This window comes from Bacteroides sp. AR20 (assembly GCF_964250605.1).
GTDB classification, from domain to species: domain Bacteria; phylum Bacteroidota; class Bacteroidia; order Bacteroidales; family Bacteroidaceae; genus Bacteroides; species Bacteroides uniformis.
In genome coordinates, this window is record NZ_CAXUGK010000013.1 from 1 (window position 1) to 57,671 (window position 57,671).

At 46.3% G+C, this 57,671-nt stretch carries 44 protein-coding genes and 1 tRNA gene (1 of these 45 running past the window's edge); 16 read left to right on the forward strand and 29 right to left on the reverse strand.

Annotation, left to right across the window (positions count from 1 at the left end):
- Positions 1–502 (forward strand): hypothetical protein (locus ACESTD_RS08520; RefSeq protein WP_373170050.1); only part of this gene is annotated, 502 nt, incomplete at its 5' end.
- Positions 503–887: 385 nt separating this feature from the next.
- Here ACESTD_RS08520 and ACESTD_RS08525 read toward each other — a convergent pair.
- Positions 888–2,603 (reverse strand): DUF6377 domain-containing protein, encoded by a 1,716-nt coding sequence (locus ACESTD_RS08525; RefSeq protein ID WP_005824747.1) that lies wholly within the window; start codon positions 2,601–2,603, stop codon positions 888–890.
- 371 nt (positions 2,604–2,974) lie between these two features.
- On the opposite strand from ACESTD_RS08525, the gene ACESTD_RS08530 reads away from it, so the two are divergent.
- Genes ACESTD_RS08530 through ACESTD_RS08545 form a run of 4 tightly spaced genes read left to right on the forward strand, consistent with a single transcriptional unit; the run spans position 2,975 to position 10,406 of the window.
- The gene (locus ACESTD_RS08530; RefSeq protein ID WP_373158800.1) at positions 2,975–5,959 is read left to right on the forward strand and encodes a SusC/RagA family TonB-linked outer membrane protein; all 2,985 of its coding nucleotides are present in this window, start codon (positions 2,975–2,977) and stop codon (positions 5,957–5,959) included.
- 18 nt (positions 5,960–5,977) lie between these two features.
- Positions 5,978–7,504, forward strand: coding sequence for a RagB/SusD family nutrient uptake outer membrane protein (locus tag ACESTD_RS08535; RefSeq protein WP_005834883.1), 1,527 nt, complete (start codon positions 5,978–5,980; stop codon positions 7,502–7,504).
- Between the two features lie 31 nt (positions 7,505–7,535).
- Entirely contained in the window at positions 7,536–9,047 is a 1,512-nt protein-coding gene (locus ACESTD_RS08540) for a glycoside hydrolase family 30 beta sandwich domain-containing protein (RefSeq protein ID WP_117959274.1), read from the forward strand.
- 27 nt (positions 9,048–9,074) lie between these two features.
- Positions 9,075–10,406: a DUF5125 domain-containing protein gene (locus tag ACESTD_RS08545; protein ID WP_373158801.1), complete on the forward strand. Its 1,332-nt coding sequence runs from the start codon at positions 9,075–9,077 to the stop codon at positions 10,404–10,406.
- Positions 10,407–10,499: 93 nt separating this feature from the next.
- Here ACESTD_RS08545 and ACESTD_RS08550 read toward each other — a convergent pair whose 3' ends face one another.
- Together ACESTD_RS08550 and ACESTD_RS08555 are read right to left on the reverse strand one after the other, a co-directional pair.
- Positions 10,500–10,844 carry a hypothetical protein gene (locus ACESTD_RS08550; protein ID WP_057254345.1) on the reverse strand — a complete coding sequence of 115 codons (345 nt, stop codon included), beginning with the start codon at positions 10,842–10,844 and terminating at the stop codon, positions 10,500–10,502.
- Entirely contained in the window at positions 10,841–11,149 is a 309-nt protein-coding gene (locus ACESTD_RS08555; protein WP_373158802.1) for a septum formation initiator family protein, read from the reverse strand. The genes ACESTD_RS08550 and ACESTD_RS08555 overlap by 4 nt, the downstream gene beginning before the upstream one ends.
- A gap of 142 nt (positions 11,150–11,291) precedes the next feature.
- Here ACESTD_RS08555 and ACESTD_RS08560 point away from each other — a divergent pair, with 142 nt between their 5' ends.
- The 4 genes from ACESTD_RS08560 to ACESTD_RS08575 all read left to right on the forward strand — a co-directional run bounded on the left by ACESTD_RS08560 (position 11,292) and on the right by ACESTD_RS08575 (position 17,486).
- Positions 11,292–13,106, forward strand: coding sequence for a DNA polymerase III subunit gamma/tau (locus tag ACESTD_RS08560; RefSeq protein ID WP_008662950.1), 1,815 nt, complete (start codon positions 11,292–11,294; stop codon positions 13,104–13,106).
- A gap of 143 nt (positions 13,107–13,249) precedes the next feature.
- Positions 13,250–15,121: a sensor histidine kinase gene (locus ACESTD_RS08565; protein ID WP_005824733.1), complete on the forward strand. Its 1,872-nt coding sequence runs from the start codon at positions 13,250–13,252 to the stop codon at positions 15,119–15,121.
- Entirely contained in the window at positions 15,118–17,079 is a 1,962-nt protein-coding gene (locus ACESTD_RS08570; RefSeq protein ID WP_005834874.1) for a HAMP domain-containing sensor histidine kinase, read from the forward strand. Before ACESTD_RS08565 ends, ACESTD_RS08570 begins: the two co-directional genes overlap by 4 nt.
- Before the next feature lie 236 nt (positions 17,080–17,315).
- On the forward strand, positions 17,316–17,486 hold the full coding sequence (locus ACESTD_RS08575; protein WP_005834872.1) for a DUF362 domain-containing protein: 171 nt from the start codon (positions 17,316–17,318) through the stop codon (positions 17,484–17,486).
- Between the two features lie 405 nt (positions 17,487–17,891).
- Here ACESTD_RS08575 and ACESTD_RS08580 read toward each other — a convergent pair whose 3' ends face one another.
- The 4 genes from ACESTD_RS08580 to ACESTD_RS08595 form a co-directional block, all read right to left on the reverse strand.
- Positions 17,892–19,085, reverse strand: a complete 1,194-nt coding sequence (locus ACESTD_RS08580; protein ID WP_005834870.1) for a pyridoxal phosphate-dependent aminotransferase — start codon at positions 19,083–19,085, stop codon at positions 17,892–17,894.
- 81 nt (positions 19,086–19,166) lie between these two features.
- Complete coding sequence (locus ACESTD_RS08585; protein ID WP_005824728.1) at positions 19,167–20,381, reverse strand: bifunctional 3,4-dihydroxy-2-butanone-4-phosphate synthase/GTP cyclohydrolase II; 1,215 nt, start codon at positions 20,379–20,381, stop codon at positions 19,167–19,169.
- Between the two features lie 14 nt (positions 20,382–20,395).
- Entirely contained in the window at positions 20,396–22,297 is a 1,902-nt protein-coding gene (locus ACESTD_RS08590) for an LptF/LptG family permease (RefSeq protein WP_005824727.1), read from the reverse strand.
- A gap of 77 nt (positions 22,298–22,374) precedes the next feature.
- Positions 22,375–22,761 carry an START-like domain-containing protein gene (locus ACESTD_RS08595; protein ID WP_005824726.1) on the reverse strand — a complete coding sequence of 129 codons (387 nt, stop codon included), beginning with the start codon at positions 22,759–22,761 and terminating at the stop codon, positions 22,375–22,377.
- Between the two features lie 256 nt (positions 22,762–23,017).
- Between ACESTD_RS08595 and ACESTD_RS08600 the strand changes: the two genes are divergently transcribed.
- The 5 genes from ACESTD_RS08600 (at position 23,018) to ACESTD_RS08620 (ending at position 28,365) form a co-directional block, all read left to right on the forward strand.
- A tRNA-Met gene (locus ACESTD_RS08600) sits at positions 23,018–23,091 on the forward strand.
- A 189-nt stretch (positions 23,092–23,280) separates the two neighbouring features.
- Entirely contained in the window at positions 23,281–24,615 is a 1,335-nt protein-coding gene (locus ACESTD_RS08605; protein WP_005824723.1) for a TolC family protein, read from the forward strand.
- A 76-nt stretch (positions 24,616–24,691) separates the two neighbouring features.
- Positions 24,692–25,786 carry an HlyD family secretion protein gene (locus ACESTD_RS08610; protein ID WP_005834867.1) on the forward strand — a complete coding sequence of 365 codons (1,095 nt, stop codon included), beginning with the start codon at positions 24,692–24,694 and terminating at the stop codon, positions 25,784–25,786.
- A gap of 34 nt (positions 25,787–25,820) precedes the next feature.
- On the forward strand, positions 25,821–27,461 hold the full coding sequence (locus tag ACESTD_RS08615) for a hypothetical protein (protein WP_005834866.1): 1,641 nt from the start codon (positions 25,821–25,823) through the stop codon (positions 27,459–27,461).
- A 37-nt stretch (positions 27,462–27,498) separates the two neighbouring features.
- Positions 27,499–28,365 (forward strand): AraC family transcriptional regulator, encoded by an 867-nt coding sequence (locus ACESTD_RS08620; RefSeq protein WP_005834864.1) that lies wholly within the window; start codon positions 27,499–27,501, stop codon positions 28,363–28,365.
- A gap of 6 nt (positions 28,366–28,371) precedes the next feature.
- Here the strand turns inward: ACESTD_RS08620 and ACESTD_RS08625 are convergent, their stop codons facing one another.
- The 8 genes from ACESTD_RS08625 to ACESTD_RS08660 form a co-directional block, all read right to left on the reverse strand.
- The gene (locus ACESTD_RS08625) at positions 28,372–29,811 is read right to left on the reverse strand and encodes a PAS domain-containing sensor histidine kinase (RefSeq protein ID WP_044468372.1); all 1,440 of its coding nucleotides are present in this window, start codon (positions 29,809–29,811) and stop codon (positions 28,372–28,374) included.
- Between the two features lie 20 nt (positions 29,812–29,831).
- Positions 29,832–30,953 (reverse strand): sensor protein KdpD, encoded by a 1,122-nt coding sequence (locus ACESTD_RS08630; RefSeq protein ID WP_005834862.1) that lies wholly within the window; start codon positions 30,951–30,953, stop codon positions 29,832–29,834.
- A 112-nt stretch (positions 30,954–31,065) separates the two neighbouring features.
- Positions 31,066–31,821: a hypothetical protein gene (locus ACESTD_RS08635; protein ID WP_034529308.1), complete on the reverse strand. Its 756-nt coding sequence runs from the start codon at positions 31,819–31,821 to the stop codon at positions 31,066–31,068.
- Between the two features lie 146 nt (positions 31,822–31,967).
- Complete coding sequence (locus ACESTD_RS08640) at positions 31,968–32,540, reverse strand: K(+)-transporting ATPase subunit C (RefSeq protein WP_005834858.1); 573 nt, start codon at positions 32,538–32,540, stop codon at positions 31,968–31,970.
- A 12-nt stretch (positions 32,541–32,552) separates the two neighbouring features.
- Positions 32,553–34,601, reverse strand: coding sequence for a potassium-transporting ATPase subunit KdpB (gene kdpB / locus ACESTD_RS08645; protein ID WP_005834857.1), 2,049 nt, complete (start codon positions 34,599–34,601; stop codon positions 32,553–32,555).
- A 30-nt stretch (positions 34,602–34,631) separates the two neighbouring features.
- Positions 34,632–36,338 carry a potassium-transporting ATPase subunit KdpA gene (gene kdpA / locus ACESTD_RS08650; protein ID WP_009037805.1) on the reverse strand — a complete coding sequence of 569 codons (1,707 nt, stop codon included), beginning with the start codon at positions 36,336–36,338 and terminating at the stop codon, positions 34,632–34,634.
- A gap of 18 nt (positions 36,339–36,356) precedes the next feature.
- Positions 36,357–36,437 (reverse strand): K(+)-transporting ATPase subunit F, encoded by an 81-nt coding sequence (kdpF, locus tag ACESTD_RS08655; protein WP_055305132.1) that lies wholly within the window; start codon positions 36,435–36,437, stop codon positions 36,357–36,359.
- A 385-nt stretch (positions 36,438–36,822) separates the two neighbouring features.
- Positions 36,823–38,175, reverse strand: a complete 1,353-nt coding sequence (locus ACESTD_RS08660; protein WP_008662930.1) for a sigma-54 dependent transcriptional regulator — start codon at positions 38,173–38,175, stop codon at positions 36,823–36,825.
- 304 nt (positions 38,176–38,479) lie between these two features.
- Here ACESTD_RS08660 and ACESTD_RS08665 point away from each other — a divergent pair, with 304 nt between their 5' ends.
- On the forward strand, positions 38,480–39,814 hold the full coding sequence (locus ACESTD_RS08665; RefSeq protein ID WP_008662927.1) for an aspartate kinase: 1,335 nt from the start codon (positions 38,480–38,482) through the stop codon (positions 39,812–39,814).
- On the opposite strand, the gene ACESTD_RS08670 is transcribed toward ACESTD_RS08665, so the two are convergent.
- The 12 genes from ACESTD_RS08670 to ACESTD_RS08725 form a co-directional block, all read right to left on the reverse strand.
- Positions 39,811–40,602: an SGNH/GDSL hydrolase family protein gene (locus tag ACESTD_RS08670; RefSeq protein WP_373158803.1), complete on the reverse strand. Its 792-nt coding sequence runs from the start codon at positions 40,600–40,602 to the stop codon at positions 39,811–39,813. The two genes, ACESTD_RS08665 and ACESTD_RS08670, sit on opposite strands and share 4 nt — an antisense overlap.
- A gap of 18 nt (positions 40,603–40,620) precedes the next feature.
- Entirely contained in the window at positions 40,621–41,808 is a 1,188-nt protein-coding gene (locus ACESTD_RS08675) for an AGE family epimerase/isomerase (RefSeq protein ID WP_008662925.1), read from the reverse strand.
- Positions 41,809–41,848: 40 nt separating this feature from the next.
- A complete protein-coding gene (locus ACESTD_RS08680; RefSeq protein ID WP_005824990.1) occupies positions 41,849–43,228 on the reverse strand; it encodes an MFS transporter in 1,380 nt (459 codons plus the stop codon).
- Between the two features lie 17 nt (positions 43,229–43,245).
- On the reverse strand, positions 43,246–44,418 hold the full coding sequence (locus ACESTD_RS08685; RefSeq protein ID WP_005824991.1) for a glycosidase: 1,173 nt from the start codon (positions 44,416–44,418) through the stop codon (positions 43,246–43,248).
- Between the two features lie 22 nt (positions 44,419–44,440).
- Positions 44,441–45,556, reverse strand: coding sequence for a glycoside hydrolase family 26 protein (locus ACESTD_RS08690; RefSeq protein ID WP_005834842.1), 1,116 nt, complete (start codon positions 45,554–45,556; stop codon positions 44,441–44,443).
- A gap of 131 nt (positions 45,557–45,687) precedes the next feature.
- Complete coding sequence (locus ACESTD_RS08695) at positions 45,688–47,148, reverse strand: PD40 domain-containing protein (RefSeq protein WP_005834841.1); 1,461 nt, start codon at positions 47,146–47,148, stop codon at positions 45,688–45,690.
- A gap of 10 nt (positions 47,149–47,158) precedes the next feature.
- Positions 47,159–48,925: a DUF6057 family protein gene (locus ACESTD_RS08700; RefSeq protein ID WP_373158804.1), complete on the reverse strand. Its 1,767-nt coding sequence runs from the start codon at positions 48,923–48,925 to the stop codon at positions 47,159–47,161.
- Between the two features lie 50 nt (positions 48,926–48,975).
- Positions 48,976–50,451, reverse strand: coding sequence for a PD40 domain-containing protein (locus ACESTD_RS08705; protein ID WP_098031867.1), 1,476 nt, complete (start codon positions 50,449–50,451; stop codon positions 48,976–48,978).
- A gap of 3 nt (positions 50,452–50,454) precedes the next feature.
- A complete protein-coding gene (locus ACESTD_RS08710; protein WP_118275030.1) occupies positions 50,455–51,906 on the reverse strand; it encodes a DUF6057 family protein in 1,452 nt (483 codons plus the stop codon).
- Entirely contained in the window at positions 51,878–52,492 is a 615-nt protein-coding gene (locus tag ACESTD_RS08715; protein ID WP_117589154.1) for a DUF4369 domain-containing protein, read from the reverse strand. The genes ACESTD_RS08710 and ACESTD_RS08715 overlap by 29 nt, the downstream gene beginning before the upstream one ends.
- Before the next feature lie 79 nt (positions 52,493–52,571).
- Complete coding sequence (locus ACESTD_RS08720) at positions 52,572–53,699, reverse strand: Rid family hydrolase (protein ID WP_098031865.1); 1,128 nt, start codon at positions 53,697–53,699, stop codon at positions 52,572–52,574.
- Positions 53,700–53,959: 260 nt separating this feature from the next.
- Complete coding sequence (locus ACESTD_RS08725; RefSeq protein WP_005825002.1) at positions 53,960–55,288, reverse strand: VapE domain-containing protein; 1,329 nt, start codon at positions 55,286–55,288, stop codon at positions 53,960–53,962.
- A 359-nt stretch (positions 55,289–55,647) separates the two neighbouring features.
- On the opposite strand from ACESTD_RS08725, the gene ACESTD_RS08730 reads away from it, so the two are divergent.
- Positions 55,648–56,289: an HU family DNA-binding protein gene (locus ACESTD_RS08730; protein WP_098031863.1), complete on the forward strand. Its 642-nt coding sequence runs from the start codon at positions 55,648–55,650 to the stop codon at positions 56,287–56,289.
- A 321-nt stretch (positions 56,290–56,610) separates the two neighbouring features.
- Here the strand turns inward: ACESTD_RS08730 and ACESTD_RS08735 are convergent, their stop codons facing one another.
- A complete protein-coding gene (locus tag ACESTD_RS08735) occupies positions 56,611–57,333 on the reverse strand; it encodes a hypothetical protein (RefSeq protein WP_005825006.1) in 723 nt (240 codons plus the stop codon).
- 70 nt (positions 57,334–57,403) lie between these two features.
- A protein-coding gene (locus tag ACESTD_RS08740) for a hypothetical protein (protein ID WP_005834823.1) crosses the window boundary here: on the reverse strand, positions 57,404–57,671 show its 3' end. 590 nt of this gene lie beyond the right edge of the window; 268 of the gene's 858 nt are visible here — the last part of the coding sequence; its start codon lies beyond the right edge, outside the window; it ends in the stop codon at positions 57,404–57,406.

Here is a 57,671-nt window from a genome sequence, read left to right on the forward strand (position 1 = left end):
CTTTTCAGAAAGCGGATGCAAAGGTAAGAACTTTAAAGCATATCTTCCAAATATTTTCGGAAGTTTTTTTTATTTTTCTCTTTTCTCTTTCCTCGTCGTCTCTCTTGTCGAAAGGGAGGCAAAAAGAAAAAGGAAGAAAAACCCCGGTCACCGTTTCTTGAAAGAAGAATGTCAACTCGCGCTGCTTTCGTTTTCAAAAGCGGGTGCAAAGGTAAGAACTTTAAAGCATAACTTCCAAATGTTTCGGAAGTTTTTTTTCACTTTTCTTTTCCAAGGCCGAAGTTCCGAAAGAAACCTATGGCAAAGAAGAGAAAAATGGAAGCTTACCGCTCCGTTTTACTGTCAGAATGTCAAAACATCGCCGCCTTCGTTCCCGAAAGCGGATGCAAAAGTAGGGCTTTTACGGACATCTGCAAAATATATACAAGCTTTTTTTGAGGGTTTACGTGAACTTTTTCATAACTCGCTGATTGATAGATATGTTTTAAAGCATGTTTTTTAAAGGGAAAGAAAGGCAGGAAGGAAGGGGACACATTATATATATACGCGCGCGCATCGGAATATACTAAGTTCACCCCTTGACATAGACCACTGAACGGCCGGCACCACGCTTGAGGAGCCCAAAGAGAACTGACAATAAACCTGCGAAAGGCTACATCCGGAAAGCCCGGATACTAAACGAGAACTACTGAACAACTTTTCTCACCACAGATATGTTTCTTTCTTACCACACCCGTGTTTCTTTCTTTCCACAGCTGTGGTAAGAAAAGAACATTGCTGTGGAAAGATTAGTTTTTAGAGAAAAACAAGGTAGTACATCGCAGTTTTTTTCCTAACTCTTAGGTGTCATCTACGCACCATACTGCGACAATCAGTAGAAGCCTTTATCAAATCCACTTCTGTGCCCTACCCAAAGAACGCACAACGGCAGCAAACTCTTCCCGAGGAATGATAGCCTTATTACGTGTTTTCAAACGATTATTATAAACGGTCTGAGGTGAATAATGCAAGAATTCGGCAATCTTCACACTATCAGTGATACCTAAACGCACCAAAGCATAAATGCGCAATTCCGTATTCAGCAGCTCACCATCTTTTAGCACAATCTGCTCGTCAGGATGGAGCAAGGCATTGAAGTCACTTACGAAATCCGGATAAATGTGCAAGAAGATAGCATCAAAGTTATGATAGAACTCTTTCAACTCATTCTGTGCCATAGAATGAGTATCGGTCAATGCTTTCACATCCTCCAACTGGTTTGCCTTAAGCTTACGATTGATATTTTTCCGATACTCATCCAGCTTACTGATATAATTGGAACAAATGGAAAAGACATAACCTATGTATTCCTCCTTCACATAGTTGGATTCACGAAGCTGATTATTGGTATCCCTCAACTGTTCATTCAAAGAAGTAAGCTGTACATTCGTTTCTGCCACTTGTCCGTGCATTTTCGAAAGCTCTTCCACATGCTTATTCAAGCGGTTGTTTGCCTCATTCAGCTGTTGGCGCGACTGCTTCAACCGCTTCATCTGCTTGTATATATATAGGAAGGCAAACAAGGATATCAAAGACAAGACACTGACCAGTACCAAATACATACGTAACCGCGCTTCTTGCCTCTGATTACGTTCCTGATAGATCTGATGAATGGTGTCCTGCACCGCAGAGATGCCCACTACCCTCACCCGGTTCCGATATGCCAAGGCATTCTGCAAGCAGTAACTCATGTAGACATAAGCATGGTCAATATCACCCAAACTAAAAAGTACCCCCGCCAGCTCTTCCAACGAAGCAATATCTTTATTGGAGATACGTACATCGGCCATAGCAGAATATATCAGGTAAGTCAGATAATTTTCCTGCTCATCGGACTCGCGATAAAAGCAGGCCAGCACGTAAGCATTCATGGCATCGCGCCGAGTGTCGAATGCAGAATTAAGAATTCCCTTCTGCAAACGTTCTTTAAAAACATACATACTGTCCGTACCTTGTACTACCTGCCCTTTATACCACAAGAACAAGGGGTCTTCAGGGGTAAGAACCATATTCAAAGAGTCCTTGTAAACACGCTCCAACTGTGCATAATGTTCATGCAAAGTACCCATTTCACTACCGGTATACTGATTGAAATGCGAATACAGATACAACATTTGTCCGTAATAGTCCACTAACAATTCTTTGGGGAGCGAACCGCCCGAGACTCCGTCCAACTCATCCTGGGCTTCTTTCAACAGACCGGTGGCAGCCAACAGAAAAGACTTTTTTATCTTCCACTCCATCTGCCGGTATTTATCATTCTGCTTATAAACTATGTCCAAATTGCCTGCCACATAATTCATTGCAGAATCGGCATTATAGACACAATACTCATCATAAAGATTTTTATTCAGCCAATATCTCTCCTCCAAAGTACGCACATCCTTTCGCAACTTGTGCAACTGGGCAATCTTCGCCTCTTTAAGCATAGCAAACGTGTTTTTTTGCGCAATCAGAGAATCAAGACGCACCAGCAGTTCTTTTATCTTTTCACTGTAAGGTGCCGCATTCAGAAAGGTACACCCCATCAGCAAAAATAGTAAAGCTATGATTTTTCTTTTCATTTCTATTATCTATATAAGGCTGAGAGCACAAAGATAAATTAATCTATCTAAACATAAACTACCTCCACCCTAAAAAGTACATGAAATTTAAGAGATATTTCGACCGCTCAAAGCGACAAAACAGTATATACAGACCTCCTTCCATAGTGGCCGACCTTTACTTTACACAGTAATCAGCAAGAATACAACTTATTATATATCTGATATTTACATTTCACACAGACTTACTTCTCCATATTACCTGCCTATCGGACGAATAGGGTTGTCCGCTATCTTTGCAGCACAGAAAGAAAAGTGTACTATGGAAAACCACCAATCTCTATTAGGACATACTTTTCTAATAATAAATTAAATCTTTCAATTAAAGTACTATGAGAATGATTACAAGAAATCTTCTTACGCGGAGTTACAAGATCCTTTTGACATTACTCGTACTGCTAATGTCAACAAATGCATTTGCCCAACGATTGACAGCTACGGGTAAAGTAACAGATGCTGCAGGCCTGGAGGTCATTGGCGCATCCGTATTGGAAAAGGGTACCGCCAACGGTGTTGTTACCAATCTGGACGGGGAGTTTTCCCTGAGTGTAGGACAGAATGCCACACTGGTAATATCCTTCATCGGCTACAAAACGATAGAGGTAAAAGCAACCACCAACATGAATATCACATTGCAGGAAGATAACGAACTGCTGGACGAAGTGGTAGTTATCGGTTATGGAAGTGTGAAGCGTAAAGACGTAACCACAGCCGTATCCACGGTTTCTACAAAGGATTTGGACCAACGCCCCATTGTATCGGCAGCCCAAGCCCTGCAAGGCAAAGCAGCCGGCGTGTCGGTTATGCAACCCAGCGGTGAACCGGGCGGAGGCATGAGCATCCGCGTACGTGGTACCACCTCATTCAACGGCAGCAACGACCCGCTCTACGTAGTGGACGGTGTGCCCGTGGACAACATCAACTTTCTCTCTCCCAACGACATTGAAAGTCTCTCTATCCTAAAGGATGCCTCATCGGCAGCCATCTATGGTTCGCGTGCAGCCAACGGTGTGGTACTGATTACGACCAAAGCCGGAGCAGAAGGCAATGCCAAAGTGGCACTGAACGTACAATATGGTATGACGAAAGTAGCCAAGAGCATGGATGCCCTGAATACAGAACAATACCGTGAGTTACAGGAAGAAATCGGGGCTGTCAACCCCGCTGCCCTTGAAGGTCTAACAGACCAGACAGACTGGTTTGATGAAGTTTACAAAACCGGACAGACCCAAAACTACCAGGTGTCCGTATCTAACGGAAACGAAAAGATGAAATACTTCCTCTCTGCCGGTTATCTGAATGAAAAAGGCATTTTGGAAGGCACGTACTTCAAACGATATAGCTTCCGTGCCAACATTGACAACCAGATACGCAGTTGGCTGAACGTAAGTGCCAATATCTCCTACTCCGACAATATCGGAAACACCGGCATCATTTCCGGTACGGGTGCCAACCGTGGCGGTGTAGTCCTCTCGGTTATCAACACACCGACCTATGCTCCTATTTGGGACCCTGAAAAGCCGAATCAATACAATAAGAACTTCTACGGGGTAAATATCATGAACCCGATGGAAAACCTGGCCCGCCAGAAAAACAACAAGAACAAGGAGAACCGCCTCATCGCATCCGGAGCCGCTACCATCAGCTTTCTGCCCAACCTGAAGTTGAAATCATCCGTAGCCCTGGACCGCCGTAACGGTGTAAGCACCACATTCCTCGATCCAATATCGACCACCGACGGACGCAACAGCTTCGGTACAGCTTCCGACAACCGAAACATGAATACCGTATTGGTTTTCGACAATATATTGACTTACAACACCAACATCAAGAAACATGGTATCGACGTCATGGCAGGTTCTTCCTATACCAAATCGGACTATACCAACAGCTGGATAAACGGCTCACACTTCCGGGACGATAAGATACAGACTCTGAATGCCGCCAATAAAATTTCATGGGACGGTACCGGAACAGGAGCTTCACAGTGGGCTATCTCTTCCTATTTCGCCCGCGTGTCCTACAATTATGACAGCAAGTACATGCTTACCATGAACATGCGTGCCGACGGTTCGTCCAAACTGCATCCCGACCATCGTTGGGGCATTTTCCCGTCCTTCTCGGCTGCCTGGCGCATTTCATCGGAAAAATTCATGAAAGACATCACTTGGATTGATGACCTGAAACTCCGTGGCGGCTGGGGACAGACCGGTAACCAAAGCGGCATAGGCGATTACTCGTATCTGCAACGCTACAACATCAACCGCATACCGTGGTTCGAAGAGGGCAACGACCATGCTGTTCCCGGCATCAGCCAGGCCAACCTGAGAACAAGTGACCTGAAATGGGAAACCACCAGCCAGACCAACATCGGCCTTGACCTGACCGTACTGAACAACAGACTGACCTTCAGCATGGACTACTATTACAAGAAAACCACAGACATGTTGATGAACGTAAGTCTGCCTGCGGGTGCGGCAGCAACCACCAGCATCACCCGTAACGAAGGCGAGATGACCAACAAGGGATTCGAGTTCGCCATCAACTCCCACAACCTGACCGGCGAGTTTTCCTGGGATACAGACTTCAACATTTCTTTCAATAAGAACAAGCTGACCAAGCTGTCATTGCAGAAAATCTATACCGCAGCAAGCAGTGCCGAGGTGGTGAAAGAGAATATCGTACGCAATGAGCCCGGACGTCCTTTGGGTGGTTTCTACGGTTACATCAGCGACGGCGTAGACCCTGAAACCGGTAACCTGATCTATCGCGACCTTAACGAAGACGGCAAGATTTCCACTTCCGACCGTACCTATATCGGCGACCCGAACCCCGACTTCATCTACGGATTGACAAACACCTTTACATGGAAAGACCTCAGCCTGAGCATCTTCATCCAGGGAAGCTACGGAAACGACATCTTCAATGTGTCCCGTATGGAAACCGAAGGCATGTACGACGGCAAAAACCAGTCAACGGAAGTATTGAAACGCTGGAGAATCCCCGGACAGATTACGAATGTCCCGAAAGCCAACTTCAACATCAAGAACTCCACTTATTTTGTAGAAGACGGCAGCTACCTGCGTGTCAAAGACATTTCACTCTCTTACAACATCCGTTGCCGCCAGTTCAAGAAATGGGGTATCAGCCGCGTACAGCCTTACTTTACCGCCAGCAACTTGCTGACCTGGACCAGCTATTCAGGTATGGACCCCGAAGTGAACCAATATGGCAACAGCGGTTCTGTACAGGGCATCGACTATGGAACTTACCCGCAGAGCAAATCATTCGTTTTCGGTATCAATGTTGAATTCTAAAAAAGGAAGAAATAACTTATGAAACTAAACCATATATATAAAAGTATAGCTTGCGGTGTATTGTTGGCAATGACCGCAACCTCATGTGACTTGGACTATAATCCGGTAGACACCTACTCGGATGTAACGGAAGGAGTGAACAAAACTGATGAAAAGCCTATTTTCAACAGTGTGCAAGACGTGGAAACTTCAATGGTAACCCTTCACAAAAAATTTCGTGACCGGCAGGAGCACTGGTATGTCGACAAACTGCTTATCGGTGACGCTCATTCCGATAATGCCTACGCCGGAACAACGGGGGCCGAAGTGGTGCCTTACGAAACCAACTCCATTGAAGGCTCTAATTCTGTACTAAAACGTGACTGGGACCGTTTCTTAGGCGACATTGCCGTTGCCAACCGCATCATCGTGGGCTGTGACCAGCTCAAGGCACTCAGTGAAAGTGAACGCGGCAAGTATCAGTCACAAGCCAAGATATTCCGTGCCATGGTCATGTTCGATATGGTACGCTTATGGGGTAACTTCCCGGTCATCACTACCGTGGGCGGTGACATTACCGAAGACAACGTAGAAGAAATGTACCCGACCTATTTTCCTCCACAGAATACGGCTGAAGAGGCTTACGCCCAAATAGAGAAAGACCTGACTGAAGCAGTGGAAAACCCCAACACACCGACAAACGACACATCAGACAAGAGCATACTTACCAAATCGGTGGCACGTGCCATGCTTGCCAAGGTCTATGCAGAAAAACCTCTGCGCGATTATGCAAAGGTTATCAAATATGCCGATGAACTTGCTGCCGACGGCTTCGACCTCGTGGAAGACTTCAGCGACCTTTGGGCGTATGATACGGAAAAAAAAGACTGCCGGGTACGCAATACCAAGGAGGCAATTCTCGAAGCCCACTTTCCTCCCGGCTCCGGCAACTGGTGTACTTGGATGTTCGGCCGTAACTTGAGCAACTGGGATGAAAGTTTCACCTGGGCCAAATGGATTACCCCTTCTCGTGACCTTATCCGCCTCTATGAAGAGCAAGGAGACACGAAACGTTACAATGAATCTGTTGTATGGTATGACTGCGGATGGAGCAACTATTATCCGGCAGACCATTATGCCTTCATGTACAAATGCCGCTCTGCGTTCAACAGCATTATCTATCTGCGATATGCCGATATCCTGCTCCTCAAAGCCGAAGCAAAAATTATGGGAGAGGCTCCCGACCTGAACGGTGCAGCCGACATCATCGACCGCATCCGCAACCGCGCCGGACTGGGCAAACTTCCACAAAGCACCCGCAGCAGTAAAGAAGCATTGCTCCAAGCTTATATGGACGAACGCCGCATGGAGCTTGCCTTTGAAGGACAGCGCTGGTACGACCTTTGCCGCCTCAATAAGGTAGAAGAAGTGATGAACGCCGTTTACGCCAAAGACAGCGGCCGCCATGCACAAGAAAATCTGTTCAATGAGAACTCCTATCTGCTGGCTATTCCCCAAGGAGCCATCGACCAGAACGAAAATCTGATACAGAACCCGGGCTATTAATACTAATGAGTAATATAAAAATCAATTGAATATGAATTTAAGAAATATATTCACTACCGCATTAGGCTGCTTCACCATACTGGCAGCCTGCGGCAATGACAATGACAGTAACATCACCCCTACACCGGAACCCAAGCCAGACCAACCCACGGAAGAGGCAAAGGATGTTACCCTCTATGTAACGAACACCAGTCGTACTTATGATTTGACAAAGTCCGGGCTGGCCTTCGGCACCGGAAGCAACATGTCACCTTCTACCGTGACACTCAACCCTGCCACCCGCTATCAGGAAATGGACGGTTTCGGTGCAGCCATCACCGGCTCTACCGGTTACAACCTGATGCAGATGACACAAGAGAACCGCACGAAGTTTCTGACTGAAACATTCTCGGACAAAGAAGGCTATGGCTTCAGCTATGTACGTATTGCCATCGGTTGTTCCGACTTCTCATTCAGTGAATTCACTTGCTGTGACGAAAAGGGGCTTGAGCACTTTGCCCTTCCGATGGAAGACACCAAATATGTGATTCCTATATTGAAGGAAATTCTGGCAATCAATCCTGCCGTCAAAATAATTGCCGCTCCCTGGACATGTCCGAAGTGGATGAAAGTGAAAAGCCTGGAGGAACGTGTACCCTTTGACTCATGGACCAGCGGACACTTGAACCCCGAATATTACAGAACGTATGGCGACTATTTCGTAAAATGGATACAAGCTTTCGAAAAGGAAGGCATCAAAATCCACGCTGTGACTCCGCAGAACGAACCGCTGAACCACGGTAACTCAGCATCCTTGTTCATGGGATGGGAAGAAGCCCGTGACTTCATCAAGACCGGCCTGGGCCCTGCCTTCAAAGAAGCCGGAGTTACTACAAAGATTTATGTTTTCGACCATAACTATAACTACGACAATCTGGCCGATCAAAAAAGTTACCCCACCAAGATTTATGATGATGCGGAAGCCTCACAGTACATTGCAGGTGCTGCCTACCACAATTATGGCGGCAACCGTTCCGAACTGCTGAACATCCATAAGCTTTACCCCAACAAGGAATTGCTTTTCACAGAAACGTCTATCGGCACCTGGAACTCCGGCCGCGATTTAGAAGCACGTCTGCTTAACGATATGGAAGAAATAGCATTGGGGACAGCCAACAACTGGTGCCGCGGTGCCATTGTGTGGAATCTGATGTTAGACAGTGACCTGGGACCGGTAAGCCCCTCAGATGGTTCTTGCAAGACCTGCTACGGTGCAGTGGATATTGACAATACAAACTATTCTAAAATTGTCCGTAATTCCCATTATTACCTTATCGGGCACATGTCTTCAGTCGTGAAACCGGGAGCTGTACGTATCGGAACGACCGGTTACACAGCCAACGGAATCACCTACTCCGCCTTCGAGAATACGGACGGTACCTATGCATTCGTATTGGCAAACAACAATGCAGATGCCAAGCGAATCACCGTAAGCGACGGCACACACTACTTTTCCTACGAAGTTCCGGCCAAAGCAGTCGTTTCTTACCGTTGGAAAAAATAAAACTAATAATTTAAACAGAAGATTATAATGAAAAGCTTAAAATACTATCTAATGGCATTGGCAGGCATAGCCATGCTGAATGCTTGCAGCGATGACGATCCGGTTCCCGGCAACCCGACAATGGACTTTCAGGCAGAACCTTCTTCAGCCTTGTTCGGAGACAGTCTGCCTTTTACAATCAAGGCATCGGACGCAGATGTACCCCTTTCCACGTTAAAAGCGCGGTTATACTTCAGCGACGAAATGGTGTCAGAGACTATAATCCGTACAAAAGTAAACGGTCAAGACTATACCGGGAAAATATATGTTCCCTATCTGGCAAATATTCCCAACGGAACAGCTACATTGAAGTTCATTCTGCAGAACATCAATTTCACAATTACAGAAAAAAGCTATGACGTGGCGCTGAGTCGTCCGGACTTCCCCTACCTAACTCTGATTTCCGGAGACCAAGAATACCGCATGGAAAAAGTCGCAGCCAATCAGTATAGCGTGACCGGTGAATTTGCACAAAAAGTGAAAGGTTACATCAAAGCTCCTAAAGTAGGCGCCAACGGGAATGAAATCAACTTCGGATGGAGCAACGGTGCCATTACACAAGGTACCTCCAGTGAAATTACCTTCTCCAATCTGTCAGCTGGAGAATATTCCATCTCCTTCAATACGTTGACTTATGCAGCCGCTCCTTTCGTGAAACTACTGCTGAACGGTTCTGAAATGGAGATGGTGGATGATGACCATTACAGCATCGACCTCAATCTGAAGCAAGGGGACAACATCACTGCAGACATTCCCAACTTCGACCAATATTGGATAGACCCCGACTTCTTCGAAAAGAATGAAGACGGTTCGCTGAAGTTCCTGCCCATCGATGGAACTTATCGCGTCATTGCCAACCTGGCCCTGAATTATCTGGAAGTATTGAAAATGAACGGAACAAGCACCGCCACTCTGAACGATGACGGAACCGGCGCCCTTTGGATTATCGGTGACGGTATCGGTAAACCTTCCGTAGCGACCAATGCCGTAGGTTGGACTACAGAAAAAGGTCTCTGCATGTCACAGATTGAAGCGAAGAAGTATCAGGTAACAGTAGTAGCGGGAGAGCAAATCAAATCTGATGACATCAACTTCAAGTTCTTCCACCAGCAAGGTTGGGGAGGTGAATATAAAAACGATGCCTTGTCTACCACCAGTGACTTAGTATTTATAGTTGACGGTACCAACGGACGTGATGCCGGCAACTTGGGCCTCGTAGAAGGCAAAAGCCTGGAAAACGGTGTCGCTTACCGGTTCACAGTTGACGTAACGGCAGGTGTCTCTTCGGCAGTTCTGACAGTAGAAAAGGTAGAAAGATAGACGGATAACGCAGAAGATTAACTAAATGAGAAAGGGGCTGGCTCTATAAAAGAGTTCAGCCCCTCTTGTTTATGCAGAATATATGTTCCGGATTTAGCTTAAACCTTCTTTCGCCTCTTCTTGTGGAATACGTATCGAAGTGTAAAGCTCAAGAATGGCGGCTATCATCAGAGACACAATCCATTCATTGCCCCTTGTAAAGAGCATGAATGCCCCCGTAAGCACCAGCAAAAGCGCACCGAATATTTGCTGTCGGCGCAGGCGTTTGACAGTGGGACTTTTACATTTGGACGGAGAATTAATTTGGGCCAAAGCAACCATCGTAGCGCCGATAGTATATATATAAGGTGAAAGAGGCCAGCCCGTGATATAAACGGCAGCTCCTGCCAAGAGCATCACGGCCCCTACTGCGAAAAGGGCGGGTATCAGTTGTTTCATTCTTCTATATCTTCTTCAAATACATAAATATCCTCATTGGTCTTTTTCATCAGATACTTCTCACGGGCAATCCGTTCGATGGCACCGGAGTCGACGGCAAGCTCATTGAGCCGTTCGGTATTCTCCTCGTATTCCTTGCGGTACTTTTCTATTTCATCGCGCAGACGGCTTTCTTCCCGGGCGTAACCCAAACGGCGTACAACACTGTTCTCATCCAGGAACCCGATAATTACAGCAAACAACGCAAGCGTAATCAGATATTTATGCTTGCGGACAAAAGACCAAAGAGAAGCAAGTTTATCCATCTCGTTATCTACTATTTAGCAATTTATCATTCATGATGGAGCTTGTCCATCATATAACTTCACGTCACAAAGATAAGAGGAATAACCGAAAGATTTCTTTTTTTTGTGTACATTTGCACAAAAAGCAAAGAATATCCCAAATATGGAAAACTATATCGTATCTGCACGGAAATATCGTCCCTCGACCTTTGAGTCCGTAGTAGGCCAACGTGCACTGACCACTACCTTGAAGAATGCCATTGCCACCGGAAAACTGGCGCATGCCTATCTTTTTTGCGGTCCAAGAGGCGTGGGAAAAACAACTTGTGCCCGTATCTTTGCTAAAACAATCAATTGCATGAGCCCCACAGCAGACGGTGAAGCATGTAACCAGTGTGAATCCTGTACTTCCTTCAATGAGCAGCGCTCCTACAATATCCATGAGCTGGATGCCGCCTCAAACAACTCTGTGGATGACATCCGCCAATTGGTGGAGCAGGTACGCATTCCACCTCAGATAGGCAAATACAAAGTATATATCATTGACGAGGTACATATGCTGTCCGCCTCGGCTTTCAATGCTTTCCTGAAAACACTGGAAGAGCCTCCACGCCATGCCATATTCATCCTTGCCACTACCGAGAAGCACAAGATATTGCCCACCATCCTTTCACGCTGCCAAATATATGATTTCAGCCGGATTGGTGTGGAAGATACCGTAGCACACCTCGCATATGTCGCCTCCAAAGAAGGTATCACTGCTGAACCGGAAGCGTTGAATGTCATTGCCCTCAAAGCAGACGGCGGTATGCGCGACGCACTATCCATCTTCGACCAGGTGGTAAGCTTCACCGGAGGACACATCACCTATAAGAGCGTGATTGAAAACCTCAATGTGCTGGACTATGAATACTACTTCAAACTAACCGGATTCTTTCTTGAGAACAAAATCAGTGACGCGTTGCTATTACTGAATGATGTGCTCAACAAAGGCTTCGACGGCAGCCACTTCATCACCGGACTTTCATCCCACCTGCGCGACTTGCTTGTCAGCAAAGACCCGGCGACACTGCCGTTGCTTGAAGTGGGCGCAAGCATCCGCGAACGTTACCAAGCACAAGCACAGCAATGCCCCCTCCCTTTTCTTTACCGTGCCATGAAGCTCTGCAACGATTGTGACCTGAACTACCGTGCCAGTAAAAACAAACGGCTACTGGTAGAGCTCACTCTGATACAAGTGGCACAACTGACCGCCGAGGAGGACGACGGTGCCAATGGGCGCAGCCCTAAACAAGCTATAAAACCCATATTCACGCAGCCTGCCGCCGCTCAGCAGCCACAGGCCACTGCTGCCATGCCCCAACAAACCGTACAGCCGGCAGTACAGACAAACAGCACTCCCCAACCTGCTGCCACGCAGCATAGTAATGCAACAACTCCACATGCCACACCTGCTGCCGTATTAATGGCGCAAGGGAGAGAAGAGAAAAAAATTCCGGTCATGAAAATGTCCGGATTAGGGGTCTCCATCAAACGCCCCCATATAGAAGAGGAACAAAGAAACCCTTCATCTAACCCTACTGCCGCCCACCAAGCAGCACAACCGGAAGAAGACTACATCTTCAATGAAAGGGATTTGAACTATTACTGGCAGGAGTATGCCGGACGTATGCCCAAGGAGCAAGTAGCCATTGCCAAGCGCATGCAGAACATGCGCATCACTTTAATAAATGACACAACTTTTGAGGCTGTGGTAGACAATGAAATCGTTGCCAAGGAATTTACCGGCATGATACCCACTCTGCAAAATTACCTACGTACCCGGCTAAAGAACCGCAAAGTCACCATGACTGTCCGGATTAGTGCTCCTACTGAAAAGGTACGTGCCTATGGACGCGTTGAAAAATTCCAAATGATGGCACAAAAGAACAGTGCACTATTACAACTAAAAGAAGAGTTTGGTTTGGAACTCTATTAATCCCTTCCAATCGCCTGCATAAAGTTGCTAACAAATTGAGTATAAAGGATAAAAAAAGCATCTATTTAATTTTTTATTTATTCATTTATATTTATTTTTGCCAATAATAAACAAAAGAGGCAAACAAACATTTGAGAACAAAAATGATTATATGGATGCTATTGGGGCAGATACTGTATACTTCTGTCTTATCAGCACATACAATAGCCAATCAAGAAAAGCAGAGTATTCTGCAATCATTGGTCAAAAGACAAGTTCTCTATGATGACTCCATATCCATAGACAGTGTCATTGCGTGGAGCGAGCAACTTCTTCCCACCCAACAATCAAATGAAGATAGAACAACGTATTTTCTATTACAACTTCAATTGGCCAATGCCTATACATTGCGCGGCGATATCAGCTTAGCGACGAACCGGGCACAACTTATGTACGAAGAAGCTAAAGCAACAGACTACCAATTTGGTATGGTAGTGGCCAACCAAGCCATCGGAGACGCCTATAATACAATAGCCAACATGGGGGATAAAGCCCTGGAATCATACCAGGATGCTTTGACTGAACTATCCAACATTTCAGACCAGCATCCATATAGGGCACAGCTTCTTTTAAAAATGTCCAACGTTCTGCAACGGAAAGGACGTCTGGAAGAAGCGGAAAAAATCCTGGAAGAGCTGGAGAAAATATTATATCAGGAGCCTGACTACCCGACAGACTTCTTTTTCTGCATCGAAAAGACGAATTTTGCCATTTCCCATGGACACCTCTCACAAGACTATCTTGATGAAGCAAACATCTGGCTCCACAAAATGGACTCCATTTACCAACTGCACCCAGAGAAGTTCTATCGGTTTCACTTGGATTATACCACTGCCGCCTACTATAGAGCCATGGGAAATTGGGACAAACAATACTGGAAACAAGCTCTGGACATCTACTCCAAATTGCAAGCAGAATACTCCGGTAATAAGCGCTCCACGTATTACCGCTGGACTTCGCTGGAAAAAATCTATCTCTGTAAAATACAAGGCATGGCCATGGAAGCCTGCCGAATCTACCAGGAATTGTATCCTCCTATAGATACACTCGCTTCACAAAGCTATATCCGGCAAATCAATACGATAAAGGCAAAATACCAGGTAGATAAGGCAGAGACGGCCAGCAATAACGAATACAATAAAATCATAACCAGCATATTGGTAGGAACGATGGCATTAGTAACGTTATTTGTTCTACTTGCCATCCTACTCAAAAGGCAACGGGAAAAGGTGAAACTCTCCACCCAAAAACTGGCAACATCACGGATAAATGCCGAAAATGCCATGCGTGCAAAAAGCGTGTTCCTCTCGAACATGAGCCATGAAATCCGTACCCCACTCAATGCATTATCGGGCTTTTCATCCCTATTGACGGAAGAGGGACTGGACGATGAGACACGCCGTCAGTGCAATGAAGTTATCCAACAGAACTCAGAACTATTGCTGAAGCTTATTAACGACGTGATAGATCTATCGAGTCTTGAATTCGGCAAACTGCAATTCTGTATTGCACAACATGATGCCGTAAGCATCTGCAGAAACGTGATAGATACCGTGAACAAAGTGAAACAGACACAAGCTGAACTTACATTCACCACCGAGCTGGAAGAAATGCCCATCGAGACTGACGACTCACGCCTGCAGCAAGTCCTGATTAACCTACTGATAAATGCTACCAAATTTACCCCACAAGGCAGCATTGTCCTAAAGCTGGAAAAAGAAACGGACGACACCGTACTATTCACCGTAACAGATACCGGTTGCGGCATTCCCAAAGACAAGCAAGCCAACATTTTCCAACGTTTTGAAAAGCTGAATGAGAATGCTCAAGGCAGTGGGTTGGGGCTCTCCATATGCCAACTTATCATAGAGCATATCGGCGGACAAATATGGATTGATTCAGAGTATGCCGAAGGCTCACGCTTCTGCTTCACCCACCCCATAAGCCAGACAGGCAGAAAGGAGAATAAGAAATGAAACAGATATTTACATTGCTCATTGCCTTATGCTGGCTGTTACCGTCCGCACACGCAGATGTGCGACGGACAGAAGCCAAGGATAGCCTGCTACGTATATATCTTGCCTCCCCAGCCGATACCACCAGATTGGAAACCCTATATCAGATAGCACTGCTTGACCAACTGTCACCGACATTCATCTATTACGAGAACAAATTACTGGAAGAGGCCATCGCCCAGAAAAATATACTTTACCAGAGTGCGGCCATATATGCGCACATTATTTATTACTACAACCTACTGGACCAAAAACATGCAGAACAATGGCTGAAGAGGCTCGAACAGTTGTCTGAAGAGCACAACTACTACCGTCATTACTTCAGAGGCAAAAAGATGATGATAGAATTCTATGTCATCAGCCAGAAGATTGAATTAGCCCTCAAACAAGCACAAGACATGTACGACAAGGCTCAAAGTCTTGGCAACCATGACGGTATGCGCGAAGCATGCCTATGCCTGATGACTGGATATTTCAATACCTTACGTTACAAAGAAGGAATCACCTACCTAAACAAGGCTTTTGAACTGACAAGTCCGGATTCCTCCCTTGCCACTCAGATTGATTTATTGACAAAAGCGGTACTGGCTTACTCATATCTGCATGACAATGACAACATGTTCCGGTATCTGGAGGAACTCAACAATGCAAAAAACAGATTGCAGGAAGAAGGCACCACCGTACTGACAAACGGCTATACCAATTTGTATCTGCTCATAGATTTACAATACGCCCTTTACTATACCCGCCTTCAACGTCCTGCGGAAGCATGGGAATATTTGCAGAAAGCAGAGCGGCATCTCAGTACATCTTCATTTCTTCCTTATCGGTTGATACGTTTGGCAGCATATGCCGAATATTACCAACTGACAAAAGAATACGACAAAGCTTTGGTTTATTTAGAAGACGCCATTGAACTTGTAACCCCTATTTCACTGGATGATGCCATGATTTATGGACTTCAGAAAGCGGATATATTAGTAAAGATGGGGTTTCCGGACGACGCACTTCCTGTCTATAAACAAATAACCAAGGCAAAAGATTCGTTATATACAGTATTCTCCACCTCACAGATAGAACAGATACAAAGCCTATATAATATGGACCAACTGCTTTTCCAAAAAGAACAGCGGCAAGCCACTTTTCACCGTATCTGTCTCGTTACCTCCATCATCATCATTATAGCCTTGTTACTTTTCAACCTACATATGTATAGAAGCAGGAAGCGGCTGCAACAAGATGAGAAGGAAATGCGTAAATTGGCAATTATTGCCGAAGAAGCCAACGAAATAAAAAGCCGTTTCCTTGCCAATATGAGTTATAATATCCGTATCCCACTGAACAATGTAGTCGGTTTCTCCCAACTGCTTTCCACCGACAACGAGCTGGATGAAGAAGAGCGAAAAGAGTATTCCTGTATTATCCAAGCCAATTCGGGTGAGCTTATCCAACTGGTAAACGACGTATTGGACCTCTCACGCCTGGAAGCGAATATGATGAAATTTCAATTGCAGGATTGTAATGTAAAAGAATGGTGCAACGAACTAGATTGTCTAATACAAATGCGCAGTGAAGGCCGTATCCTCCTGGAACTACAAGTGGAGGTAGGAGATGTACGTATCCATACCGACGTCAACCGCCTTACACAAATAGTGACAAGTATGCTGCTTTATCCGAACGACTGCAAAGAAACACGCAAAGTCAGCATGTTCTTGGTCAACCATCCGGACAAACACATCATCGCATGCCGGATAGAGAACAGTCCTATAGCCGATTCCAGGTTTGCCTCTCAAAAAGTATCAGTGCAACAGAAAATCAACCAGTTGTTCTTTGAACATTTCAAAGGTACCTATCAAACCGAGAATGTCGAAGAAGGAGAAATCGCAGTGATTACTTTTACCTATCCGACTCTTTCTTAAAAGTTGAAAATCGGCTTAAGCTCCAGCTAAAGCCAATAGTATCAGAGCAATTCGTTTACGAAATTCAAAAACGAACATTTTTCAGTCTCTGCGGTATGCTGTGTCGCTTTCTCGACTCCTTATTTAGACGACATACAAATTATACGTTTTTAATCAAGATTGATAGCAAGTAATAAAGAAAACCACTATTTTTGCCAAACGAATTAGTACTAATAATAATTTAAATCTAAAAGAAAATGGCTTACGTAATTAGTGACGATTGTATTGCTTGCGGAACTTGTATCGACGAGTGTCCGGTTGGCGCTATCTCTGAAGGTGATATCTATCATATCGACCCTGAGACTTGCACAGAGTGTGGTACTTGTGCAGATGTTTGTCCTTCTGAAGCAATTCATCCGGGAGAATAATACAATCCCAGTATCAAAAACAAAAGCGTGGGTAGATAAACTGCCTGCGCTTTTTTATATCCCCCACGTGAGATTCAGTACCTTCACCCCCCTCATTGTTATTTTCTATATACGGATAATACGTTAGTTCACAGACATGAACACTTTGTTCCATAAGTATAAAACAAAGTGTTCATATAGTAGAAAACAAAATGTTCGTATAATATAAAACAAAGTGTTTATACTGTATGGAACAGAGTGTTCGCTATAATGAAACAAAGTGTTCGTCATAACAAAACAAAGTGTTCGTCATAACAAAACAAAGTGTTCGTCATAACAAAACGAACAGTCCGCTTTGATGAAACGAACTGTTCGTGACAGCATGACAGATGTCTTGCTAAAATAAGTTTGTAGAAGAAGTTAGAATCACTTCAGATTAGCCAGTGCTTCTTTTATACGACGGATAGCTTCAACTATATTTTCATCGCTGGTTGCATAACTCATACGAATGCATTCGGGAGCTCCGAAAGAAGCACCACCTACGCAAGCCACATGAGCCACTTCCAACAGATACATGGCCAAATCATCTGAATCATTGATTTTACGTTCTCCGGCAGATTTACCGAAGAATGAATCGCATTTAGGGAACAGATAGAAAGCACCTTCCGGTACATTCACCTCGAAACCCGGAACTTCCTTGGCCAACTTTACAATCAAATCACGACGACGCTCGAAAGCCTTGCGCATTTCCTCCACCGGAACTTGTGTACCCGTATAAGCAGCCTCAGCAGCCTTCTGAGATACAGAACAAGGACCGGAAGTATACTGTCCCTGCAATTTATTGCAAGCCTTCACAAGCCATTCCGGACCTGCAATGAAACCGATACGCCAACCAGTCATTGCATATGCTTTGGAAACACCATTCACAATGACCGTACGCTCTTTCATTTCGGGGAATTGTGCTATGCTCTGATGCTTGCCGATATAGTTGATATGTTCGTAAATCTCATCGGCAATCACAACAACCTGCGGATACTTTGCCAATACTGCGGCCAGGCCTGCCAACTCCTCCTTGCTGTACACCGAACCCGTAGGGTTAGAGGGAGAGCAAAGAATCAGCGCCTTTGTCTTCGGGGTGATGGCAGCCTCCAGCTGTGCAGGTGTTATCTTAAAGTCCTGGTCGATACCGGCAGGTACGATAACCGGCGTACCCTCAGCCAACTTTACCATTTCCGGATAACTGACCCAATAGGGAGCAGGTACAATTACTTCGTCACCCGGATTTACCAATACCAGGATTGCATTGCAAACCGACTGCTTGGCACCATTGGCGCAAGAAATTTGTGCGGCGGTATATTCCAGACCGTTTTCCTTCTTCAACTTCTCTACAATTGCATTACGTAAGGCAGGATAACCCGGCACTGGAGAATAGCGAGAAAAGTTATCGTCTATCGCCTTTTTCGCAGCCTCTTTAATGTGGTCGGGAGTATTGAAGTCCGGTTCTCCCACACTCAGGTTAATTACGTCTACGCCTTGAGCCTTCAGCTCTGCGCTCTTTTGAGACATAGCCAGTGTCGCAGAAGGCGACAAACTGTTTAAACGATCTGATAATTGGTTCATTTTGTTACTATTTAATGATTGTTACGCAAATCCGGTTGCAAAATAAGCGATTTTCTTTGATATAAGAAAACAAAAAGACAGTTACTTATTGAAATGAAGTGTATGTCCCATACGTTCTTTCTTGGTACGGAGATAACGCTCGTTGTATGGATTCGGAGTAGTCTCAATAGCTACGTTCTCCGTTATTTCCAAACCGTAAGCCTCCAAGCCCACACGTTTCACGGGATTATTGGTCATCAGCCGCATTTTGTGCACTCCTATCTCACGAAGAATCTGGGCACCCACACCATAATCACGCTCGTCTGCCAGATGTCCCAGGCAAATATTAGCATCCACAGTATCCATGCCTTCTTCCTGCAATTTATATGCTTTCATTTTTTCCATCAGGCCAATGCCGCGACCTTCCTGATTCAGATATACAACTACCCCCTTACCGGCTTTCTCTATCATCTCCATTGCCTTATGCAGCTGCTCGCCACAATCACAGCGTTTGGAATTGAATATATCACCAGTGGCACAAGAAGAATGTACACGCACCAGAATCGGTTCATCCAATTCCCAAGTACCCTTGAACAAAGCTACATGTTCCAAACCGTTCGACTTCTGGCGGAAAGGAATCAAACGGAAATGACCGTGGTCTGTAGGCATATCCACTTCCACTCCTTTTTCTACAATAGACTCCTGCTTCAAACGGTAGGCAATCAAGTCACGGATAGAAATCAATTTCAAGCCAAATTCATCTGCCATTCTGCGCAATTCGGGCAAACGGGCCATTGTACCATCCTCATTCATTATTTCCATAAGGGCTCCCGCCGGATAAAGTCCAGCCAAACGTGCCATATCAATAGTAGCCTCCGTATGTCCGGCACGGCGCAACACACCTTTCTCCTGGGCATACAATGGATTAATGTGGCCAGGACGCCCGAAAGTGGCCGGAGTAGAAGCCGGATCGGCCAACGCCTGGATAGTAGCAGCGCGGTCTGCCGCAGAAACCCCGGTACTGCAACCTTCCAACTTGTCAATAGTCACCGTAAAGGGAGTACCCAATACAGAAGTATTATCCGATACCTGATGCGGCAAATCCAGTTCCTTGCAACGCGAAACTGTAATTGGAGCACAAAGTACACCACGGGCATGCTTCAACATAAAGTTTACTTTCTCCGGTGTAATCTTTTCAGCTGCAATTATCAAATCACCCTCATTCTCACGGTCCTCATCATCCACAACAATCACAAAGTTACCGGCTTTGAAGTCTTCAATGGCCTCTTCTATCGTATTCAACTTTACATTTTCCATAATCTATTTTGTTTTTATTTATTCTGATCTCTTTCTATGATTCCAATCACATCTTCATTTGTCTTGATAATCCGCTCCATATCCTTATTCAGACGGATACGGAATGCCCAGATACGGAAATAAAAGAACAAGCCTATCGGGAAAACAATACCGCAGAGCAAGTTTAACCAATAATTGCGGAACGGACGGACATGCGCATGGATGGGGATGACCGGATAGGTGTTCAGCGCTGTCAACAAAGTAACGGATCTTGTATTCGACATCTCATCTATCAGACTCTCCAAACGTTCGTTAATATCTTCCACTGCCTCATCCTGGCTATCAGTCATCCACAATTTAAAGTAATTGGGAGCACGTTTCAACCCCTTTCTATCAGCATATTCACGACAGTCTACGGACAAAGCCTTCAGCTCTTCCGGAATACGTGTATAATCAGGATCATGGATGATTACTTCCTTACGGAACAGATGGCGTACACTGCGAATACCCACAACCTTCTTGAACCAATTTATATAAGCATCAGCATTCAATACCACTGAATCATTGTTGGATTTATATGTCAAGAACGCACCCAATGGAGCCAAGACAGCAGTACTGGTCCACATACCCATCCAGACAACCCACTGTCCGTCACGGGCCATCTTATACCCCGTATTGTTGATGATGTAATAGATAATAAAAATCAATACAGAAACCACCACCGGCATTCCCAAGCCTCCTTTACGGATAATTCCTCCGAGTGGCGCACCAATAAAGAAGAAGATGAGACATGCCAGAGAAAGAGTCAGTTTCTCATGCCAGGAAGTCATGTGCCGTCGAAGGCTGCTTTCAGTCTGCGATATATTAAAGCTCTTAAAACTCCAGTCACTCCCCGCACTCTCTGCACGGCTGACGGCCGTGGATATAACCTTCTGTTTCTGCATCAGTGTAGCCACATTGTAGAGGCTGTCTACATTGTACTCACCTAAATAGGCCTTTTCAATCTTCAATGTATCCTCTTTAGACAAGCTGGCTGTCACCTTATAAGTTCCTGCCATAGCTTCTTTATAATAACCACGTCCCACACTGTCATTCTGCAATTTCATGGAATCAATATCCGCCTGCAGCATTCTCATATCCTTACTGTTGGACTGATTACTCATGATACCTGCATCCACCATATTAAAATCCGAATTGAACTCAATGATTGCATGCTTTTCGCGGAATGTCTCACGCCGGTAAGGCACATTCCTTTGGTTCATGTTCTGCGATTTCAAATTCTCAAACTGCTCACCACTGTATAAATGCAAATATAAATGCTGTTTGTCAGCCGTCATCTCCAGACGTCCCGAATCAGACTTGATAATTTGAGCATTCTCAAAACCTTTCTCAAAATTATATATCAGTACGTCATACAGCATACCAGTTTTGCGGTTCTTATGCTTCACATACAGATTATAACCATCTATTTCATCGTAGAACACACCTTCAGGAATATCCACTTCGGGAGATTTCTGCTTCATGGAAATAAGCAAAGTCCATAATTTTGTTTGGGCTTTTGGTCCTATGACATTTTGGAAATAGAAAGAGACACAACAGATGAAACAAATAAAGATAATCAGGGGCCGCATGATTTTCAATAAAGAAATACCGGCTGCCTTCATGGCAAGTAATTCAAAACGTTCTCCGAAATTTCCAAAGGTGATAAGGGCAGCCAGCAGAATAGCCAGCGGCAACGACGCAGGTACCAACGAAAGCGCAGAATAAAAGAAAAACTGTGCAAGGACAGTCATCTCCAATCCTTTTCCTACCATTTCGTCCACATACCTCCATAAAAACTGCATCATAAAGATGAAGAGGCAGATGAAGAAAGTACCCATAAAGAGCATGCAAAAGCTCTTCAAAACAAATATATCTAACTTTTTTATGCGCAGCATTTTACTCGTTTCATGCAATGAGAGCACAAAAGTAGTACAAAAAAAGGGAGTACGGGAAATTTTTAATCTAAAGTTAACTAAAAACCACAAGTTCTTCGCAAAGTATCCACTTGCGATTCCCATAATTCACGCGAATCACCCACCTCGTCTATATCGGCAAAGTCTGTTATCTCCAATACGAAATCATTGGTCAACTCATTGTTTGTCATCTTCAGTTCAAAGTATTCTCGCTCGTTCTCATCGTCCAGCCAGCGGAAGCGGATGAATGAATACGCCCGCACGGCAATAATCTCGGCATCACGTTTTTCTGTTTTTCCCCAAAAAAAGGTTACTGTTTTATCGTCTGACTGAACCCTATCAGCAAACCAGCCCTCCAAACCAGTAGGGGTACTTATCGCTGCCCAAAGAATACTTTTAGAAGTCGCATTCAAGAGATATTCCAAATGTATTTTCTTTCTTTCCATAGTCTATTCTGCTTTTTATTGCGCCAGCCAAGATAAATACTTTTTTCTAATTACAGAAAATAAATCATCAAATTTATTTATACCTCCCTTTCCATACACCCCTAATTCATTGATAATGTTATACAAAGACTTTTAATAAAAAGTACTGCAAACCACTTCAGCACCCTATCAGCAAAAGAAAAAGCAGAAAATATCCATAAAAGTTTTGGCAATTTAAATAAAAGCTATATCTTTGCACCCGCAATCGAGAAATGATGGCGGGATAGCTCAGCTGGTTAGAGCGCATGATTCATAATCATGAGGTCCCCGGTTCAATCCCGGGTCCCGCTACAAAGAAGATTTAGACTGTTAGGAGGCTTCCACTCTTGGCGGTCTTTTTTGTTTTTAATACTCGTTTTTTACTATGGTTTGTTTTCAAATTATAGTAAAAAGGAAAATATGAATACAAACAGTTGATATATGGATAGTCCTCTTGCATTTTAAGCCACTAACTTTGTGTGCAAATATCAAGTGACTATTATGAAAAGACAACTGTTCACATTTTCCTTTCTGTGTCTGCTTGCACTAGGTACAAGAGCACAAGATACCCTAACCTTGGAGGACTGCCTCAAAATAGGTATCGAAAACAATTTGTCCTTGCAAAGCAAACGGAAGGAAATACAAAAAGGAAAATACGGCATCTCTGAAAACCGGGCTAAACTGTTGCCCCAAATCAATGGTTTTGCCAACTATAACGACAACATCGATCCACCCGTATCCGTCACTGACGGCTCAGCGTACGGCAATCCCTACAATGTAACCCAAACCTTACAATACAACGCCAACTTCGGATTACAGCTGCAGATACCACTTTATAACCAAACACTCTACACCACTCTGTCCATAGCTAAAACCATGGATGAGATGAATCGCCTTTCTTATGAAAAGGCAAGAGAAGACCTCATCCTTCAAATTAGTCAAATGTACTACCTAGGACAGGTTACAGCTGAACAGATTATTTTGATAAAAGCCAACATCACTCGCCTAGAAGAGTTGAGAGATATCACTCAAGCCTTCTATGACAACGGTATGGCTATGGAAGTAGATGTGAAACGCGTCAACATCAACCTGGAGAACCTCAAGGTGCAACACGACAACGCACAAGCCATGATGGAACAGCAACTGAACCTACTGAAATACATCATCGACTATCCGGCAGAAGAAAATATAGCACTGGTACCGGTGAATACAGAAATGATTACGCCCGCAGCACTCACCGGGCTATCTGAAACACTATATGAACTACAGCTGCTGCAATCACAGAAACAACTCGCAGAGCAACAAAAAACAATAGTCAGCAACGGTTACATCCCCTCCTTGAGCTTGACGGGAAGCTGGATGTTCTCTGCCTATACGGACAAAGCTTACCATTGGTTCCATTCCGGCCCTTCCAACCATTGGTATCGCTCCTATGGAGTGGGACTCTCCTTGCGCATTCCCATTTTCGACGGACTGGACAAACGCTACAAGATGCGTAAGGCAACCATTGACATAGAGAACATCAAACTCGCTCAAGAGAATACCCGAAAAAATCTTCAGACACAATATCTGAATGCTACCAATGACCTGATGAACAGCCAGCGTAACTTTAAGAAGCAGAAGGACAATTATCTGCTTGCTGAAGATGTATATACCGTTACCATGGACCGTTATCGGGAAGGAATCGCCTCAATGACCGAAGTGTTGCAGGACGAAATGCGGATGAGCGAAGCCCAAAACAACTATATCAGTGCCCACTACAATTACCGGATAACCAATCTGACTTTGCTGAAGCTGACGGGACAGCTGGAGACGTTGAGCCCCTCAATTCATTAAAGAGGAAGATGAATAGAGCCCGTATTCAAGGACGGATGTATATATAATAATAAGTAAACAATATAATATAGAAAATATGGAAACAAAAGAGAACAATAACACCGCAAGTACCCACCAAGAAAAAGCACGGAAATTGAAGAAGCTTCGCCGTTGGCAAATCGTTGTCAGCCTATTAGGAATAGCTATCCTTATCTGGGGAATTATTCAAGTGGTCTGCCTCTTTTTGAACTACAAACGGACGGAAACCAGTAATGATGCACAGATTGAACAATACATATCTCCCGTCAATCTGCGCGCATCAGGATATATCAAGAAAATTTGTTTCACAGAACACCAAGAAGTACACAAAGGAGATACCTTACTTATATTGGACGACCGGGAATATAAAATCAGAGTCATGGAAGCTGAAGCTGCACTCAAGGATGCACAAGCCGGTGCCACAGTCATTGGTGCCACACTACAAACCACGCAAACTACAGCCTCTGTCTACGACGCCTCCATAGCAGAGATAGAAATCCGCCTTACCAAGCTGGAGAAAGACCGCCAACGATACCAGAATCTGGTGAAGAGAAACGCTGCCACCCCCATTCAATTGGAACAGATAGAAACCGAATATGCAGCTACCCACAAGAAGTTGGAAGCCGTGAAACGACAACAGAAAGCTGCCTTGTCGGGTGTGAACGAAGTGTCACATCGCCGTGAAAATACCGAAGCTGCCATACAACGGGCAACAGCCGCACTTGAAATGGCACGACTGAATCTCTCCTACACCGTAGTAGTAGCTCCTTGTGATGGGAAATTGGGGCGGCGTACTCTTGAAGAAGGACAATTCATCACTGCCGGACAAACCATCACCTACATTCTGCCTGACACACAAAAGTGGATTATAGCCAACTACAAGGAAACCCAGATTGAGAATCTGCACTTGGGACAAGAAGTAGTCATTACCGTCGATGCCATCAGCGACAAAGAATTCAAAGGAAAAATCACTGCCATCTCCGGAGCCACCGGCTCCAAATATTCCCTAGTGCCCACGGATAATTCTGCCGGCAACTTCGTGAAGATACAGCAACGCATCCCAGTCCGCATCGACTTTACCGATTTGTCCAAAGAAGACAACAGCAGCCTTGCCGCCGGTATGATGGTAATAGTCAAAGCGAAGATGGAATAATGATTAGTGTTTAATGATTAATTTTTAATTATCCATGCCCTCATCCCCCAAGAACTATCCCTTCTACAACTGGGTACCTAAGCCGGTAGGTATCATCATCCTATTCGTATTCTTTTTGCCGATACTGACTGTAGGCGGTACCTACTCGGTGGCAAGCACCGAAATGATGAGCGGGCTCGGCATCATTTCCGAGCATATCCAGTTTGCCAACTTCGCCACTTCCATCGGTATGGCGGCATTCTGCCCCTTTCTATATAGGCTGGTAGTCATACGCCGGCAGAAAATGATGTGTCTGGCAGGATTCTCCCTGATGTACATCTTCAGTTATATCTGTGCCAAGACAGACAGTGTTTTCCTGCTGGCACTATGCAGCATCTTTATGGGATTCCTACGAATGGTACTGATGATGGTCAACCTCTTCACCCTCATAAAGTATGCAGGGCATATCGAAGCGTACGATAAGATTACACCCGGCAACGAGCCTGTAACCGGCGAAGGCTGGGACAAGCTGGACATCGAACGGAGTGCGGCACAACCTGCCATCTACCTATTCTTCATGGTACTGGGACAATTGGGAACCTCGCTCACCGCCTGGCTCGCCTTTGAGTACGAATGGCAGTACATACACTACTTTATGATGGGGCTACTATTACTTTGCATCCTCATCACATTCATCACTATGCCTTATCATAAATATACCACCCGCCGCTTCCCCATCAACCTCAAGCAGTTTGGCAATGCCTCCATCTTCTGCATCACACTGGCTTGCATTACCTACGTGCTTACTTATGGCAAAGTGCTCGACTGGTACGACGACCCAACCATACGATGGGCCACAGTCTGCGCCATCATTGCTGGTGGTATATTCCTCTACATCGAGTCTACCCAACGCAATCCTTACTATCAACTCGATGTATTCAAACTGCGCACCATCCGTATGGGTTTCCTATTCTATTTTCTGTTAATGGTACTGAATTCCAGCGCCATGTTTGTCAACGTATTCACAGGCATAGGCATGAAACTGGACAACTTTCAGAACGCCACCCTAGGCAACTGGTCCATGCTGGGCTACCTCATCGGCGGTATAGCCACCATCTGGCTCAGTGTGAAAGGCGTACACTTCAAATATCTCTTTGCCGCCGGTTTCCTTCTATTGGGGCTTTCCACCATGTTCATGTATTTCGAGGTACAAGGTGCAGGACTGTACGAACGGATGAAGTATCCGGTCATCATCCGTTCTACCGGTATGATGTTCCTCTATTCGCTGATTCCAACCTACGCCACCCAACGCATGCCTTACAAATATCTTTCTTCCTGGATATGCACCATGCTTACCGTACGCATGGTATTGGCTCCCAGCATCGGAGCCGCACTCTATACGAATGTACTGCAAGAACGCCAGCAGCACTACGTCACCCGCTATGCACAGAATGTAGACATGCTACACCCCGAAGCGTCCGCCTCGTTTACCCAAACTGTACAAGGTATGCAATATCAGGGAAAGAGCAAACAAGAAGCAATCAACATGGCTGCCATATCCACCAAAGGACGCATCCAAGTACAAGCCACTCTCTCTGCTATAAAGGAAATGGCAGGATGGACACTCTATGCCTGCCTGATTTGCATGATATTTGTGCTTGTCGTGCGGTATCCTAAACGAAAATTACTAACTTAGCGGACAATTTTCAGTACAACCTGTAATTTTGTCTGTTATGGATACCCAACAAGAACGTTTATCCCACTTGGACCACGCATTGTCAAACGGAGAAAACATTTGTAGTTCAGAAGGTATGCTCTGCTCCTTTCCCACCTCCCTGAAGAAACCTTTTATGATTAATGGAGCAGGACTGATAGTTTGCCGCCAGGGTAACTTCACCTTTTCGCTCAATATGAAAGTATTCTCGGCCCAGGCTGGCGAAACAGTTTTCATTCCGGAAGATTCCCTCTTCCAAGTGCTGAGCGAATCGGAAGACCTGCAACTATTCATATTCATTTACCAGATAGAACCGATAAGGGACATCATAGGCAATTCAGTGGCAACCATGTACCTATACATGCAGCTCCGGACCGAACCATGCTACGTATGGAACACCGGAGACGAAGAAGAAGTTCTGAAATACATGTCCTTACTGGACAATACCCTGCACTTAGACAACAACACCTTCAACGACAACGAACAAAGGCTGCTTCTGCTGGGACTCACATACCGCATCTGTTCCATTTACAACCGTAAACTGATGAACCTTAAAACAACGGTTGGCCACAAACATGAAATTTTTATCCGGCTGATTCAGTTGATAGATGCGCACTACACGGAAGAACGCGGTGTAGAGTTTTATGCAGACAAACTCTGCTTATCACCCAAATACCTCTCTGCACTATCCAAGTCCGTCTGCGGATTCACCGTGCAGGAACTGATATTCAAATCCATCATCCGCAAAAGCATCTCACTACTCAAGAACACCCAGAAAAATATCCAGGAAATCGCCGATTTCTTCAATTTTCCCAATGCTTCTTATTTTGGTACATTTTTCAAGAAACAAACAGGCATGTCTCCGCAACAGTACCGCAAAAAATAGAAAACGTTACGCTTTCAACCGGATAACGAAGCGGCTCCCCTTACCCAGCTCACTCTGAACAGTCAGTGTACCGCCATGCGCTTCCACAAAGTCTTTCGAAATGGAAAGTCCTAAGCCACTACCTTGCACTTTAGTGCCCGGCACTCGGAAATAACGGTCAAAAATGCTCTGGTGATAACGCGGGTCGATACCTTTTCCAAAATCCTGCACATACATTTCCACAAAATCCTCGTCATGCTTGGCGCCGATAACCACCCTCCCGTTCTCTTTGGAATAGCGGATAGCATTACTCAACAAATTGGTGAGTACCCAAGCAATCTTTTCGCTATCGACAAACAATTTAGGCATTTTTTCTTCCGGATACTCCACTTCTATCTGAATGCCGAATTTATCAGCCTGTACCTGATTAGCCTTGATGGCATACTCTATCAGTTCAATGGGCTTTGTTATTTTAGGCATCATCTGCAGTTTACCGGCTTCTACCTGCGTCATGTTCAGTAGTTCTCCGGTAATCCCAAGAAGGCGATCAGCATTTTCCTTAATGCTGTTCGATAATTGCTCCTGCTCGTCGTTCAACACCCCTACCCGTTTGTCCTCCAACAACTGCAGACTCATCAGAATAGCGGATATAGGCGTTTTCAGTTCATGAGAAATAGTCGAGATAAAAGTAGTCTTGGCACTATCCAATTCTTTGAATTCTGTAATATTTTTCAGTAAAATCACATCGCCAAGATTATGAGGTTCGTCATCATCAGCCTCTGCATTTATAATGGTAATGTAAGAAGCTTTAAAGTAACTCTCCTTATTGTCTGCATAAATCTTCAACGGTTCTTTCTTTTCACCCGGATTTACCAATTCACGAACTAAACGGCGGAGCAAATCATTCTTCAAAGAAAGCTCCTCAGCCGAACGGCGAATTACCTCTTCCCGTTTTAAATTCAGCACAGTTAAAGCCTCATTATTGATAAAGAGAATTTCCCTATTACGGTTCAAACCAATAATAGGTTCATCAATACTATTCACAATAGCCTCAAGAAATTTCTTAGCAGAAAGTATGTCGTTCAGCGTACTGGCGCGATACTCCGTCAGTCGTTCCGCCATCCGATTAAAACTATCAGCCACTTCACGAAATTCCTCGTGTCCACTCATATCCAGACGTTTCTCATAATTATGGTTCGCTATTTCAAGAATCCCACGCGTCAGTTCTTGAATAGGTTTGCTGATGGAACGGGGAAGCCATACCAACAATATGATACTGGCAAAAATACATACCCCACCTATCACAGAAATCCAGAGCAATGCACGTTGCAATCCCGGTACAGCAGCAGGACTATCCGGCTCTGTAGCCGTCAGTATCTGTAGATTCACCACAGAAAGAGCAACCAACAAAATAATCATTCCAGCCAATACCCCTACGCTGAGTATCAATTTTGTACGAATATTCATAATGTTCCTAAGAATTAATATTATGCAAGTATAATCAAATCTATGTTTACTTGTGCCAAATCACGCACAAATTTTCGGTATTTCAATATCATGAACAATGATTTCGGAAAAGAAAGTGACGGACTTCCCATGCAGACAGTTGTTATCTGTTTCTCCCTACAAGTATCAACAATGCTTCCCAGCACATCCGGCGATTGCACCTGAACGACCTCCCCTCCCAGTTCGGTCACCAATTTGAAGTGGTTCAATAAATACCTTTGATTTGCCAGACCGATGCGGTCAGTACTTTCTCTGGGAGTCTGCACATAAAGGGCAACAAACGAAGTATTGTAGCGGGTTGCCAGACGTGCAGCTTTACGAATGATGCGTCGTGGTGTTTTCTCGTTGCTGCTGATACATGCCAGAAATCTCTCATGACGGACTCCCACACTGGTAACCACTTCATTCTCCACTTTCTTTTCCACCCGTAAAGCCACCTCTTTTAAAGCCAGTTCACGTAATTGGAGAATATTTTCCGTTTTAAAGAAATTGTTCAAGGCAGTAGAGACCTTTTCCGGCTTGTAAATTTTTCCAGCTTTCAGACGGGCTATCAATTCTTCCGCAGTCAAGTCAATATTCACCACCTCATCTGCCTCTTGCAAAACGCTATCGGGAATACGTTCCTTCACCTCAATACCCGAGATGCCTTGTACTTCTTCATTGACACTCTCAATGTGCTGGATGTTAACGGCAGAAATCACATTGATACCCTCATCAAGCAAATCCATCACATCCTGCCAGCGTTTCTCATTCCGGCTACCTTCCACATTGGTATGTGCCAGTTCATCCACCACTACTATCTCAGGGTGTATCTGGATAATGGCATCCAAATCCATTTCTTCCAGCTCTTTCCCTTTATAGAATATCTTACGACGAGGAACAACGGGCAATCCTTCCAACATAGCATCCGTACCGGCACGCCCGTGTGTCTCTATATAGCCTATCTTCACATCTACTCCGTTGTCAAGTAACTCGTGTGCTTCCTGAAGCATACGATAAGATTTACCTACACCAGCAATCATGCCGATGTAGACTTTGAACTTGCCACGCCGCGACTTTTTAATCAAATCAAGAAAATGCTGTACGCTTTCTTCCCTACTCATTTCTTCTGTTTTTTTACTTGTCTTATATATGCCATATAACCCGTAACGATCATCACGACCGCCACGGGCATCCAACACTAATTCATGAGTTCTAAAGTTATATCTAAATAAATCATGGCCTTAAAGTAAAGCCGAATACCAGATGTGCATCTTCCATACGAGGGTTCCAAATGGCTTGTGCAAATACAGGTATTGAGAAATTGTCAGTAATCTTGATTTCCGTAATACCTTTCAGTGCCACATTGGTTACGGCAAACCCGCTGTTAGGAACGCCATATACTCCTACCCCAGCTTCATAAGGCAGAAATCCGCAAGTCAGGTTCAAATCTACAGACTTAACACTGAACGGATAGTTGAGTTCAACATACGAAGAATAATTCTGCCTGCCTTTATCATCTTTGTCAGCTCCGGCAAACATAGTGTACCAAGCGATTGACAAAGGAAACTTTTCAACCGGCAATGTATAGGCTAATCCCGCTTCAAAGTGATGAGCTGTTTCGTGGCTCTTAAAATTAAAATACTTTCTTGCTCCTTGTCCGCCCCACCACAAGCTGGCAACAGAAAAAGTTAGACCTGATTCTCCCAAAGCATAGGCAGCCGTCAAATCAATCTCCTTAGCCGCAGCCCCTTCCCCTGAAGAAACTCCGTCAAAATCGGTAGAGCCCCATGCCGTCAAAGAAAAATCACCGACCCCAAAACCCAAAGTGGGCTGAAAACTGACTCCCGTCTGGTAAAAGCCGCGCCAAACATAAGAACTGACTAAATCACCTTGTATTGTAAATTCCTGAGCTTGCACTTTGCCGGTTCCCATAAAACAAGCAGCTACCATACTCGCAAAAACTAGAATTGATATTTTTAAACTTTTCATATCCAACTATTTATTTACCATTACTAATCAATCGTTGAAAGGCAGGAAGGAAGTTTCGGCTCCCCCTGTAAAATGACAGTCTTTCGCTGCCTGAACAGAAATACTTCCGCTCCTGCCCATAACACATGACAAACACAACTAAAAAATTATTTATTCTGATCGGCTTCTTCTAATGCAATGTTCAGTTCCAGCACATTGACAGTTTCCGTACCAAACACCCCCAAAAAGGGTTTGCTGATGTTCTTGTCTACAATGGCTTTCACTTCAGCCTCGTTCATGCCACGTGCCTGAGCCACACGCTTCACTTGTACATAAGCACAAGCAGGTGTGATATGTGGGTCTAGACCGGAACCACTGGCGGTTACCATTTCAGCAGGCACATCCTTGCGGCTCAGATAAGGATGATGTACCAGAAAAGTATCGATACGGGCTTCCACTTCTGCCAGGTATTCATCGTTCGTAGGTCCCTTGTTACTACCACCCGAAGCATCGGCTGTATAATTACCCGCAGATGGGCGTCCCCAGAAATAAATATCTTGCGTAAACATCTGGCCTACATTGGCTGCACCTACCACTTTACCATTGAGTGTTGCCACCTCTGCATTTCCCTTGTTGGGACCGGCGAACTGTGCAAATATCCACAAAACAAGGATATAGAACAGAGAGAAAAATATGCAAAATGCAATTGTTATTTTAAATGATTTCCAAAGAGTTTTCATTTTATCCAAGTTTTAAAAAAACAGACTAACTATCATATCTATCAGTTTGATGCCGACAAACGGAGCAATGACGCCACCCACACCATAAATCAACAGATTGCGACGAAGTAGAGCACTGGCACCGATCGGCTTATACTGAACACCTTTCAAAGCCAACGGAATCAAGATAGGAATAATGATAGCGTTGAATATGACAGCCGAGAGAATGGCCGTTTCAGGGCTATGCAGTCCCATAATGTTCAGAGGAGCCAACTGAGGGATGGCTACCATAAACAAAGCAGGGATAATAGCAAAGTACTTGGCAACGTCGTTCGCAATGGAGAAGGTAGTCAACGTACCGCGTGTCATTAACAACTGTTTGCCAATCTCCACAATTTCAATCAGCTTCGTCGGATCGTTGTCAAGGTCCACCATGTTACCAGCTTCTTTGGCTGCCTGCGTACCGCTGTTCATTGCCACACCCACATTAGCTTGTGCAAGGGCGGGAGCGTCGTTTGTACCGTCACCCATCATAGCCACCAGCTTACCGGCCTGCTGTTCTTTTTTGATATATTCCATCTTGTCTTCCGGCTTGGCTTCAGCAATGAAATCATCTACTCCAGCTTTCTCTGCAATATATTTGGCTGTCAAAGGGTTGTCACCGGTCACCATCACAGTTTTCACACCCATCCTGCGAAGACGCTCAAAACGTTCCTGAATGCCCGGTTTGATAATATCCTGCAACTCAATTACCCCAGTAACTTTCTGATTGACACATACCACCAGCGGAGTTCCACCGTTGCTGGTAATTACAGCAATCACCTCTTCAATCTCTTTCGGGAACTTATTTCCGGCATTTTCCACAATCTTGCGAATAGCGTCGAATGCGCCTTTACGTATCTGAGTACCATCCTGCAAATCCACACCCGAACATTTTGTTTCGGCTGTAAACTTAATCATATGAGCACCGGTAGTATTCAAATCACGCATACGATGACCGTTTTCACGTCCCAGTTCAATGATGGACTTACCCTCCGGAGTCTCGTCAGAAAGTGAGGACAACAAGCAAGCCTCTACGAACAAATTCTCGTCAACACCCGAAGCCGAATGAAACTTAGTAGCTTTACGGTTACCGATTGTAATGGTGCCAGTCTTGTCTAGCAACAAGGTATCAATGTCACCGGCTGTTTCTACCGCCTTACCGGATTTTGTAATTACATTAGCGCGCAAAGCACGGTCCATCCCAGCAATGCCGATGGCAGAAAGCAGTCCGCCGATAGTAGTCGGTATCAAGCAGACAAACAAAGAAATGATGGCTGCAATGGAGATATAAGTTCCCGGATGGTCAATATTCGTATAGTCAGCCATAGGAATCAACGTTACACATACAATAACGAATACCAAGGTGAAACCAGCCAGAAGAATAGTCAATGCTATTTCGTTCGGAGTCTTCTGACGAGTAGCGCCTTCTACCAAAGCAATCATCTTGTCAAGAAAGCTCTCACCCGGTTGCTGCGTCACCAATACCTTGATTTTATCAGAAAGAACTTTTGTACCACCAGTTACGGAACTCTTGTCACCACCGGCCTCACGGATAACCGGAGCAGATTCACCGGTAATGGCACTTTCGTCAATGGAGGCCAAACCTTCCACAATCTCACCGTCGGCAGGAATCGTATCTCCTGCTTCACAAATAAAATAGTCACCTTTCTTCAAACGTGAACTGCTAACGGTATGGATTTTACCGTCAACCAACACTTTAGCAGGAGTCTCTTCACGGGTTTTACGCAAACTGTCAGCTTGGGCCTTACCACGAGCTTCAGCGATGGCTTCAGCAAAATTAGCAAACAGTAACGTCACAAACAAGATGATGAATACCAATAAATTATATCCGAATGCTCCATATTCCGAAGTACCCAATGAAAGGAAACAGACAATCAGCATGACAACCGTTACGACTTCCACCGTAAACATAATTGGATTCTTTATCATCACCCGTGGATTTAGCTTCACGAATGATTGCTTCAAACTTTCCATTACTTGCTCCTTCTGAAACAGAGAAGCTGATTTATTATCTTTCATACCTATGAAATTACTTTTTACAAACTACTATTACAAACTGAAATGTTCAGCAATCGTACTCAATGCATGTGCCGGGAAGAATGACAAGGCAGCCACAATAAAGATAACGGCAAAAGTCATCACACCGAAAGTTACTGTATCTGTCTTCAGCGTACCGGCACTCTCCGGAACATATTTCTTTCCGGCCAACAGACCAGCAATGGCTACCTGACCTACGATAGGCAGGAAACGTCCTAAAATCAGCGTCCAGCCGGTAGTATAGTTCCAGAAGTAAGTATTGTCGCCCAATCCTTCGAAGCCAGAACCATTATTGGCCGCAGCCGAAGTATATTCATAAAGCTGCTCACTCAGTCCGTGGAAACTGGGATTATTCAACCAGCCGCCTTCACCTGCCACAAATTCAGGATAATGAGCGAACAAAAAGCAAGAAAGTGCCACACCGCCCAAGATGATAAGCGGATGAAGCAGTGCCACAATGGTAGCAATCTTCATTTCACGCGCCTCTACCTTCTTACCGAGAAATTCCGGAGTACGTCCCACCATCAGTCCACTGATGAATACGGCGATAATGATGAATGTATAATAGTTCATGAAACCTACACCCACACCTCCAAACCACGTATTAATCTGCATGTTCAGCATTTCCATCATACCGGAAAGAGGCATCGTTGAATCATGCATACCATTCACAGAGCCATTGGAAGTAACTGTAGTCACAATACTCCAAAGAGCAGTAGCAGCAGACCCTAAACGGACTTCTTTACCTTCCATTGCTCCATTGTCTTGAGCAATTCCCATCTCATCAATGCGCGGATTACCTCCCATCTCCTGCGAAACATTGATGCAAACACCGACAAGAAAAGCAAAAAGCATTACGCTATAGATAGAGTAAGCCATCTTCTTACGTTTGATGTAAAAGCCGAGTGCAATCACCATAGACATTGGTATAATTAGGATAGACCAACATTCTGCAATATCTGTCAAGTAAGTAGGATTTTCCAACGGATGTGAAGAGTTACATCCAAAGTAACCGCCACCGTTCGTACCCAATTGCTTGATAGGAACAATCGCTGCCGTAGGACCTTGTGAAACCAACTGGGTTTGTCCTTCCATCGTCTGAACTTCCAGCTTACCATCAAATCCCATCGGAGTACCTTGTAGAATGAGGATGAAGCCCACAATCAACGAAAGCGGTAATAATACACGTGTACAGCTCAAAACCAAGAACTTCCAGAAGTTACCGATAGTCTTCGTCGATTTAGCAGCCATACCCTTCATGATACCTGCCATAGCTGCCATACCGGTAGCGGCGGTAATGAATTGGAACAACATAATGACGAACAACTGTGTAAAATATGTCAGTCCGCTTTCACCGGAATAATGCTGCAAATTACAGTTCACCATAAAACTGATACATGTATTGAATGCCAGGTCCGGTGTCTGGTTAGCGTTTCCATCCGGATTTAACGGCAACCACTGCTGTGTACAGAGTAGCACCATGCCCCATACAAACCAAAAGGCATTCAGAATCAGCAGGGCTTTCAAGAACTGTTTCCAGTTCATCTCTTCCTCCGGATTGACTCCGGCCACTTTATAAATCAATCTCTCGACCGGCTTCATGAAATCCGACCATGTCTTTTCGCCTTTGTAAACCTTGGCAATATACTTTCCCAGAGGATAGGATATCACAATCAGCAGAACAATCTGCAAGGCTACACCTAAAATTTCAGTGTTCATTTCTCCACTCTCCATTCATTAAAACTTTTCGGGTCTTATCAGCACATAAGTCAGATACCCGAACATTACAATACCTAATACAAATAAAGCTGTGTACATAATTCTCTCTTTTAAATCTTCTCAAACCAATCTACGCATTTCCAGAAAAGCCAAAAGGCGAACAAACCGCTCAATAGGCAAAAAATAAATGATACTGTTATTCCCATGTTTTTACCTTTTAAAATGTTACTACATATTTTTGTCTGCCAGGAATGTGCCAAATATGTGCCAAAAAGAGCGCATATACCATACACCATTAATTATCAACAAAATACATACTAAACAAGTATAAAAAGAAACAGGTTGCACCCTTTCAAAATGAAAAGGTGCAACCTGTTTTGATATGTTTTAGCCCATAGGCACTTTCTGCTTCTAAGCCTGTTTCAAGAATAATCTTGCCACGGTCCTATATCGAAGGTACCTCAGTCGTATACTGAGCCCCCTATTATAGATCTGAGATCTTGTATTCCTCAATCTTCCGATACAACGTCGTCAAACCTATTTTCAATAACCGGGCTGCTTCTGTCTTATTCCCCTTTGTATACTCCAGTACACGGGCAATGTGCCGGCGTTCCATAGCTGAAAGTTCAAAACTGCCGGGACTTGAATCATTGGAGTGTTCATAATGGGCATTCTGAATATCAAACGGCAAATCAGCAATGTCCAGATATCCGCTCTCGCAAACAATCATACTGCGTTCTATCACGTTACGTAATTCACGAATATTTCCCTTCCACGGTTGGGAGTCCAATGCTTCAAGAAATGCGGGAGCTATTTCAACCACCGGACGCGCCAGCTGTTCCGCAAAACTCTTTATAAAAGCCTTCGCCAACAGCCGGATATCACCTGCACGTTCGCGCAATGGCGGCAGATGTATCTGAAATACGCTTAATCTATAAAACAAATCCTCGCGGAAACGTCCGGCAACAATCTCCTGGGACAAGTTGCGGTTCGTAGCGGCAATGATGCGGACATTGACACGGGTAGGTTTCGTATCACCTATCTTAATATACTCACCGGTTTCAAGAATACGCAGCAACTTGGCTTGCAGTTCAAACGCCATCTCACCGATTTCATCCAAAAAAATAGTCCCATTATTCGCTTCCTCGAACAGTCCCTTCTTATCCTTCAATGCGCCGGTAAACGAACCGGCTTTATGACCGAACATTTCACTTTCCAGCAACTCCTTGCTGAACGAAGAACAGTTAACCGCTACAAAATTCTGCCGTGCACGCTTACTACTGTAATGGATGGCCTGGGCAAATACCTCCTTACCCGTGCCCGTTTCTCCAGTCAACAGTACAGGAACATCAGTCCCTGACACCTTCTGAGCTAATGAAACAGCATCCTTCAGGACTTTGGATTCTCCCAGGATAGAATCAAAAGAGTACGTCTGTCCCACCTTCTTCTCCAGTTTTTCCAACCGCACATTCATACGCGCTTTCTCTACAGCACGGCTTATCAGAGGAATAATCTTGTTATTATCGTCTCCCTTGGTGATGTAGTCGAAAGCACCGTTCTTGATGGCCTGCACCCCATCGGGAATATTGCCGTGCGCTGTCAGCAGAATAACTTCCACATTGGGTGCCGCCTTCTTGATAGCCAACACCAGGTCTACCCCATTTCCATCGGGCAGAAACACATCACACAAAACTACATCGGGATTTTGGAGTTCCAGTTGCTTCAGGGCAGCCCTGCAATCACCAGCCTGACAGACGTCATATCCCTCCAACTCCATCATCCGTGTCAGAAGGGTACGGATTTGTACCTCATCATCAATGATTAGAATCTTACTCATATCTATTCGATAAGTTTTTAAACTGATAACGGTAAAAAACAGGGTGTGCAAATATAAGCTTTTCCCAAATACCAACGGCATATCTTTTGAACTTTTATAGGTGAAGGGGCAAGAGCCTGCCACCAACCGGGATATGAATATCTCACCACAGCAATGCCACAGCGGCATTATGCAGGCCTAGTCCCAGTGAAAGCCCCTCATGCCTCCCCCTTCCATTTTGGAAAGAGGCCACCTGAAATGAAAAGTCGGAAGGAAGAACATCCGGATGAATGCAATTATGAAACTGTTAAAAAAGAAACAAGAAATGAAAGTTTGTAAATTCGGCGGAACTTCCGTCGGCACCGTAGAGAGAATGAAACATGTAGCAACACTCATTAAAGATGCAACACCCAAGATTGTGGTACTGTCTGCCACTGCAGGCACCACCAACCATCTGGAGGAGATTGCCGCCAACTTGTTCAACCGTGAAATAGAACAAGCTCACGACCGTATCACCCGGCTGGAATTCCAATTCATCGAATTTGCCAATGGGTTGCTGACCGACGAGAAACTGAAACGGGAAGCAATAGATTATATCCTCGACCGCTTCCAGCAACTATGGAAATTTACCAAAGATTCCTTCACCTCTGTCGAAGAGAAGGAAGTGCTGGCACAAGGCGAACTTATCAGTACCGCCCTAATGCACTTCTACCTGCGCGAGCTGAAAGTTCCCAATGTACTGCTTTGTGCATTCGACTTCATGCGTATCGGCCCCGACAACGAACCCGACTTGGAATATATAGAACAGAAACTCCGAGAGCAGCTTGCCTGCCATCCCGGCATCAATCTCTTCATCACTCAGGGTTTCATCTGCAAGAATGCCTATAACGAAACAGACAACCTGAAACGCGGCGGCAGTGATTACACCGCTTCCCTCATTGGCACCGCCCTCCAAGCAGACGAGATACAAATATGGACGGACATAGATGGCATGCACAACAATGATCCGCGCGAGGTGTCAGGTACCCGCCCCGTGAAACGCCTCAGCTTCAACGAAGCCGAACAACTGGCCTTCTATGGTGCCAAGATACTGCATCCCTTCTGTATCGCCCCGGCACGCCTAAGGAATATTCCCGTCCGGCTGCTTAACTCTATGGAACCGTCGGCAGAAGGCACGTTGATTTCCAACCTGCAGGACGACAATATCATCAAGGCCATAGCCGCCAAGGACCACATCATATACATAAAGTTCGAATCGAACCATAATCTGTGTCCCTATCTGTTCATCAGCAAGATTTTCGACATTTTTGCCAAGTACCGTACCCCCCTCTGCCTGCTGGTATCCTCCAATCTGGACGTATCTGTGGCTATAGACGACTGCACTCGTTTATCGAATATCATCTCCGAACTACGCCAATATGCCCATGTATTGGTAGAAGACCGCATGACCATCGTCTCCGTGGTGGGCAACATGCAATGGGAATATGCCGGGTTTGAGGCAAAGATTATGGAGGCGCTAAAGGACATCCCCCTACGGATGATTTCATATGGCAGCAGCAATAATGACGTGGCATTCGTCATTAAGAATACAGACAAAAAAAGGGCTTTACAAGCCCTAAATGATAAGTTATTCCAACCGGAATATGCAGAACGGAACTAAAAGAAATGGTTCCGTATCTCCTTCGCGATGTAACGGCCCATCAGCTCCTGCCCCGGTTTGTCGGGATGCAACCCGTCGCGCAGATAGCGCCCGCTACCGGAAGGCTGCTCAAACTTTTCGGTGATACCACAGTTGGAGTAACAGTCTATCAGCTGCACGGAAAGCGCCCGGCACAACTCACGCAAGATGGCAATCTTCTGCAGATTCAGTGCATTGTGTTCGGGGTTGCCGGTCTGAATCGGCGTGCACACGAATACGCGGCATTGGGGATAATGCTCCAGAATGGTCTGAATGGACCAACGGGCACCGCCCGCCATGGTGTTGACATCTACTTCATCGAGCGTCTTCCCTTGAAGGGCCTCTTCGGCACTACCCAAGTTACGGTCATTCGTTCCCATAGAGAACACAAAGACATCGGGCGCAGGGTAAGCGCCACTTTCCACTTCGGCTATGAACTTCTGGATATGCACCTTTGACACGTTGTTGTGCCGCATCTGTAACTCATGCTTATCCTCCGTAACCTGCCAACCGCCGGAGATGCCGGCAAAAGCTTCGCTGCCATAATCCTGAGTATCGGGATGGCATGCCCATGTGGCAGAACCGACCGCCACGTTGTGATGTGTAGCGAATCCGAGTTTATCCACTACAGTCTTAGACCATTGTTCGCCTGCGGTAATGCTGTTTCCATCGCACCCGAAGTTCAGCTTGCTGAAGTCCGGATAAAGAGATTGCGCATGCAGCGCAATCCCCATCCAGACAAGAATCCCCAAAACCATCAATCTATTCATCTTCTTATGATAGAAAACCTATGAAAAACGTTCAATAATTTCCATGCACATACGTCCGTTGTGATACGGACATTTCCAGAATCCCGCCTTGTCATCATCGGTGTTCACCGTGCCGTCGGCACGCACGCTCCAATGCCATTCTCCGTACTTGTAGTCTACCAGATGCTGCTTGATGAAGTCCCAACATCGGAGAGCCTTCTGCATGGCCACTTCGTCATCAAAGTGCTGGTAGAGGTTGGCATGTCCCACTACGTTCTCGGCCTGCACCCACCAGTGGCGGTCAGTATCGGTCTTTCCTTTATCCAGAAAAGTCTCGTATATCATGCTGCCGTCGGGCGTCAATCCTTCATCGGCAGCGGCAGCGATGTATTCTACAAGTGGTTCCACTTTCTCCAGGAGGTCCTTATCGCCCAGAACAAGGGCAGCCTCGTGTATCAACCAGGAGGCTTCGATGTCGTGCCCATAGGAGACAATGCGGTATTTACTAACCCAATCATCATTGAAGAACAATTCCAGATGACCGGTCTTGATATTCAGAATCCGTTCCGTGAAAAGGCCTATCAAATTGCGCAGTTGCCTCTCCAGACGGGTATCCTTCCACACGCGGAAAAGATTGGTATAAGGTTCCAGAATATGCAGATGGGTATTCATCGTCTTGCGCTCGTTCTCATCCTTGGCGCTGAGGCGCATGTCGGCTATTTCTCCCCATTCGCGGGTCAAGGCTTCGCAATAACCGTTTTTCACGGGGTCGAAGCTATGCTCTTCGATGGTCTCGAACAAGCGGATGGCATATGCCAGCGCTTCATCATCGCCCGTGGCACGAGCATATTCACTCAGCCCGTAGATGGCGAACCCCAAAGCATAAATCTGCTTCTTGGTATCGAGCGGATTGCCTTTATAGTCGAGAGACCAGTAAACTCCACCAAATTCATTGTCATAGAAACGGTCGATAAGAGTACGTTTGGCACGCGTAGCCGTTTCCAGATACTCCGGCCTCTTCAGCAAGCGGTATGCAGCCGAGAAGGTCCACAAGATGCGGGCGTTCAGGATTGCCCCCTTTTCTGCTTCGGGCTTCACCTCCTCCCGGCCCGTGATACGGCCGTAGAAACCGCCGTTCACTTCATCCGTCATTCTATTTATCCAGAAGGGGAGGATATTGGAAACCAGCTCCTCCTCCATCTCCTGTTTCATCTTCTTGATATCCACAAGTTTTTGAGTTATGAGTTATAAGTTATGAGTTATTCTGCTAAAGGTTCTCACGGCGCTCTTTCAGGTCTGCATTGATGGCTGCCATACGCGTCTTATTCAATGGATAGATGAATACGACAACGATGGAAAGTGCGGCTATCGCAGCAGGAATAAAGCTCATCAGATACTTCAAGCCATCCAGCGCCTCGGGAGTCTGCACGGCATTCTCTGCGGTATTGTAACCGAAGAATGCCAACAGTGCCATTACTGCCCAGCCTGCAAATGCACCGCCAAACTTCTGCGCCATAGAACCGGAAGAGAATATCAGCCCCGTAGAGGATGTGCCATCCTTTTGCTCGGCATAGTCCGCCACATCCGCATACATGCTCCAAATCAACGGAGATACGATACCGGTGCAGATGGAGATAAGCACCTGGAAAATCATCATCAGCCACCATCCCAGCCCGTCATTCGGCACAAAGAAGAAGAGCACGCTGAGCACTACCAGGCACACGAGCGAAATGATATAAGTGGACTTCTTTCCAAACTTCATGGACAGAGGCACAGCCAGCGCCACACCAATCATATTACACACTTCACCCACCATCAGGAACAAGCCGGCATACAATACCAGATTGAACACCCCGAAATCGAGGAATGCATTGGCACTGATATAGTCCTTGAAGAAGTAGGCGGCAGTAGCTCCGCGTACCGTATTGAAGAAATTCGACAACAACGCCGCACCATTCAATATCCACCAAGGCGAATTGCGCACCAGTGACTTCACATCCTTACCGATGGATTCGGACGCCACACTCTTGACATGCTCGCGCGTCATGCTAAAGCAAAACAGAAAACCCAAAAAGCAGAGCGTGGCAATGCATACCATGGCATATTGCCAACTGGAAGCATTGCTATAGTCCATTGATTTAAACCAATTACACAATGGCTCCCATGCTCCCAAAGCGATAAAACTACCTCCGTATGCAAAAAACATACGGTAAGAAGAGAAAACCGTTTTTGTGTTCGAATCATCAGTCATTACTCCCAACATAGCCCCGTATGGTACATTGATTGCCGTATATACCGTCATCATCAAGATGTAAGTGACATAAGCCCATACCAGCTTACCCGTTGTCCCCATGTCGGGCGTTGTAAAAAGTAAAATCCCGGCAATGGCAAAAGGAGCTGCAATCCACAACAAATAAGGACGGTATTTACCCCAACGCGTATGAGTACGGTCTGCAATGACTCCCATCATCGGATCGGACACTGCATCCCAAATACGTGTCACCAGCATCAGCAATCCTGCATCAGCCAAGCTCAAGCCAAAAATATTCGAATAGAAGAACGGTAAGTAATAGGAGAATATTTTCCAGAACATAGAGGAAGACATATCCCCGAAACCATAACCGATTTTCTCTTTTAGTGTTGCCATAGTATGTTGTATTTTTATTATTTCATTATCTGCAAATTCTTGTCTATCAGCTTCTTCAACGTTTCTACCGAAGCTGATGAAGACAAGCCGTCAGCAGGCGTATTCATGCAATAGTCCACCAGCTTATCAATGGTAGAGGTAGCCACATGCATCCGCGTGTCGGAAGAAGCGTAGTAGATGAATACTGTTCCGTCTTCGTCGGCAATCCAGCCGTTGGTGAAAAGTACATTGCTTACGTCACCTATACGCTCCTCACCCTCGGGTACCATAAAGGCCCCACCGGGAGTGGCAATCAGTTTCGTCGGGTCTTCCAGGGAAGTCATGTACATATAGAGCACATAACGCAATCCGGCGGCACAACCGCGGACACCATGAGCCAGATGCAACCATCCTTTCGGAGTCTTGATGGGATGCGGACCTTCACCATTCTTCACCTCCTTGATGGTGTGATAGTAGCGCTGGTCGATAATCTTCTCTTCCTTCACCTCAGCATGGGTTATGTCGTCCACCAGCGCCCAGCCGATACCACCACCGCTGCCGGCATCAATAAAGCCATCCTGCGGACGGGTATAGAGGGCATATTTGCCATCTACAAACTCCGGGTGCAGCACTACGTTGCGTTGCTGGCTCTTGGTCTTCAGGTCGGGCAGGCGTTCCCAGTTCTTTAAATCCTTGGTGCGGGCAATGGCAGCTGTAGCCGTAGCCGAGGACAAATCACCGGCAGGCGCATTGTCGTCGTGGCGTTCGGCGCAGAAGATACCGTAAATCCAGCCGTCCTCATGAGCCGTGAGGCGCATGTCGTATACATTCGTTGCCGGAATCGCGTCTTCGGGCATGGTGATGGGATAATCCCAGAACCGGAAATTATCAATGCCGTTGGGACTCTCGGCTACGGCAAAGAACGACTTACGGTCAGCGCCCTCTACACGTACCACCATCAGATACTTGCCATTCCACTTAATGGCCCCCGAATTCATGGTCGCATTCATACCGATACGTTCCATCAGGTACGGGTTGGACTTCTCATCCAAATCATACCGCCAGAATACAGGTGTATGAGCAGCCGTCACTACCGGATATTTATAGCGGGTGAATATGCCATTGCCGTCTTCCACGGCCACATTCTTTCTCGTAATCAACTCTTCGTGTCTCTGAAAGAGCCTCTCTACCTTTTCTTTAAAAGCTTCCATGTCTGTTATATTGATTGTTTGTTTATTGATACAGATTTACATCAGCTGCAAACAGCGTCTTGGGATTGTTATAGAACTCCACAAAATCCTCCGCAGATGTCTGTCCCGGATAGGGGGCATAGTAATGGGTCACCTTTTCACGGGCATTGCGCCACACCAGCACATAGGCAAGCGGATATTTCTCCAACGCAGGCAGCAGAGTACCAGTCCACCATTTGGCATCGGGAATTCCTTCGTAACCGGTTTCGGTCACAGCAATCACCTTATTGTGTGCTTTCCCTACACTGTCGATAATGGAAAGTGCCCTATCCATCCCGGCAAGATAGGCATCCCGATCGAACTGATAGGTATCGAAACCGATAACGTCTATCAACTCATCGCCCGGATACTTCTTCAAATATTCCGTCGTGTCCTTGGGTTCCGTGCCCGGAGAGTAAGCATAAAGTGCATTGTCCACTCCTTTGGCCTGCAGAGTATCCACTGTCATGTGCCACAATGCCTTATACTCTTCAGGGGTACACAGTTTTTCGCCCCACCAGAACCAGCTGCCGCTGTGTTCGTGCCAGGGACGGAAAAGTACGGGTATCTTCACGCCGTCCGCCGTCTTCAACGAATGAAGGAAATCGGCCACTCCTCCCAACCAGCCGGCAAATTTCTGGTGATTCTCGCCACCAGGCAAGATGGACTTCACCACCGTCGTATCCGATACATCCCAGGCATCACCGCCCGTCTTGGGATTGCGCGCATGCCAACTGAGCGAAACCATGCCGCCCCGCTGATACTGATTGATTATCTCTTTCCTGATTTTATCGAAGGGAACCTTATCCAGATTGGCGGCATTCCCAAGTTCCAGCTCTCCCAAATCAAAGCTGATAACAGCCGGATAGTCGCCACACACGCTTTTCACATCCGAACGGCCTTCCTCACCTTCCCAGCCGATACCATATACCGTATCGTCATGATGGCCGAGCATGATACCTTTGGAAGGGATTTTTTTCAAGTTAGCCAGTAAGTTCTCCGTTTCCTGCGTACGCGCAGCAGCCGTCTCTTCATTCACACTCTGTTCTTTCTTGGAAGAACCGCAGGCGGTCAACAGACTTGCCGCCAGAATCATCATAGCAAATTTTACTTTTCTCATATCCATGTTTTTCAATCTGGTATTGTTATTGGTAACACTAATTCCTGGCACAAAGATAGCGGATTGCACCAAGAGAAAATGATACAATTTTATCCCTTTACTGTATTAAAAAGCAGAATATAAAAAACGTATCATCTAACTTTCACCGGAACGCGCTTCCGCGAGACAATTCCCCGTTCCACTTTCCGGCGTTCCAGCTTCACCGGTTCGCTTGTAAAATCGGGAACATTGTACGAGTAGACCAGACGGTCGTAATACTCCCAAGGATTTTCCTGAGGAAGCAGGAAAGGCTTGCCCACCACCCCATTCTCATCCATACTTGCCAGATACAGACGGGTATAAAGCCCATCTCCCCTGCGGCTACTGAACACAAACCATCGGGAGTTGCTGCTCCAGTTATGGAAACTTTCCGTATCATCGCTGTTCACCTCCTTTATGGGACGCATACCGCCATCCTTCAAATCCAACAGCCATAAATCGGCTTCTTTATGCCAAATTGAGAAATTCCCGTAATCCGACAAAGTAAACATGATATACTCGCCATCGTACGAGGGCCTCGGGAAGGAGATGCTTTTCTTCATAGCTGCCGCATTGACCAGCGTATCTATCTTTTCGCCAAATGTCCCGTCTTCCGGATTGAAATCTATACTACACAAGCTATAACGTATTTCCTTATATTCCGCCGGTATCGGCTTGGCCTCCGCAGTACAGAAATACAGTTTGCGTCCGTCCGGTGAAAATACTGGAAAGGTTTCGAAGACTTCCTTCTTCTGAAGCAAGGGAGAGAGCAGTAATTCATGTGTCTCGGGATGATAGACCAGTACATCCGATTCCAAGTCGAGCACTTCCACACGCTCATCCTTCACCGCATGGAAAGACTGGCGCGTATTGTTGACAGAATAGGCAATATATTTGCCGTTTGGATGCCAATAAGGGTACACCCCCGCAGAGAGAGTGGAATCCGTTTTCGTATCCAGCATTTCGCGCTTCCCGTCTATCTGCATCAAGGTCCCTCCGTTCTTTCCACGGATATGCAGGCTCAGATGGTCCGGATTTGTTTTGTTGAAAGCATGACAATTCAGGCACATGCCCGGCACCATGGTATTCTCCAGCAAGGGACGCTCCTCGAACGAAGCAAGGTCACGCTCATAAATGCCCATCTTGCTATAAACTTCATATCCGGGAGCCAGCTTGCGGTATACCACCCCATAATCTATAGGATACGGACTGACATACATGGGAAAAGAGCGGTACTGTTTCCACTCGCCGTCTTTCCGGATACATACCGTAAACAGAAGGCTATCACCCTTATTCTCCTCCAAAAGCTCTTGCCATGCATCTTGCGGAAATGATACTATTTTATCATTTACGTGCATCTCTCCGGACTTTCCTCCGGTCACGGTCACATCCACACGTTCGTACGCTCCACCAATACAATTGAAATTCATAGGAGCAATGGTTGCAGGAATAGTCACACCGATATAGTCGGGATAGATATCCGGCCATTCATCCACCCTTTCCGGGGAAGTCACCGGATTGCCGCAAGCGGCAAACCACCATGCAGCCATTATGCAAACAGCTATATTCTTCATCTTTTTCATTTTACTTTCTTAGTAGCAAATAATTCCAGTATGTACTGCCGAAACGCGCCTCCAACATCTGCCGGGCATTCTGCTGCGAGGTATATATCCGCGCAAATTCCGTTACATCCCGCACCACTTGGGGCGAAATGCTCCACGGCATACCCTGGAAGTTCTTGTGCGTCTGTGTCCATACATATATCAACGCCTCTTGATAGCTGCGGGGAATATGGTCGTAGCCGGCATGCTTACCCAGCGGATAGTACTTCATGAAACGTTCCAAATCACGTTGCTGCAGGACATAGGCCAGCATATACTCAAATGCCATCCGGTTCCGGTGGTTGTGCTGGTAAAGCAACCCCAGCATGATGTCCGTTTCCTGGCTGCTGAACAAGAAGTCTTCCGTATAGCGTATCTGCCTCAACCAACCCCACTCCTTGTGGGCATTGATTTTTTCCTCATTATACAGATAGGTCATGGCATCCTCTGCCCAATCCTTGTAGAAGATTGTCTTCCTCAACAAACGCAGGTACTTGGCTGCCACTTCGTATTGCCCGTTTATCAAGTTCGTCTCCGCCAGACGCTTGAAGCAACGGCCACTCTTGTTGAAGTTAGGTATGGCCTCCATCGCCTCAAAAGTGAAACGCTGTGCCGTATTGACCATACCCAAATGATAATATGCCTCACTGGTGGGCAACGGAGAAGTAAAATCACGCTGAAACTCCGGCAGCAGCCCTTCCGTCCCGTTCTGATAAAACTCGAACATACGGTCGCCCATCTGTCCCGTCTTTCCCAAAGCAAGATTCAGGCAGGTCACGCCGAAAGGTGAAACCGGTGACTTCTCTTCTGCCTTTTCTATAATCTCCTGCCATTGTTTATTACGTACCAGCTGGTCATACTCCATCGCTTCCTCTTTATCCATATCGCAACCGGCCGCCACGTAGTAATAGCCGAACAATGTTACCGCCACCACTTGCAGAACTCCATAAAATACCGGCTTCTTCTTCAAAGCGGGCAAAGCGGACAGCAGGAAGGGGAGAACAACCAGTAATACGGCAAGCCCTATCTCTATCCAGGGAATCACTGCCGGGAAACGGTAATATCCTATACCGCCCATCAGACGGTAAATGGGGAATTGTACCCACATGCTTGCCAATAGCGGACAACCGATACCCCACAATCCTACACCCCAGAACACTCCGACACCACCCCAGAAATTCTTACCTTTAAGATTCAACCGGAACTCGCGTACAATCACCCAGCCCATAAAGATGAAGTGTGCCGCACCCGCTGTCCAGTAAAGCAGCGGAAGGACTATCAGAATGTATGCCACACGCTGCCACTTCCCTTTCAAATCCGCATACCAGCAGGATGCAGACAATGCTAACAGCAGAGCCACCACCAATGACAGCATCGCATTTTCATCACCCATGAAATGCCACAAGACAATGATGGGCAGAAAACTCAGCGGATAATACACATCAGCCGCACCCTGCTCCTTCGCCAGTTTCCAAACCAACCGTTGCAACAACACGTACAAAAAAGCCAGAATACAAGCTCCCACCCACACGTGATAATAGAACTGCGTCAGATACTCAGCGATATAATCGGCCAACCCACCGGGAACCACTATCCGTTCCCACCAGTAGTCGGCATCGAACAAGAAAAGCTGGAACTGCTCCTGATAGGAAATATGGGCCGGATATACGCTTCCCCAAAAGAGAAGCACCGCTACGCCAAAAAGTATCGACAACCCTATCTTCCAAGTCTTTTTCAGAAATAAGAACATTTACTATTTACAATTTATTATTTACAATTTGGTACTCTCTGTATGTCTTGTCATTTGAATTCCTCAGCCTTCAGTTGCCGGTTTATCCGCTTGATGGAAGAAGCATCAAAAGGAACGGGAGTAGCCGACAAATCGGGAATATTGTAGGATTTCAATGTCAAATCGTCTTTTTCAGGGTCCGACTGGGGTAGCACAAAAGGCTTATGCGCCTTCCCTTCAGCATCCAGATAGGCAAAATAAACCCGCCCGTACTGCCCGTCACCCCGCTTGCTGGCAAAGGCAAACCAACGGCTGCCTGACGACCAACTGTGATAAGTGTCCGAACGGCTGGAGTTGACCATTGGCAGGGAGTCGATGGCGCCCGTCTGCAAATCCATCAGCTGCAATTCCGTCTCCCGGTGCCAAATGGGGAATGTTCCATAATCAGCAACGGTATAAAGCAGGTAGCGTCCGTCCGGTGAGGCTTTCGGATGACACACGGAGCCTTTCTCCAGCCGGGCATTCCAAAGGGTATCCACGCGGTCACCCCATGCGCCGTGATTGGCATCGAACGCAATGCGGCAAAGCGAATAGCGTAATTGCTGTACGCTGTCCGGCAATGGCACAGTCGGAGCTGAGCAGTAATATATCCATTTCCCATCGGCAGAGAATGTGGGAAAAGTTTCCAATACGGTGGAATCCGCCGTAAGCGGAGATAGAATCATCCGGTTTCCGTCAAAATCGGCGACAGCCAAATCGGAGACGGTATCGTAAACTTCCAGACGGCGGTTACTTTCCGTATGGAACATGGGAATAATCACATTAGACGAGAACACACCATACCGCCCGTCAGGATGGAAATCCCCGTAGACAGCCGCAGATATCATCTGTTCATTCTTCAAGGCAAGCTTACGGAGCTTGCCGTCACGGTTCAGGACAGTCCCCCCTCCCTCACCCCGAAGATGGAACATCGAAAGGTTGCCACTATTTCCTCCGTGCACATGACAGTTCATGCACTTGCCGTCTGTCTGACTGTTATCCGCCAAAATACGCTCTTCGAAATTCTCAATACAACGTTCACGTATCTGCAAGGCATTCCATACCTCATAACCGGGCTCTATCAGACGGTAACTGACATAGGCGTCAAGCTTGTCCGCCACTACCTGCCATGCAAAGGAAGGATAGCGCAGCCAGCGGCCGTCGGTACGGGCAGTAACAACTACTTCCAAAGTATGTTCCTTCTCCGCTTCCAGCAATGCACGCCAAGCTTTCAAGGGGAATATCGCCTTGTTCCCGCGCGCATTTATCTCCAAGCTGTCCGATGCTCCCTTTACACTCACGCACACCGCATCCACCCCTTCATTTCGCACAAGGAAATTCAAAGGAGCCACATTGTAGGGAATGGTTACATCCTGATATTCCGGATAGAGCACCAATAACCGGTCTGCAGGCTGTACAGACTCCGGACGGGGACTGCAAGCATATAGGCAGTAGCACAGTAACAGCCCCACAACAACTTGTATATATTTCATATCTATGTTCATCATAAATCACTTCCCCTTTTTCATCGTAGCATAGTGGAAATAAAACCAATATGTTTTTCCGTATTTGGCTTGCAAAGGGGCACCATTACCATCGTTTGCCTCGTACAGCCGGGTATATTCACTGAATTCATCCAATACTTGAGGCGGTATATTCCATTTTTCCACTTCATCCAACGAAGCCTTTTTCCCGGCAAGATAGATAAGTAAACCTTCGGCATACAATCTGGAAGGAAACTTCTTTGCAGCAAACTCCCGATAATCTCCGGCGAAAGCCCCAATATCCTTATTCAGCAAATCAAAGCAGAGAAGGTAATCGCATGCCAACGTATTATCAGGTTTGTTACGCAACAGATGACGAAGTGAAAGCGGAATGTCGGCAGAAGAGCGCAAAGTATCCGTTGCAGGCAACAACAACCGCTTCCGTTCCAGCCATTGGCAGACTTCGGCCGTCTGTTTTCCGGGAATACGCCGTTCTGCCCAATCACGGTAACACATTGTCTTTTGCAGGAGACGAAGATATTTCATAGCCGCCGCCTCATCACCGTTCACCAGGTTGATTTCCGCCAAACGCTTGACAGCTCTTGCTCCGGTATGATGCGGAGAAAAAATCATTCCCAGAATGGCAGCATGTTCAGCCATCGTCATATCTCCCAACGCAAACCAGACTTCATTGGCTGCATAAATAGTGAGGTAGGTAGAATGGGGAGCCACGGGCAGAAACAGCCCTTGCGAAGCCGGTTGATAACCATCCATCAGCCGGTCGGGAAGTCGGTCCTGCTGTGCATTCAGCAAATTATAATAATAGGCAGTGAACGGAGAGCGGTATTCACCCTCCGCCAACAGTTTCCGTACTTTTTCCGAACGGCCGAAATACATTTCCGAATCCAACGCCAAAAGATATTCTCGCCCTAAATCGGGCATATTGTACCATCGTGACGACCAATCGCCACAGCCAAACAGCCAATAGCCGGACAATACCGCCAATATGCTTACCGGTAAGCCCGACTTCCACGAACGTCGCATGCAGCTACGACACAACAACAAAACACCTCCGATACCGGTTAAAGCGATTGTGCCGGAAAGCGGATAACTCAATCCGCATTGCCTTCCTGCCTCCCAAGCCACCGCCAACACCGTAGGAACCCACGCCCAACGTCCCATGTACGGAACCAACAAACGAAACACCACCACTCCCCAAAGCAACAGCACGACAGCCATTATGGCCGGACCACCCCCTTCGTAATAAAAGAATTGAGTGAGGAAATCTCCTGACAGACGTGCCAGAGCCGCCGGATGCCGCAGATACCCGGCCAATGGTTCGGTGGCAAGCAAAAAGAGCTGTGTCTGCTCCCGATGGAACAGATGATAGGGCAATATCCGGAAGAAAAAAAGGAACAACGCCAAAGCGCCGATTCCTGCCGCTCCCCATTCAATGTATTTCCTTCTGCAAGCTTTCATCCAACAGTTTTTGTTGTTCTTCCGTCAAGGAGCCACGCACCATCTTCCGCATGAATGTTCCCAACGTATTGTTTCCCTGCTCTTTCAGGAAAAGAAAGTTCGTTTCCTGCTCCTGCATCCTCAGACTGTCACGTATCTGTGTCAGATGCAGTGAATCTTTTCCGGTGGCATTCCGTAGTCCCGTCCGGATGAAATGGTAAGCCTCTTGCATCTTTTCCCTCCCCTCTTTCCATTTCTGAAGGGCATCATTTTGTGGAGTGCCCGTTACCGAACCGACAGAGTCGGCCTTCACATGTATGGTTCCCGGCTCCGTCACCACCAGCAGTTCCTGGATGTAGATACGCAGCAGATGGCGCAGACGCAACACCCTCATCTCCTCCCCTTGTCCGGAAAAAGAAAAAGAGGCATTGGTTATCTTTACAGAATCCACCCGCCCCGGCGCATTCTCCATCGGCACGAGGTATATCCATTCCCCGTCGTATTTCACCGACGGCAACGTTCCTTCAATCACATAATTCTGTCCGGAATTTCCACAACTTGCCCAAAGAAGGCAACTGATACAGAAAAGCAAGATACGTGTTTTCATCCTTATACATTAGAATTTCAACAAAGGTAGGCGTTTACCAACTGTCAGCCTAATATTCAATTAACCAAAGATAATATTTTTAATCAGAGATTTTCTTCACCGCCATACACTCCATTTCCACCAGCCACCCCGGGCGACAGACGGGAGCCAGCGTAATCACTCTCGGCGTATCGGGAAAACGCTTGTCAAACATCTTTTTCACTACAGCATAATCCGCAATATCACGCAGATAGACAATGATATGCCCTACATCTCCAAAGCCGCAGTCAGCTTCCTTCAGCAGAGCCTCCACATTCTCCCACATCCGTTCTGTCTGATGGCGTACATCTCCGGCATACATCACTTCCCCACGGTTGTTGATACTCGCCGTACCGGAAATGAGTACTTGCCGACGGTCGTCGTAATCCACCGCCGTTCCCCGTTCGAAACTGACTCCATACTCATAAGTGGGGTTCAGGTGTGTGCGGGCATAGAGATATTTGATTTGTCCGGGCTTTAATCCCGCTACAGCAAAAGCGTCAAGCATCACCAATGCTTTCGGATCGGCATGACGCCCACCGATACCGGTACTGGCAATATAGTGCGTGTTCTCCGTCAGGTTCTGGGTGACGAACATCTCATTGCGTGCCTTGACTACACCGGCATAATTGCAATCCACATTCTGCACAAATATCCAGGTACGCAGGCAATTGTCGGCCAGAGTACACCCTTCCTCCATCAGTTGCATGGCATAGTCGTTGAGCAAAAGACGCATCTGGTATTCCGAATTGGCGGCACGATTGAAACTGCCTCCCATCCAGAGCTGGCGGTAAGCACCGTGTTTCACTTCATACAGTCCGTTCGGCAGCACTCGTGTCTGCACATCGGTCTGCAGATAGGCCCACAAAGCAATCTTGGTGCCATCCAGCGGAGGCTGTTCCACCACAGACAGCGCGCAATCGGAGCTTTCTGCCGTAGCGGCAAGCAACAGTTCCGCTTGGTTGGCGGCATCACTCAGGAAGTATCTTTTAAAAACCGCCACGGCTCCGGACAGTTCTTTTTTCAGTAAAGCGGCATACGCATCCAACACGACATTCATCTGTTCACGATAGGTCTGTTTCGGGTCAGTGGCATGTATCATCACATGGTATTCCGTCACTCCGCCGGTCACAACAAATGCAGCCACTTCCGCCCTGCCTGAAGGATAAGAGTATGATGTGTATTTCATATCATTAACAAGAGATTGTTTCAATCGCAAAGATAAGTTTTTTATCCGACAAGGAGTAGTGAAAATCGCAACTTTCGCTTGTTTTGTTCTTATAAAAAAGTTACTTTTATAGAAATCTATAAAATATACAGTTATTATGAGCGAAAATATTTATCCCATCGGCATCTACAACCTGAATTAATAGGAATCTATGTCAATCCGTAATGAGACTATAAACCGGCTTTCTCTTCCTTCACCCCTTCACCTTTCGCATTATTTCCCTATCGTTCAACCCTTTCCGGTGAAACTTCTTTCTTCCTTCTCACCACCTCATATACATTGCCGTACTTCGTATGCCGGCGTTTCAGTCCCACCCGCAGCAGCACCGAACCGAACTGCATGGGATTGCTGCCACGCATCAAGGCGGGATGCGTTTTTTGTAACTCATCAAAGATGTCGGCGGCAGTCAGGTCGAAGCTCTTCTCTGCCGGAAGCGGGGTACGAAACAAGCTGTGAACCGCCTCCTCCACAAGGCTGACACGATAGAAAGCCTCGTTATGCCATTGCAGTTCCTCCTCCTCCGGCTTGGTGAACCAGTTGCGCCGCCCGGCAATGAGTTCCGCTTTCAGTTGGGCAAAAATCTGGTCGTGCTCTATGCCTATGCAGTCAATATTGTGCTTCACCTCGATGCAGAGGAAGCGCCGGCTCCCGGTGGGGTCGGTCAGCAGGTCGAACCGGTTGCTGGTGCCGATGAACGAGGCGATACGGGGCAGTTGCCTGAAGTTCTGCTGATAGGCCTTGCGGATGTTGAGCACCGACATCTGCATCAGATTTTTCAGTAAGGGCATTTTGTTGTCGGCATACTTGTCGAACTCGTCCATATTGAGCAGCCCCATTTCCGCCAGCATTCTCTCAGCTTGTCCCTGCGAGGTCAGTTTCAGGTTGTCGGCGTAGTAACGCGTCAGCACGTCAGGCATCAAGGCGCGACAAAAGCTGGATTTCCGTCGTCCCTGCTCGCGGCTGACGAGAACGGGAGCCACGCTGTTGGCATGCAGTCCGGACACGCCCATCCATTGCGAGGCAAGTCCCAGCATCCAGGTATGGAATCCCCGCACCCAGTGAGGCCGAGAAGAGACGCGGCAGGCAAGCGCAGTCAGCCGGTCCTTGCCGTCCCAATCGGGCAGTTCGTCCATGTAGAGCAGGAAGGGATGGTAGGCAGGGATGTAAGTGGAATAGACGTATCGGTTCAAGTCCTTGTCCCAGCAAGGAATACCTTCGGCATGGGCTTCGATGCAGAAAGTGTTCAACTCGCGCTTGCCCACGGGGGTGAAGGCGGCAGAGCGTTGTCCGGCGGGGCGGAACTCGGTTTCATCCGTCAGCAGATTATAGCGAAAGTCGTAGCGCGAAGTGAGGAACTCCTCGATGTCGCCGCTCAGTGCAGTCACGGTGCTTGCGGCTTTCGCGCTCCGGCGGCGCTGCTCTTCCCGCTCCTTCCAGTTTCGGTCGGTCGTTTCTTTTTGTGCGTGTTTCAGCCTTTCGGAAAAGGCTATCAGTTGTCCCGCTTCCTTCAAGAGCCGGTGTTGCTGCAAAGTCATCAGTTTTTTCTTCATAAATATTTTTTATTAAAATGATTATTGGGAGGTTTCGAGGAAGGGAATCATCCTTTCTTTCCTCTCGCCTCTTCGCCAAAGTTACTGCCTGCCGAGGGCGTTTTGCAAACCATTCTCCGCTTATTCTTCAAAAATCATTCCTGCCGACAAACATACTTATTTATGCTTCGGAACCCTTTATTTTCAGTACCTTTGCACGGTTCTTTATAAGTGAACGCCCCGGGTCGTCCAATCGACTGACTTAGGTCGTTCAATCGAACGACCCGGGTTATTCGTTCGGCCGACCGGAGTCGTTCACTTACAGGAAGACACTTCCGAGGGAAGAAACAAGTATGTTGAACGCACTAAAACCTATTGATATGGCAATACTATATGACTGGTACGAGAATCCGGGCACTAATGAGGAAGCCCCTGAAGAGAGAGGCCTCCATCCCCGCCCGTTGCTCAACGGGAAAGTAACCATGCGGCAGCTCTACAACCGCGTGCATGCCCGCAGCTCGCTCACGGTGGGCGACGTGATGAACGCGATAGACTGCCTGGCGCAAATTTGCGGCGAAGAACTGCGCGACGGCCACGAGGTGCACATCGAAGGGCTGGGCTACTTCGCCCCCACCCTGGAAGCCACACAGAAAGTGACCCGCAGCACCCCGAACAAGCACCTGAAACTCCGGCTGAAAAGCATCAGCTTCCGTCCCGACGTCAGGCTGAAACAAGCGATGACGGGAGTCAGTGCCATCCGCAGTAAATACACCCGCCACTCCCTGAAGCTTTCGGAAGTGGAGATAGACATGAAGCTGAAAGAATACTTTGCCGACCACGACGTGCTGATTCGCAGTGACTTCCAAGCGCTCTGCGGCATGGCGCGCACCACCGCGAACGTCCACCTGAAACGGTTGCAGCAAGAGGGCAAGCTGAAGAATGTGGGGAAGCCCACGCAACCCATCTACCGGGCCATGCCGGGATACTACGGCGTGTCGCGCGATGCAAAGGCGGGGCGATGAGGGTGGAAAGCGGTTTCACCGGGAAAGCCAATGAACAGGAGGATGGGAGAAGGAGGTGAAGGAGATGCAGGGATAAAAAGAAACATTCTGCGCCCTGAAATCAGGGGTAATACAAAAAGGAATGTGAATTGCATCCGGAAAGGCAATAGAGAATGAATGCGAAAAGGCGAATCTCACGACTCGCCTTTTCCTGATTTAACCATTAAACAATTGTACTATTCGGTTAATGCATTTACAATTATCCGATGTTACGGGCGACTAATAAAGTCGGGGGGGTAACGACAACTGCTTTGAGTTGAATAATTCATTTATAGATTATTCTTAAAGTGCCTTTTTAGAAAACACAATGGAGAAGAATGACGCAGGAACTGTGAAAGTCCTACCAGCAGAAAGCGGTTGTCTAACATTTCCATACTCCAAATAAATATAATTTCCATTGGTAGCACTCAAAGATTTTATAGTGTATGTGCCTGGCTTAATGTAAAAGTAATGAGCACCGCCTATATGTCCGGTATAATTAAAGATACCATATTCTTTTTTGTCAGAATCAACCAACACCCCACCGCCGTTTGTCTCTATTCCATACACTTTCATTATATTGTAACCTACTTTGGAAGGAGGAACATTATCATCAGTACCCGATGCTTGAACAATACTTGGAGTAGAGATTGTTCCTATATAATTTAAAGAAATATAGCCACCTCCTGTCACTTCGAAAATTGTACCAACCGTAAGTGCGCCCCAATTAGATTGTGCTGTACAATCCTCTAAAGCGACCACGCGGTAAACGCCATAAGCCAAGAAATAACAATATGGAGCAGCATTTGGGGTAGTAGTTCTCAAAACATACTGTTGACCACTTTCGTCACAAACAGTTATGCTTACGGCTACCGAAGCGTCAGCACCTCCTATCGGAAGTACAACCCGAGCATATCCGGTTGGTGTGGGAGGTACATTACTATCCATTGTATACGGTCCCAAAACATCCGCTTTAACAAAAAGAGCACAGAAGAACAGTAATATCAAAAAGAAAGTTCGTTTCATTGTTGCATTTTTTTAATTAGTAATAAAAGTATACGAGTGGTCGTTACCCACCCGTACCTTTCAATATTAACTATTTTTTCTTGAAGTTCCAGAACCATGCCGTACCCCAAGCGCCAGCACCGGGTTCAGGAGCACAAAGACGAAGTTCATCTTCTGTAATCTTCAAAATATGATACTCATACTGACGTGCATTTCCTTGATTCGGCTGTATACCTAACAATGGAATAGTACCAGAGAACTCCATAGTACCTACATCCCAACCGGATTGCACCACATCTTCTGACACCTTGACAGAACCACTTTCACCACGACTTGTCTGAACACCAGTCAAACTAAGT

Bases quoted from the DNA above. Each gene is read 5' to 3' on its own strand.
- ACESTD_RS08640 (WP_005834858.1), bottom strand. From the start codon at position 32,540: ATGAAAACTCTTTGGAAATCATTTAAAATAACAATTGCATTTTGCATA.
- ACESTD_RS08735 (WP_005825006.1), bottom strand. From the start codon at position 57,333: ATGAAACGAACTTTCTTTTTGATATTACTGTTCTTCTGTGCTCTTTTT.
- ACESTD_RS08620 (WP_005834864.1), top strand. From the start codon at position 27,499: ATGGATACCCAACAAGAACGTTTATCCCACTTGGACCACGCATTGTCA.
- ACESTD_RS08580 (WP_005834870.1), bottom strand. From the start codon at position 19,085: ATGAACCAATTATCAGATCGTTTAAACAGTTTGTCGCCTTCTGCGACA.
- ACESTD_RS08585 (WP_005824728.1), bottom strand. From the start codon at position 20,381: ATGGAAAATGTAAAGTTGAATACGATAGAAGAGGCCATTGAAGACTTC.
- ACESTD_RS08590 (WP_005824727.1), bottom strand. From the start codon at position 22,297: ATGCTGCGCATAAAAAAGTTAGATATATTTGTTTTGAAGAGCTTTTGC.
- ACESTD_RS08565 (WP_005824733.1), top strand. From the start codon at position 13,250: ATGATTATATGGATGCTATTGGGGCAGATACTGTATACTTCTGTCTTA.
- ACESTD_RS08625 (WP_044468372.1), bottom strand. From the start codon at position 29,811: ATGAATATTCGTACAAAATTGATACTCAGCGTAGGGGTATTGGCTGGA.
- ACESTD_RS08635 (WP_034529308.1), bottom strand. From the start codon at position 31,821: ATGAAAAGTTTAAAAATATCAATTCTAGTTTTTGCGAGTATGGTAGCT.
- ACESTD_RS08730 (WP_098031863.1), top strand. From the start codon at position 55,648: ATGGCAATACTATATGACTGGTACGAGAATCCGGGCACTAATGAGGAA.
- ACESTD_RS08680 (WP_005824990.1), bottom strand. From the start codon at position 43,228: ATGGCAACACTAAAAGAGAAAATCGGTTATGGTTTCGGGGATATGTCT.
- kdpF (WP_055305132.1), bottom strand. From the start codon at position 36,437: ATGTACACAGCTTTATTTGTATTAGGTATTGTAATGTTCGGGTATCTG.
- ACESTD_RS08530 (WP_373158800.1), top strand. From the start codon at position 2,975: ATGAGAATGATTACAAGAAATCTTCTTACGCGGAGTTACAAGATCCTT.
- ACESTD_RS08630 (WP_005834862.1), bottom strand. From the start codon at position 30,953: ATGAGTAGGGAAGAAAGCGTACAGCATTTTCTTGATTTGATTAAAAAG.
- ACESTD_RS08610 (WP_005834867.1), top strand. From the start codon at position 24,692: ATGGAAACAAAAGAGAACAATAACACCGCAAGTACCCACCAAGAAAAA.
- ACESTD_RS08525 (WP_005824747.1), bottom strand. From the start codon at position 2,603: ATGAAAAGAAAAATCATAGCTTTACTATTTTTGCTGATGGGGTGTACC.
- ACESTD_RS08595 (WP_005824726.1), bottom strand. From the start codon at position 22,761: ATGGAAAGAAAGAAAATACATTTGGAATATCTCTTGAATGCGACTTCT.
- ACESTD_RS08570 (WP_005834874.1), top strand. From the start codon at position 15,118: ATGAAACAGATATTTACATTGCTCATTGCCTTATGCTGGCTGTTACCG.
- ACESTD_RS08720 (WP_098031865.1), bottom strand. From the start codon at position 53,699: ATGAAATACACATCATACTCTTATCCTTCAGGCAGGGCGGAAGTGGCT.
- ACESTD_RS08725 (WP_005825002.1), bottom strand. From the start codon at position 55,288: ATGAAGAAAAAACTGATGACTTTGCAGCAACACCGGCTCTTGAAGGAA.
- ACESTD_RS08705 (WP_098031867.1), bottom strand. From the start codon at position 50,451: ATGATGAACATAGATATGAAATATATACAAGTTGTTGTGGGGCTGTTA.
- kdpB (WP_005834857.1), bottom strand. From the start codon at position 34,601: ATGAAAGATAATAAATCAGCTTCTCTGTTTCAGAAGGAGCAAGTAATG.
- ACESTD_RS08695 (WP_005834841.1), bottom strand. From the start codon at position 47,148: ATGAAGAATATAGCTGTTTGCATAATGGCTGCATGGTGGTTTGCCGCT.
- ACESTD_RS08685 (WP_005824991.1), bottom strand. From the start codon at position 44,418: ATGGAAGCTTTTAAAGAAAAGGTAGAGAGGCTCTTTCAGAGACACGAA.
- ACESTD_RS08545 (WP_373158801.1), top strand. From the start codon at position 9,075: ATGAAAAGCTTAAAATACTATCTAATGGCATTGGCAGGCATAGCCATG.
- ACESTD_RS08560 (WP_008662950.1), top strand. From the start codon at position 11,292: ATGGAAAACTATATCGTATCTGCACGGAAATATCGTCCCTCGACCTTT.
- ACESTD_RS08605 (WP_005824723.1), top strand. From the start codon at position 23,281: ATGAAAAGACAACTGTTCACATTTTCCTTTCTGTGTCTGCTTGCACTA.
- ACESTD_RS08700 (WP_373158804.1), bottom strand. From the start codon at position 48,925: ATGTTCTTATTTCTGAAAAAGACTTGGAAGATAGGGTTGTCGATACTT.
- ACESTD_RS08660 (WP_008662930.1), bottom strand. From the start codon at position 38,175: ATGAGTAAGATTCTAATCATTGATGATGAGGTACAAATCCGTACCCTT.
- ACESTD_RS08670 (WP_373158803.1), bottom strand. From the start codon at position 40,602: ATGAATAGATTGATGGTTTTGGGGATTCTTGTCTGGATGGGGATTGCG.
- ACESTD_RS08540 (WP_117959274.1), top strand. From the start codon at position 7,536: ATGAATTTAAGAAATATATTCACTACCGCATTAGGCTGCTTCACCATA.
- ACESTD_RS08715 (WP_117589154.1), bottom strand. From the start codon at position 52,492: ATGAAAACACGTATCTTGCTTTTCTGTATCAGTTGCCTTCTTTGGGCA.
- ACESTD_RS08535 (WP_005834883.1), top strand. From the start codon at position 5,978: ATGAAACTAAACCATATATATAAAAGTATAGCTTGCGGTGTATTGTTG.
- ACESTD_RS08615 (WP_005834866.1), top strand. From the start codon at position 25,821: ATGCCCTCATCCCCCAAGAACTATCCCTTCTACAACTGGGTACCTAAG.
- ACESTD_RS08555 (WP_373158802.1), bottom strand. From the start codon at position 11,149: ATGGATAAACTTGCTTCTCTTTGGTCTTTTGTCCGCAAGCATAAATAT.
- ACESTD_RS08665 (WP_008662927.1), top strand. From the start codon at position 38,480: ATGAAAGTTTGTAAATTCGGCGGAACTTCCGTCGGCACCGTAGAGAGA.
- kdpA (WP_009037805.1), bottom strand. From the start codon at position 36,338: ATGAACACTGAAATTTTAGGTGTAGCCTTGCAGATTGTTCTGCTGATT.
- ACESTD_RS08690 (WP_005834842.1), bottom strand. From the start codon at position 45,556: ATGAGAAAAGTAAAATTTGCTATGATGATTCTGGCGGCAAGTCTGTTG.
- ACESTD_RS08550 (WP_057254345.1), bottom strand. From the start codon at position 10,844: ATGAAACAACTGATACCCGCCCTTTTCGCAGTAGGGGCCGTGATGCTC.
- ACESTD_RS08575 (WP_005834872.1), top strand. From the start codon at position 17,316: ATGGCTTACGTAATTAGTGACGATTGTATTGCTTGCGGAACTTGTATC.
- ACESTD_RS08710 (WP_118275030.1), bottom strand. From the start codon at position 51,906: ATGAAAGCTTGCAGAAGGAAATACATTGAATGGGGAGCGGCAGGAATC.